Below are 57,671 nucleotides of genomic sequence, written 5' to 3' on the forward strand. Positions count from 1 at the left end.
CTGGCGACGGCCCGGGAAGATAACTCGACGCGCACGGTGGAAAAATTTTGTTTGATCTTGTGGATATTCTTATTCTGTGAGAGAATTTTGGATCATAGAGCAATAAAAAAGCCAGGGCGCGCAGATCAGCACCGTAAAAGCAGATCATACTGCCGCGCTGAGCGCCCTGACTGCACGGAACCTTTACTTGGCTCGCAGCCGTCCCATAAAGTTCGCATTCACAACGCAGTGCCAGCGCAAACGGGAGCGCCGGACAGCACGCTCCCGCCGTGCGGAGTTCGTACATTCTCACCCTGTCGGCGGCTGAAATGTATATCTGACAGAAAGAAAAACGGGGTCACAAAGGGACGAGAGCGCGCCTTAAAATACGCCGTAGGCGTGCGTGCTCGAGGTGAGCGGCGGTACGCGATTTTCGAGCGTACCGTAAAAAATATTCCGGTGGAATATTTTTTAGCGATGGAGGCAAACCGTAGGTTGTCCATCCTTTGGCCTTCGTTCCCCTCAGAAGGGGAACCTCTAGTCTTCCGGACTGATCGGGAAATGAAACGGTAAAGGTGCGGCGTTAGCCACAAAACTGAAAACCAATCCGCAGGTTGGTTTTCATGAGCGGCCATTGGCCGCAGGGATTTGCGCGTCTGCGGACGCGCTGAAAATTAAATTTTAGTTGATTTTCCCTTGCGGGGGACGGGAAAATCAAAAGGGGATTTCGCGTCCTGCGGGACGCGACTCAGGGCTCTGCCCTGAGAACCCGCAGCCTTTCGAGAAAGGCTGGCGAAAGCTTCATTTCGCATTTGGGCGAGAATATGAAAGGAGTGCAAATGATGATAGCTGCAATCTGTTTAGACGACCATCTGGGCATGTTATTTAACGGTCGGCGGTTAAGTCAAGACCGCTGTGTGCGATCTGATCTGTTGACCCATCTGCAGGGTCACAAACTATGGCTGAATACTTATTCAGCCCGTCAATTTTGCGATAGTGAGCAGGAAAACTTATGCATCGCGGAAGATTTTCTGGGTAAAGCGCCCGATGGTGCCTATTGTTTTGTCGAAAACCAGGCGTTAGCGCCTTATTTCGATCGCTTGGAAGGTCTGATTATTTACCGCTGGAATCGGGTCTACCCGTCCGACGTGCGGTTCGATCTGGATTTATCAGGCTGGAAATGCGTTGAACGGCAAGAATTTCCGGGGCATTCCCATGAAAAAATCACGAAGGAGAGGTACATAAGATGAAAAAACGGCTAATTGCAGTAGGTTTACTGCTGATTATGGTACTGAGCGGCTGTGCACCGACAGCTTCTGACACGGCCGAGGTGGTCGCGCTGTCCGACGTTCCGGAATTTTCCGGTGAGCCCTATGTGGTTATCAATGACAACGAGCCGAGTTTCCCGGCGGAGGATTTCACAAGCGAAGGATTTGAGGAATACAGTCCTTTGGACGATCTGGGGCGCTGCGGTGTGGCGTATGCCAATGTCGGTCTGGAGACCATGCCGACCGAGGAGCGCGGCAGCATCAGCAACGTCAAGCCGACCGGCTGGAAGAGTGTGCAGTATGATTTTGTGGACGGAAAGAGTCTGTACAATCGCTGCCATCTGATCGGCTTTCAGCTGACGGGCGAGAATGCCAACCGTCAGAACCTGATTACTGGCACGCGGTACATGAACGTCGACGGCATGCTGCCGTTTGAGAACCTGGTTGCCGACTACGTCAAGGAGACCGAAAACCACGTTTTATACCGGGTGACACCCGTTTTTGAAGGCGACAATCTGGTTGCGAGCGGCGTACAGATGGAAGCCCAGTCGGTCGAGGACAAGGGTGAGGGTGTATGCTTCAATGTGTACGTCTACAATAATCAGCCGGGTGTGACCATCGACTATGCGACCGGTGACAGCTGGGCGTCGGATGAGGCACCGTCGGACACGAGCAAGGAGAGCACGTATATTTTAAACACGAGCTCGCGCAAGTTCCACAAGCCCGATTGTGGCAGCGTGGAAACCATCAGCCCGTCCAACAAAAAGAGCTACACGGGCACGCGGGAAGAGCTCATCAATCAGGGCTATGAGGCCTGTGGCAAGTGCAAACCGTAAGACTGACAAGAGAGCCGAAGCAAACGGCTCTCTTTTTGTATGCCCCGGACATTGCGCAGGCGCGTGCGGACTCGTATAATAGAACTTACGGAAAAAAGGGGGATTGAGATGAAGCGATCGGTTGGCTTATCCGGTGCGCGAATGCGCAAAACACAAGACTTGACGGTGGGCAGCATTACGGGCAATCTGCTTTTGTTTGCGCTGCCGCTCATGGCGGGAAATCTATTGCAGCAGCTATACAACGTGGCCGATACCTGGGTAGTCGGCCGTTTTTTGGGTGCGGACGCGCTCGCGGCGGTCGGTTCGGCCTATACGCTGATGGTCTTTCTGACCTCGATTTTGTTGGGGCTGTGCATGGGCAGCGGCGCGGATTTTGCGGTACAGTACGGAAAACGGGACTTTGACCGGCTCAAAGTCGGTATATTCCTGTCGTTTGTGCTGATTGCAGCCATGACGGCCGTGCTGTGCGCGATTGTCTATCTGGGGCTGGACGGGATTTTGTGGATCTTACAGATTCCCGATGTGATCGTGCCGCTCATTCGCGCCTATCTCGTGATTGTGTTTTTGGGCATCCCAGCAACCTTCCTCTACAACTATTTTGCAAATCTGCTGCGTGCGATCGGCGACTCGGTCACGCCGCTGCTGTTTTTGGCGGTGTCTGCGGTCTTGAACATCGTGCTTGACCTGTTTTTTGTCATCACGCTGGATTGGGGCGTGGGCGGTGCGGCCGGTGCGACCGTGCTTGCGCAGTATGTGTCCGGGTTGGGACTGGCAGCGTTCACGGTTTGGCGATTCCCCGAGCTGGTACCCCGGAGAGAACACCGAAAGTGGGACGGGCGCGTCCTGCGCGAGATTGCAGGCCTGTCCGGTTTGACTTCGGTGCAGCAATCGGTGATGAATTTCGGCATCCTGATGGTGCAGGGCAGGGTCAATTCCTTCGGGCCGTCGGTCATGGCAGCCTTTGCCGCGGCGGTCAAGATCGATTCCTTTGCCTACATGCCGGTGCAGGACTTCGGCAACGCCTTTTCTACCTTCGTGGCGCAGAACTTCGGCGCGGGTAAGGCCGACCGCATCCGGGGCGGTATCCGCAGCGCGGCAGCGTGCGCGGCTGCGTTCTGTGTGGTGGTCGGTGGTGCAGTGTGTGTATTTGCCCGTCCGCTGATGACCATTTTTGTAGACCCGGCAGAGACCGAGATCATCGCCATCGGCGTGCAGTATCTGCACATTGAAGCGGCGTTTTACTGCGGTATCGGCATCCTGTTCCTGCTGTACGGTTATTACCGTGCGGTTGGAAAACCGGGCATGTCGGTCGTGCTGACCGTCATTTCCCTGGGCACGCGTGTCGCGCTGGCTTACGCCCTGTCAGCCATCCCGCAGATCGGCGTGATCGGTATTTGGGTCTCGGTGCCGATCGGCTGGGCGCTGGCCGATCTTGCCGGTATCGTGTATTTATTCTGCCGTTCCGAGCGTCCGAAAACGGTCAGGGTTGACACAGACAACACACAGGGATAAGATAGAGACGAAAAGATTGGATGAACCGGCGTACAGAGGCTGGTATGTGGAAAAAAAGAGGGATTTCTGAAAAAATGAGACGAAAATCGTATGAAATCGATATGTGTCATGGGCCGCTGCTCAGCCGTATCCTGCTGTTTGCCTTTCCGCTCATGTGCTCGGGCATCTTGCAGCTGCTGTTCAACGCGGCGGACATTGTCGTCGTCGGCCGATTCGTCGGCAGCGAGGCCATGGCGGCGGTCGGTGCGACCAGCTCACTCATTAACCTGCTGGTCAACTTCTTTATCGGTATTTCGGTCGGCGCAAACGTGCTGGTCGCGCGCTTTTGCGGCGGCGGTGAGTACCGGGACGCCAAGGAGACCGTACAGACCGCGCTCCTGACCGGTCTGGCCGGCGGTCTGATTTTGATTGTACTGGGTATTGTGGCCTCGCGTCCCATGCTGACGCTCATGGCAACCCCGGAAGAGGTCATCGATCAGGCGACGCTGTACATGCGTCTGTACTTTGTCGGCATGCCCGCAACCATGATCTATAACTTTGGCGCGGCCATCCTGCGCGCGGTCGGTGACACGCGCAGACCGCTGTATTTTTTGCTGTTTGCCGGTGTGTTTAACGTCGGCTGTGACGTGCTGTTCATCGTCGCACTCGATTGGGGTGTTGCCGGTGCGGCGGCTGCGACCGTCATCGCACAGCTCATCTCCGCGACGCTCATTGTCATGTGTTTGACCCGTATGGACGGCGTTTGTCACCTGAATTTGGAGAATGTCCACTTTTATCGGGACAAGTTCTTCCGTATCATGCAGGTCGGTCTGCCTGCCGGACTGCAAAGTGTGATTTTCAATATCTCGAATGTACTGATTCAGTCGTCGATCAACTCGTTTGGCGCGATCGCGGTTGCAGGCAACACGGCAGCGAACAACATCGAGGGTTTTGTCTACACCTCCATGAACTCGCTCTATCAGACCTCGCTGAGCTTTACCAGTCAGAACCTGGGTGCAAAGAACGACAAGCGCATCGACCGCGTGCTGTTCTACTGCATGGGTCTGGTCATCGTCATCGGTCTGGTGCTGGGCAACGGTGCGCACCTGCTGGGTGAACATCTGCTGGGTATTTACTCGAGTGACCCCGAGGTTATCCAGTTCGGCATGATGCGTCTGAGCGTGGTCAGCGTAACCTATTTCCTGTGCGGCATGATGGATGTCGTCGCGGGCAGCGTGCGCGGTCTGGGCTACTCCATTTTGCCCATGCTGGTCTCGTTCGTGGGCGCGTGCCTGTTCCGTATCATTTGGATTTTCACCATTTTCCAGTGGCAGCACACGCTGTTTAACCTGTACATTTCTTACCCGATCTCATGGATGCTGACCGTCTGCGCGCATGTGGCGTGCTACTATATCGTGCGCCGCACGGTGTTTGCGCGGATGCGAAAGGCCAGAGAGCAGGAACAGGTGGAGGCAAAGCAGGAAGTATAAGCATCTGGTCGCATGAGCTGTTGAATCCTTGGATCGGTTTGGATGCGATATAGTTTAATGATTCCCAGTGTGGATTGAATTCTGAATGAACATGAGGTATATAATCATGAAACTTTTACTTCGGTCTTATAAAAGAAAAGCATATCAAATTCTTTCCCCGGAATTCCAAACAATAGATGGACTGACTTATGTACGTATGAAACAGGATTTTATGCAGATCGTTGGTGTGGATAAAATTCCTGGGGAACTACGAATGTTATTTGAGATCATGCCACTCTCAATGCCAAAAATAGATATGAAAGATATACCTATCTGTGGATATGAGGGCATGTTGCTCATTAACCTTCTATTTCCATTGGATCAAGGCGGAAAAAGCACGTACACATACGACATCCCTTCCTATACTGCATTCAGGGTTGCTACATCTGATAATGAGGCTCTTTCGTATTTTAGCAATTATTTAAAGCCATGGCTGATTGCTCAAAACAGTGCAGAGGAAGCCTGTGCGGCTCTTGTTGATTTCCAGGAAAAGTGGAAAAATTACAGAATACAAGCAGCCACATCTACATATAATTGGGAAGAGATTTCCTCAAGCTATACAATTCATGAGTTTTACTTTTTGTTGCAATGGCATAAGTGGGAAGAAAGCTTAAAATATGGACAATCATTATTGAAAGTGTCCTTACCTGGAAATGTATTGATCGAATATTATGAAGTCAAAAAAATGGTAAGTTATTTGCAATCTGGAGACTATCAAACCATAAGTGATATTTTAGAGCAAAATCGAATCAACAATATGGCAGAGTTTCAGAGATTATATGCACCCGAAAATCTGATTTAAATTTTCGTTTTCAGCAAGGAGTCTACGGTAGGAGTAGGCTCCTTGCTTAGGCGGCAAAAGAGGTAGCATATAACTATACAAAATAATAATTTTGTATAGCTAAGAGCAGACGCAATGGCGCGGTGGGGACAGAAAAATCCCTGCCGCGCTGTCTTTTGTCAGATCGAATGGAACGGCGAGACTTCTTTTGCTGTGCTCTTGTTCGATGTGCCGAAATGGGTAAAATCCGGGTTTTTCCATTGACTTTTCCGGCGGGACAGATTACAATCATGCTTGGGTTAGTTTTGACTAACTTATAACAAAAATACACCGTTCCCGGATGGCCGACAAGGCGGCAACACAAAATATGGCCCCCCGGCTCTTGACAGGATACCAAATCCGTGGTATCCTACTCCCAGATCATATGACTGACGGAATCGTGGGGCTCACCACATGAAGTATGATCCTGTTTTTTGCCGACCGTCTGGGCACAGTTGCCTGGAGGTGCGGCTTTTTTTGTGCCTTTTTGGCTCGAAAAAGCGCATCTTCAGCAAAAGGAGCAAGCAAATGACCGGATACTTACACTCGATCGAATCCATGGGCACGGTGGACGGGCCGGGCATCCGCACGGTGGTCTTTTTACAGGGCTGCGCGCTGCGCTGCCGGTACTGTCATAACCCGGACACCTGGAAGACCGGCGGCGGGCAGCAGATCACACCCGAGGCACTGGTGCGCAAGCTGCGCCGCTATGTGCCGTACTACACCCGTTCGGGCGGCGGTGTGACCTTATCGGGCGGCGAGCCGCTCTTGCAGCCGGAATTCCTGTCCGAGTGCCTCAGGCTGTGCAAGGCCGAGGGTATTCACACCTGCATCGACACGGCGGGCGTGGGTCTCGGTGACTACGACGGCATTCTGCAAAACACCGATCTTGTTTTGTACGATGTCAAGCACGAAGCGCCGGACGCTTACCGGGCACTGACCGGCCAGCCGATCGACCGCACGCACGCCTTTGTCGAGGCCGTGCGAAAAGCCGGGACACCCATGTGGGTGCGGCATGTCGTCGTGCCGGGTGTGACCGATGACGAGGCGCACATGCAGGCGCTCGCCGGGTACATCCGCACGCTGCCGAACGTGCAGCGCGTCGAGCTGCTTCCCTATCATTTGCTTGGGGTCAACAAGTATGCTGCGCTCGGCCTCCCCTATCCACTCGAGGGCGTGCCCGCGATGGATCGCGCGCGGTGTGAGCAATATCAGGACACATATTTTGGAGGTTGGTCTAAATGATGCAGTACAGCCAGTGGAACGGTTTTCGCGGCGGTGAATGGCAGCGCGCCATTGATGTCCGCTCGTTCATTCAGAAAAACTACACGCTTTACGAGGGTGACGACAGCTTTCTGGTTCCCCCGACCGACCGCACGCGCCGCGTGTGGGAGAAGTGCGAAAAGCTCATCCTCGAGGAGATGAAAAAGGGCATTCTGGACGTCGATACCGACCGCATTTCGGGCATCGACAACTTTGAGCCCGGATACATCGACAAGGAAAACGAGGTCATCGTCGGCCTTCAGACCGACGCGCCCTTAAAGCGCATTGTAAACCTGTACGGCGGCATGCGCATGGCAAAATCTTCGCTCGAACAGTACGGCTACCAGCTCGACCCGACCATCGAGCGCCACTTCTCCGAGTACCGCAAGACCCACAACGAAGGTGTCTTTGACGCCTACCCCGAGCGCACCCGCGTCGCCCGCCATGTCGGCCTGCTGACCGGCCTGCCCGACGCATACGGTCGTGGCCGCATCATCGGCGACTATCGCCGTGTTGCGCTGTACGGTATCGACCGCCTGATCGAGGAGAAAAAGAACGATCTCAAGGCGATTGACGGCCCGATGGACGAGGAGCGCATCCGCCTGCGCGAGGAGGTTTCTGAGCAGATTCGCGCACTGGGCAAGGTCAAGGCCATGGCGGCGCGCTACGGCGTCGACCTGTCCCAGCCGGCAAAGGATGCGCACGAGGCGGTGCAGTTCCTGTACATGGCATATCTGGCTGGTATCAAGGAGAACAACGGTGCGGCAACTTCGCTCGGCCGTACGTCTACCTTCCTGGATATCTACATTCAGCGCGATCTGGACGCGGGCATTCTGGACGAGGCTGGTGCCCAGGAGCTCATTGACCAGTTCATCATCAAGCTGCGTCTGGTGCGTCACCTGCGCACGCCCGAGTACAACGAGCTGTTTGGCGGCGACCCGACTTGGGTGACCGAGTCCATCGGCGGCATGGGCATCAACGGCAAGTCCCTGGTCACCAAGAACTCGTTCCGCTACCTGCACACGCTGACCAACTTGAATCCCGCTCCTGAACCCAACCTGACCGTGCTCTGGAGCGAGCACCTGCCGCAGGGCTTCAAGACCTACTGCGCCAAGATGAGCATTGCGACCGACTCCATTCAGTACGAGAACGACGACGTGATGCGTCCGATCTACGGCGACGACTACGCCATCGCCTGCTGTGTCTCGGCCATGCAGGTCGGCAAGCAGATGCAGTTCTTCGGCGCACGCTGCAACATGGCAAAGAGCCTGCTGTACGCGATCAACGGCGGTGTGGACGAAAAGAAGGGCGAACTGGTTGTCCCGGGCATCGAGCCGATCACCGACGAGATTCTGGACTATGACAAGGTGCGTGCAAACTACGACAAGGTACTGGCTTATGCAGCCGAGCTGTACGCTGACACGGTCAATATCATCCACTTCATGCACGACAAGTACGCCTACGAGGCCAGCCAGATGGCGCTGCACGACACCCACGTCGAGCGCCTGACCGCCTTCGGCATTGCCGGTCTGTCGGTCGCTGCCGACTCGCTCTCTGCCATCCGCTACGCCAAGGTACGCCCCATCCGCAACGAACAGGGCATCGCGGTCGACTTCGAGACCGTGGGCGAGTTCCCCAAGTACGGCAACGATGACGACCGCGCCGACGACGAGGCCGTCTACATCGTGCGTAAGTTCTCGTCCGAGCTGAAAAAGCATCCCCTGTACCGCGGTGCAAAGCATACCCTGTCTGCCCTGACCATCACATCCAATGTTATGTACGGCAAAAAGACCGGCTCGACCCCGGACGGCAGAAAGGGCGGCGAACCGCTCGCGCCCGGCGCAAACCCCATGCACGGCCGCGATGAAAACGGTGCGCTCGCCTCGCTCAACTCGGTCGCAAAGATTCCCTATCGTGATGTCTGCCAGGACGGCGTTTCCAATACCTTCTCGATCGTGCCCGACGCGCTCGGTCACGACGAGGCCGCACGCGAAGCCAATCTGGTCGCCGTGCTCGACGGTTATTTCCAGCAGGGTGCACACCACCTGAACGTCAACGTCTTGAACCGCGAAACCCTCATGGACGCGATGGATCACCCGGAGAAGTACCCGACCCTGACCATCCGCGTGTCCGGCTACGCGGTCAACTTTAACCGTCTGTCCCGCGAGCAGCAGGAAGAGGTCATCAAGCGCACCTTCCACGCCTCGCTGTAAGGATAGAAACCCATATTTTCCTCTTTTTTCCCAATTCTCACGAGAAAGGATGCGCCGCGCGGTGCATCCTTTCCGCATTTGCCGGTTTTCAGGAAAGGAAGTGTCAAAGATATGAATCTGCGCCCCTATCGCCCGGACGACTGCCCGGCGCTTGCCGCCCTCTTTTACGATACCGTGCACACGGTGAACTGCGGGGACTACTCGGCCGACCAGTGCGACGCGTGGGCGGATGGGATGGTCGATCTTGCGGCCTGGAACCGCTCTTTTCTGGAGCACACGACTTACGTTGCCGAGCAAGATGGACAGATCGTCGGCTTTGGCGACATCAGCCGGGACGGATACCTCGACCGCCTGTACGTCCACGCCCGCTTCCAGCGGCAGGGCATCGCAACCGCGCTTTGCGACGCGTTGGAAAGCGCGGTCAAGGGCCGTCCGATCGAGACGCACGCCTCCATTACCGCCCGTCCCTTCTTTACCGCGCGCGGCTACCGGACGATCACCGAACAGCAGGTCGTGCGCCACGGGGTCAAGCTGACCAATTTTGTTATGCGCAAGCCGTGAGCCTACTTTTAAGACCAAATAAAAACGCATCCCGCCGGAATTTGGACGGGATGCGTTTTTTTGGGGGGTGAATCATCGATTGAGCAGATAAATCATCAGATTGAGATAGGCTGCAAAGGTCACCCACAGGAAATACGGGATTTGCAGCCGCGCTGCCAGACGGTCGGAGCGGGCAAAAATGAAGATCATCCAGATGATGAGTGCCCACAGCACGAGCAGCCAGACAAAGGAAAAGAGATAGACGCGGAAGGTAAAAAATGCAATGCTCCACGCGAAGTTAAAGAACAGCTGGACGGCGTAAATGCGGGTAGCGGCCTGCTTGTCCGCTTGTGAGCCGTCAGACTCCAGCACACGCCCCAGCCCGATGCCCATGAGCACGTATAAGATCGTCCACACAACCGGGAAGATCCACGCGGGCGGGGTCAGCATGGGTTTGTTGACGAGCTCTGTATAGTAGGACATGTCGTTACGCGTCAAAAAGCTGGAAAGGGCGCCGACGAGAAGGGTGATGCCGATCGTCCAGAGATAGGTTCTTTTTTTCATGGTTTATTTGCCTCCGATCGCTTGCCTTGTGTCTGCTATGATACACCGTCCGGCAGGCGAATGCGGTCATAAATTGGAGGCGGTCTGTGAAATATGCAAAGAATTTTCGCTTTCTGACTTGCCCGTAAAGGCTTTTAAGGTCTGAACCAGCAGAATGATGGCCAAAACAATCGAAATATAGTCTGCGACAGCCTGGGTAAAGTTGATGCCGTTGAGACCAAAACCAGCGTCCAGAATATACAGCAGCGGAATGAAGATCAGACCCTGACGGCAGACCGAAAGCATGGTCGCGGGCAGCGGACGGCCCAGTGCCTGCATGCTGTTGATGGACAGGAAGAGCAGTCCGAGGATGGGGCCGGCAATCGAGGTCGCAATCAGCATCGGGCCGCCGTAGGCGATGACTGACGCGTCATCGATGAACAGCGCGACAATCTGACGGCTGAAAATGATGTACACCGCGCTCAGCGCCGTGCCGCACACAACGGTCAGAATACCGCTGAATTTGAGGATATCCAGAAAGCGGCGGCGCAGTCCGGCACCGAAGCAGTAGCCCAGAAGCGGCTGGATGCCGTTGGTGATGCCCATGTGAATGAAGACGATGAACAGATAGGCCTTGGTAACAATGCCCATCGCGGCGACTGGGTCATCGCCGTACTGCACAAGCGCGTTGTTGAGCAGCACGGTCGCGATGCTCATAAGCGCCGAGTTGACACCGGCCGGAATGCCGATGGTCACCACCTGTACCATCTGGTGCTTGTCGCCGCGCAGATGGCGGGGATGGATGGACAGCATAGACGAGCGGCGCATAAAGTACCAGACATAGTAGATGCAGCCGCAGACATTGCCGAGCACGGTGGCGATGGCAGCGCCCGCCGTTCCCATGTTCAGCGTGAGGATAAAGACCGGGTCGAGCACGATGTTGACCACCGTACCGATCATACCGCCGACCATGGAAGCCTTGGCTGCACCCTCACCGCGTACGACGTGGCCGAAGGTGTTGGCAAAGAGGATGAAGGGTGCGCCGACCGCGATATAAAACAGGTATTCGCGTGCGGGCTGGATGGTGTTCTGGGTGCTGCCCAGCACGGACAGCAGCGGGTCCATGAGCGGCAGGATGATGAGCGCGGACAGCACGCCGAAAATCAGCGACGCATAACAGCAGAACGACGAGGCGGTCTTTGCCTCCTTGTGCATCTGCTGGCCGAGCAGAATGGAGATCACCGCGCTGCCGCCGATGCCGAGCAGGTTTGCGATGGCCATAAACATGACAAAGACCGGGTTTGTCAGCGAGACCGCTGCAACCTGCATCGCGTCATGGGTCTGACCGACGAAAAAGGTGTCGGCCATGTTGTAAATGACCAGGACCAGAGAAGAAATGACCGTGGGCACGGCCATGCGCACGACCGCCGTGCGCACCGGTGCGTCTCGAAAGACGGCTTCGTTTTGATTCATACAGATGTACCTCCTGATGTGACTTGAAAAATTAGTATGCAAGCAAACGATTTGGGCAAAATTTTTCGCGCATCCTGTTATTCCAGATGCGCGAGCATTTTCCGACAGATGGCCTTAAACTGTTCGATTTCGCGGGGTGTGAGCGCCTCGCCCAGCGCCTCTTCGGTTCCCTGCCGAATGGCGCCGCATTTGCGCTGGAGCTCCAGCCCTTTTTCCAGCAGCTCGATGGTTTTGCTGCGCTTGTCCTCGTCCGACACCGTGCGCCGGATGAGCTGCTTTTCCTCCATCAGCCGCAGCATTTTGGATGCGGTCGCGCGGTTGATGAAAAATTCGTCCTCGATATCGCGCTGGCACAGCCGCTGGTCGCGGTGAGCGTAGAGAAAATCGAGCACGAACAGGCTGGTCAGTGAGCATTCGTCTAGTTCCTTGCGGTTGTAGATCGCATGGGAAATACGATCGGTGTGGTTGCTGAGCTTGTGGATGTAAAAGCTGAGGTCGGTGTTTTCCATGTGATCGCCTCCCAACGAAAAATAGTTTGCCTGCAAATTATTATAGTGGGCTGTACCTGCAATGTCAAGCAAAATAGAATAGCGCTCCAAACGGCTTCTCTCTGCCCCTTCCCTGCCTGCCATGTCATCAAAAATTTTCCGACGTGTGTCAGGGCTTTTTTTCATTTTCGGTTTGAATTTGTGCAGGGTGACAAAATGTAAGCAAGCTAACAAAAAATCAATTGACATGATTTTTAGTGTTTGCTAAAATTGTAAGTAAGCTAACAAATTTCTCGAAAGGAGTGTATTCTCAAACATGGAGTCAGAGCATTTGATCGGATACACCATCCGCGCGCTGTCCAACCTGTTTCGGCGGCAGCTGATGAGCCACCAGCCGCCTGACGGCAAGCCGTGTTCGGAGACCGCGGGCATGATTATGGGCTATCTGTGCGAGCACGTCGGCGACCAGCTGTGCCAGCATGACATCGAGCAGGTCTTCTGCATCCGCCGCTCGACCGCGTCCCGCTTTTTGATCGCGCTCGAGAAGGAAGAGATGATCGAGCGCGTGAGCGCACCGAACGACGCACGGCGCAAGATCATCGTTCCGACCGAAAAGGCGCTCGCAATTCACGCGCAATTCATCGCCCAGCGCGATGCGCTGGAAGCCCAGATCATCCGGGGCATTCCACGCGAAGAAGTGGAAGCGTTTCTTGCGACCGCAAAAAAAATTCAGGCCAATCTGGCCGAACTACCCCAGCAAAAGGAGTGATACACCATGGTCAATCACATCACAGCCGCCATCCGCGACAACAAAAAAGCGTCCATTCTGGCGCCGATCTTTGTCTGCTTTGAGGTTATCTTTGAGGTATTGATTCCCGTCGTTATGGCAATCCTCATCGACAAGGGCATTGATGCGGGCGATCAGGGCGAGATTCTGCGCCTTGGCGGCATCCTCATCGTTATGGCCGTATGCGCCCTGATTTTCGGCGTACTGGCCGGCGGCGCAGCAGCCGATGCCTCGGCAGGCCTGGCACGCAATCTGCGCCATGACATCTACCACCACGTACAAAACTTTTCTTTCGCCAACATCGATAAGTTTTCCACCGCCGGTATCGTCACCCGTCTGACGACCGACGTTACCAACGTGCAGAACGCTTATCAGATGATTATTCGCGTCGCTGTGCGCGCCCCTGTCATGCTGGTCTTTGCCTTTGCCATGACCGTATACATCAGCCCGCGCCTTGCGACCATCTACCTGTGCGCGATTCCCATTCTGGGCATCGGTCTGGCGCTGATTATCAGCCGCGTGCACGGTCTGTTTACGCAGGTGTTCGACACCTACGACGAACTCAACAACGTCGTACAGGAAAACCTCACCGGCATCCGCGTAGTCAAGTCCTTCGTGCGTGAGGACTTCGAAAAGAAGAAGTTCGGCACGATCTCCGAGAAGCTGTTCCGCGGCTTCCTCAAGGCCGAGCGTCTGATTATTTTGAACATGCCGCTCATGCAGTTCTGCGTCTACGCCTGCCTGCTGCTCATCTCCTGGATTGGCGCACGTCTGGTTGTCGGCGGTTCCATGACCACGGGCGCACTGACCAGTATGTTTAACTACACCTTCCAGATTCTCATGAGCCTCATGATGCTGTCCATGGTCATGGTTATGGTCATCATGGCGCGCTCGTCTGCCGAGCGTATTGAGGAAATTCTGGAGGAAGAGAGCAGCCTCAAGTCCAAGCCGGACGGCGTGCGCGAAGTGCCCGACGGCTCGGTCGACTTCGAGAACGTTTCCTTCAGCTATGTCGGTGACCCGAACAACACCAGCCTCAACCACATTGACCTGCACATTCGCTCGGGCGAGACCGTGGGCATTCTGGGCGGCACCGGTGCGTCGAAGACCACCCTGGTTCAGCTCATCCCGCGTCTGTACGACGTAACTGTCGGCACGGTCAAGGTCGGCGGCATCGACGTGCGCGAGTACGATCTGGAAGTGCTGCGCAACGAGGTCGCCATGGTGCTGCAAAAGAATACCCTGTTCTCGGGCACCATCAAGGAGAACCTCAGATGGGGCAATGAACACGCCACGGACGAGGAGATCGAGCGCGTGTGCCGTCTGGCGCAGGCCGACCCCTTCATTCAGGAAATGCCTGACAAGTACGACACCTACATCGAACAGGGCGGCACCAACGTATCGGGCGGTCAGAAACAGCGTCTGTGTATCGCTCGCGCCCTGCTCAAAAAGCCCAAGATTCTGATTCTGGACGACTCGACTTCTGCCGTCGACACCAAGACCGACGCGCTCATCCGTCAGGCATTCCGCGAGGAAATCCCGGACACGACCAAGTTCATCATCGCTCAGCGTATCTCGTCGGTACAGGATGCCGACCATATTCTGGTACTGGACGACGGTCACATCAGCGCGTACGGCACGCACGAGGAACTGCTCAAAACCAGCCAGATCTATCAGGAAGTCTTTGCATCGCAGCAGAAGGGAGGCGAGGAAGATGCCTAATTTCAACAAGATGAACGCGAAAATGGGTGCGCCGCACGCGCAGGCACCCAAGGGAACGGCAAAGCGCCTGTTCTCCATGATCGCCCGCGGCAACATCCTGCGCCTTGTCGTGGTCGTTCTGGCCATTATCGTCAGCGCAGCCGCCTCGGTCGGCGCTTCGGTCTTCCTCGAGTCGCTCATTGACGACTACATCAAGCCGCTTCTGCTCATGGACGCGCCGGTCTTTACCGACCTGCTTAACGCGCTGGCCGGCATGGCCTGCCTGTACGCCGCCGGTCTGATCGCAACCTATCTCTATAACCGCATCATGGTTACGGTCTCCCAGCGCACCCTGAAGGACATCCGTGACCGCATGTTCTCGCACATGCAGTCGCTGCCCATTCGCTACTTCGACACCCATCCTCACGGCGATATCATGTCGGTCTATACCAACGACGTCGACACCCTGCGTCAGATGATCTCGCAGAGCATCCCGCAGGCTATGTCTTCGGTCATCAGCATTATCGCTGTGTTCTGCTCCATGCTGGTTATGAGCTGGCAGCTGACCATCGTGGTTCTGATCTGCGTCGCCTTCATGCTGGTCGTCGTGCGCAAGATCGCGCACAAGAGCGGCATGTACTTCATGCAGCAGCAGGCCGACCTCGGTAAGCTCAACGGCTACATCGAGGAAATGATCGAGGGTCAGAAGGTCGTCAAGGTCTTCTGTCACGAGGAAAAGGCGAAGGAAGGATTCGACCGCTTGAATGACAAACTGGCAGGCTCGGCACGTCTGGCAAACAAGTACGCCAATATCCTCATGCCCGCCATGAACAACATCGGCAACCTGCAATATGTCATTCTGGCCATTGTTGGCGGTGCCATCGCCCTCAACGGCGGCGGTCTGACGCTGGGCGCGATTGCGGCTTTCTTGCAGCTGTCCAAGAGCTTCACCCAGCCCATCAGCCAGATTTCCCAGCAGTTAAACTCGATCATCATGGCGCTGGCCGGTGCATCCCGTGTCTTTGCGCTCATGGATGAGCAGTCCGAGCAGGACGAGGGCTATGTCACGCTGGTCAATGCCAAGTACGACCAGAGCGGCGAGCTCGTTGAGACCACCGAGCGCACGGGCATTTGGGCGTGGAAGCACCCCCACGAGGACGGTACGCTCACCTACACCAAGCTGACCGGTGACGTGCGCTTCTTCGACGTGGACTTTGCCTACACTCCCGAAAAGCCCATCCTGCACGACATCACGCTCTTTGCAAAGCCCGGTCAGAAGCTGGCCTTTGTCGGCTCGACCGGCGCGGGCAAGACCACGATTACAAACCTCATCAACCGTTTCTACGACATTGCCGACGGCAAGATTCGCTATGACGGTATCAACATCAACAAGATCAAAAAGGACGATCTGCGCCGCTCGCTGGGCATCGTCTTGCAGGACACCAACCTGTTCACCGGCACCGTGCGCGAGAACATCCGCTATGGCCGTCTGGATGCGACCGACGAGGAAATCGAAGTCGCGGCAAAGCTTGCGAACGCCGACGAGTTCATCCGCCGTCTGCCCGAGGGCTATGACACCATGCTGACCGACAACGGTGCAAACCTGTCCCAGGGTCAGCGCCAGCTGATCGCGATTGCGCGCGCAGCGGTCGCCGATCCCCCGGTTATGATTCTCGACGAGGCGACAAGCTCCATCGATACCCGCACCGAGGCACTGGTACAGCAGGGCATGGACGGTTTGATGTACGGCAGAACGGTCTTTGTCATCGCGCACCGTCTGTCTACCGTGCGCAACTCGGATGCCATCATGGTACTCGAGCACGGACGCATCATCGAGCGCGGCAGCCACAACGAACTGATTGCCCAAAAGGGTGTTTACTATCAGCTCTATACCGGCGCATTCGAAATGGAATAATGCAAAAGACCCACCGATTTCGGTGGGTCTTATTTTTTGCGTAAAAACAGTTATGCGTCCAGATGATCGAGGGCATCCTGTACGATCTTGTCGAGCATTGCGCACTGTGCGCCGTCGATGACCGGCTCGTCGGTGCGGTTTTCCGCAATGATGGCCTGTGCGCGCTCCTGCGCACGCTGGCGCGCCGTCTGGATGGGCTCGCCGTCCTGGAAGGTCTGACGCGGGAAGAGGTCGTGCTTCCACCAGCTCGCGCGCATGTACTCGACCGTGTGCCACTCGCTCAGGAAGTTGCCGCCGATGCCCACTTCCTCGATGCTCTCAAAGCCCAGCGTGTCCTCGTCCACGGTGAAGCCCTGCAAGGTGTAGTTGAACGCGTCCAGCCAGGCGTCGTCGAGTACCAGCTGAGCGAAGCTGAAGCCCTGATCTGCGCCCACGATGCCCTGTCCGCCGATGGCATCGCTGCCTGCGAGCACGCTGCACACGGCCGAGAACGACTTTTCAAAGCCTGCCTGAAAGTCGGGATAGAGCGCGTCGGTCAAACCGCTGTTGGAACCGCTGGTCAGGCCGTAAAATGCGGCCATCTGGGCGGTGGCGATGCCGAAAAGCGCCTGATTGGGCGAGCCGAACGAGCACATCATGCTGTGCATGAGGTCGTTGGAGTGCGCCGAGCCGACGTACTTTGCAATTTTTCCGGTCATGGCGTAGATGATGAAGAGCGAGCCGAGCACCTCGGCATTCTGCTGGGCGAGTGCGCCGGCGAGCGTGACCGGCGCGGTCGAACCGGCCATGACCAGCGGGGTCATGTCGAGCGGCATGCCGGCTGCGGCAAATTGCAGAGCGATTTCGAGCGACTCGCGGGTAAAGCCCAGCGGGCTGACCGTGTCCAGCAGATAGGACACCGTGCGGCCCATGACCTGCGCCATTTGCAGGATGTACGGTGCCGAGCGGTCGGACAGAATGTAGGTGCCGCCGTCCTTGCGCGCGTGCTTGTAGATCTCCCGGAAGGATAAAAGGTCGGGCATGGGCACATCGGAGGGCATGACGACCGCGTTGGAACGCGCAATGTTGGGCAGTCCCTCGATCAGCGCGATGCCGTCGCGCACGTCCTGCATGGTGCCCTGTCGGCGCGTGCCGGTCTGCTCGTCAAAGACGAAAATCTGGGTGGACACGTTGCCCGAGATCTTGCGCACGGTCTGGCCGGAAGCTGCAAAGGCGTGATCGCCTGCGCGTGCCAGGGCGAGGATGGGTTCGAGCGCCTCGGCCGGGATGCGCACGGTCTCCCCGTCCACCTTGGCACCCAGTTTCTGCGCCATGCCGCACACGATCTCATTGGGCACGTGCAGGCCGATCTCGGACAGGATGCGCATGGATGTATTGTGAATGCGTACGATCTCGTCATCGCTCAGTACGCGGATATTCGCCTGAATCTGGTTCATGGTTTGGCTCTCCTTTTCTTTCTTTCCAACAGTCTGCCAGATTTCCCCGCCGCGGGCAATGGAATTTGCTCCCTCTTTGCTGTCATTTTATGTGCTTTCGCCCGTGTGTCTGAAACGGCGCGTCAGACAAAGAAAAACCCCCGCGGATTGCATTTCCGCAGGGGTTCTTCTCGTGAAAGGAGATTTGAACTTGAAATATAAATAGGAGATGTTTCCCCAATGGGGCAAAAATGGATGGTTTAGCGCTGTACGCGGCCGGAACCGTCGCCGCCTGCCAGCTTCTCGACCTCGGAAACGGTCACGAGGTTGTAGTCGCCCTCGATCGAGTGCTTGAGTGCAGATGCTGCAACTGCGAACTCGACTGCATCCTGGGTGTTCTTGCCGCTCAGCAGCGCGTAGATCAGGCCGCCGCCGAAGGAGTCGCCGCCGCCAACGCGGTCAACGATGTGCAGATGGTACTCCTTGGAGAAGCAGTAGTTCTCGCCGTCGTACAGCATAGCAGCCCAGTCGTTGTCGCTTGCAGAGATCGAGGTACGCAGGGTAATTGCGACCTTCTCAAAGCCGAACTTGTCAGCCAGCTGCTTTGCAACAGACTTGTAGCCTTCCTTGTTGAGCTTGCCACCGTAAATGTCGGTGTTCTCTGCCTCGATGCCGAATACGTCCTTTGCGTCCTCCTCGTTGGAGATGCACACGTCAACGTACTGGCACAGATCGGTCATCGCTGCACGCGCCTGATCGCGGGTCCACAGCTTGCCGCGGTAGTTTAAGTCACAGGAAATCTTTACGCCGTGTGCCTTTGCAGCCTTGCAGGCCTCGCGGCAGATCTCGACCAGGTTCTCGCCCAGTGCCGGGGTGATGCCGGTGAAGTGGAACCAGTCCACGCCCTCAAAGATCGCGTCCCAATCGAAGTCAGAGGGAGCAGCTTCCTGAATGGCAGAATGTGCACGGTCGTAGATGCAGACCGAGCCGCGCTGGGATGCACCCTTCTCGAGGAAGTAGATGCCGACGCGGTCGCCGCCGCGTACGATCTTGGAGGTGTCAACGCCGTACTTGCGCAGCGAGTTGACAGCAGCCTGACCGATTGCGTGGGTGGGCAGCTTGGTGACAAACGAAGCGTCCATGCCGTAGTTTGCCAGAGATACAGCGACGTTTGCCTCGCCGCCGCCGAAAGTGGCCTGCAGCTGGTCGTCCTGGAAGAAGCGATAATAGCCGTTGGGGGCAAGGCGGAGCATGAGCTCGCCAAAGGTAACAACCTTCATGGGTATAAACTCCTTTTCAGATCTTTGAGGGTGGTAACGTGGATTTTGGATTGTTTTTTTGGTAGGGTAACGTATTTTGTAAAAAGGTTTTTAGGCCTTGCCGACCAGATGGACGGCGAAACCGCAGATTTCGTCGGTCAGATAGATTGCGTTCAGGCGTCCGTCCGCCTTGAACTTGGCCGTCGATTCATCGAACTGGAAACCGCGGGATTCCAGCTCGGCACGAGCCGCCGCGACATCGGGGGTACCGATGGCGATGTGACCCATGGTTCCGCGGTAAGGGGTCTTCATGACCTCAACGCCTGCACCTGCGAAGATCGAGCTGTTTCCGTCTTTCAGCTCAAAACCGAACAGGGTGCAGAACAGTTCGGCAGCGCGGCGCGCCTCCTCGGGATTCTGCGCGTTGATGCCGACATGGGCGAGCGAAAACTCAGCCATTGCGCGCCTCCTTGACGATCTCGACCGACTTCTTACACAGGTCGATGATCTCGTCCCACTTCTGATTCTCGATCAGGTCAGCGGTGACCATGTAGGAGCCGCCGCAAGCGGTGATGACCGGGCACTTGATATACTCAGCCAGGTTCTTGAGCGAAACGCCGCCGGTGGGCATGATCTTGAACATCGGGAAGGGCGCAGACATTGCCTTGATCTTTGCAACACCGCCGGACTGCTCAGCCGGGAAGAACTTCAGAACTTCCAGACCGAACTTGTATGCTGCGTGGTAGTCGGTCGGGGTGGTGCAGCCGGGCAGGATGATGACCTGCTTTTCCTGGCAGTATGCAACCAGCTCGGGGTCAAAACCGGGGGTCACGATGAACTGCGCGCCTGCTGCGAGCGCCTCGTCTACCTGTGCGGTGGTCAGAACGGTGCCTGCACCGACGATCATGTCCGGGCAGGTCTCCTTCATGATGCGAATGGCTTGTGCAGCGCCTGCTGCACGGAAGGTAACCTCTGCGACCGGTACGCCGCCCTCGCACAGAGCCTTTGCAAGCGGCGCTGCGTCGCGGGTCGGATGACCGAGCTTGATAACCGGAACAACACCGATTTCACTAATCTGCTGTAATAACTTGTCCATCGTAGTCAGCCTCCAAGATAGTTTTATAATATGAAACATTGTTTTAAAATCTTAACTGCTCTTATTATAGTAAATCTGTTTGAAAAATCAATACGGCTTTCGTCATAAAAATCCCTTGCATTTTTTATGGATTTTTGTTAAAATCAAAACACAGTTTTATAATATGAAACGGAGTGGTCTAAAATGGCGGAAAAAGGAACGGTGCAGTCGCTCGATCGTGCATTTGATATCATGGAACAGCTGTGCGGGGCGCGCGATGGTCTGCCCATCCACGAGCTGACCGAGCGCACCGGTCTGCACAAGAGCACGGTGCACCGTATGCTCTCGTCCATGGCGGCACGCGGCTACGTGCGCAAGGATGAGGAGAGCGGACGATACCGCATGACCACCAAGCTCTATGCGCTGTCCGGTCAGGTGGTGGAAAACCTCGACCTCGTACAGATCGCACGCGCGCCCATGGAAGCGCTGTCCCGTCAGGTACACGAGACCGTCCATCTGGTCGTACCCGAGGGTACAGACATCGTATACGTGCACAAGGTGGACGTCGAACAGGGCGCTATCCGCATGTTCTCGCGCATCGGCATGCGCCGCCCGATGTACTGCACGGGCGTGGGCAAGGCCATGATGGCGTGCATGAGCGACGAGGAAGTCGACCGCATCTGGGACAGCAGCGACATTCAAGCGTACACGCCTCACACCATCGTCACCCGCGAGCGCCTGCACGACGTGCTCGAGGCCGTGCGCCGTCGGGACTGCGCATTCGATAACGAGGAGAACGAGCTGGGCGTGCGCTGCATCGCTGCCGCCATCCGCGACTATACCGGAAAGGTGTGCGGTGCGCTGTCCATTTCGGCGCCGCTCATGCGTATGAGCGACAGTTATCTCGCCCAACTGCAGCCTGCGCTGCTCGCAACCCGCGACCGCATTGCGCGTGATATGGGATGGAATGGATAAGAAACCGGGCTGGGAAGCTTTCCCAGCCTTTTTTCACGCGCAAAAAACACCGTTCGACCGTCTGGACATGCTATCATAGCGATATCCCGTTCGCTGCCCGCTTGTGTCAAATTCTGGTAAAATCGCCTGCAAGACTTTGCAGGGCGGGCAAAATGGCGTATGATAAAAAGAGACAAGCAGGAGGTAACCGTTTATGAAAATTGGCATGTTAACCAGCGGCGGCGACTGCCAGGGCCTGAACTCTGCCCTGCGCGGTGTAGCCAAGACGCTTTATAATGAATTCGGCAAGGATGTGACGCTCTACGGCATCCGCGACGGCTATCGCGGTCTGATCGAGGGCGATTACCACCCGATGAAGCCCGAAGAGTTTTCCGACATCCTGACCCTGGGCGGCACCATCCTTGGCACCTCGCGCCAGCCGTTCAAGATGATGCAGAAAGCCGATGAAAACGAGGAAACCAAGCTGCAAAAGATGCTGGAAACCTGCAAGAAGGCACGGTTTGACTGTCTGGTGATTCTGGGCGGCAACGGCACGCACAAGACGGCAAATCTGCTGTCCGAGCACGGTGTCAACGTCGTCACCCTGCCCAAGACCATCGACAACGACCTCTGGGGCACTGACCTGACCTTCGGTTTTGAATCGGCGGTCAACATCGCCACCAGCGTCATCGATTCCATCCACTCGACCGCATTCTCGCACAGCCGCGTCTTTATCGTCGAGACCATGGGACACAAGGCCGGATGGCTGACCCTGTACGCGGGCATTGCATCGGGTGCGGACGTGATCGTCATTCCCGAAATTCCGTACAGTGCCAAGGCGATTGCGCGTGCCATCGAAAAGCGTGCCGAGAGCGGCAAGCGCTTTTCCATTCTGGCGGTTGCCGAAGGTGCCATCAGCCAGCAGGAAGCCAAAATGAGCAAGAAGGAATTCAAGGAAGCGCGTAAAAATATGCCCTATCCCTCGATCTCCTACCGTCTGGCTGACGAGTTGAAGGAACTGACCGGTCAGGAGATCCGCGTCACCATCCCCGGACACTATCAGCGCGGCGGTGCGCCCTGCCCGGCCGACCGTCTGCTCACCACCCGTTTGGGCGTTGCAGCGGCAAACTTCATTCGCGACGGCAAGTTCGGCAACATGGTTGCCATCCGGGACAATCAGATCGTGCCCGTTCCGCTGCCCGAGGTGGCCGGCAAGCTCAAGACCGTTCCGCCCGACGGCGATATCGTACAGGCCGCACGTGATCTCGGCCTTTCCATGGGCGACTAAAAAAAAGACCCGATGCAGACTCAGTATCTGCATCGGGTTTGTCTTTTTATCCGCTTATCCGCACTGTAAAATCACCCAAACGCGGTCGAACCGCCGCGCTTTCAGGTCTTCGGTGCGGATGTAGAAGTACAGCGCGCCGTCGTCACCGAAATTCAAGTCAAAATCTTCCATTTCAAACGAGTCCAGCTGGAACAGCAGCCGCCAGTTTTCCACCGAAGCCGCGCCCTCGCGCGCGGCCAGATGGGTGGGGAAGTCTTCCAGTCCGCCGAGGTTGTATCCCCGGCTGACCAGCTCACACTCGAGCGTCATATTGTCCTGGATGACGTCCGGCCAGCCCAGCAGCTTGCTGCACTCGCCGCTGCCGCCCATGACCTCGTGCGCCTCGGCGTAGTCCTCGAACAGCTCGTCCAGTTCGGGGTGCAGCTGGGCAAAGTCTGCCCACGATGCAAACGAGCGGTCGGCCTTGGCCTGTACGCGCAGGCGCGGCAGGCGAAATTCCTCGTCCAGCTCATGCGGGAAGGGTGCGGGCGCAAGCGGCTGACTGCCGTCGAACCAGTACACCCGTCCGCAGCCCGCGTCCGCCGGGTCGAAGCCCCAGCGCGCCGACTCCATCTCATAGAAGAAGGACAGAATACCCGTGCGCGGTAGCAGTCCCTCGGGGTCCATCGCGGCCAGCGCACCGCAGTCGAACTGCGCCAGAAAGGACAGCGGCCGGGGCTTGACCGTGTCGTCGTAAAAGGTATCCGAGGTAAAGGTCGGCCAGACAAAGCCCTCGGGCACGTCCGGACAGCCGCCGAAACGGGTACGTCCCCACACGATCGGCCCGTCCGCGCCGATATTCAGCCGGATCATGCCGCGCTGCATGGCCTCCAGTAATTTCAAAATTTTATCCATAATCGTTTCCTCTAAGCAGTGTTCAGAACTCGGTGCAGCTTGCGCTGCATTTTCCTTATCATACCGCATTCTGCCCGCCGGGGCAACCTTTTCCGCCCAGAAAGACAGCCGTGCAGGTGCTCTGCACGGCTGTTTGTCATACGGTCAGCCCTCTTCTTCGATCTGCTGGACGATCTTGCGCGCAAAGCCGCCCAGCGTGCCGCGCTGGTAGGACAGCGAGACCCCGGGCACCGTGCCGCCCAGTGCGGCATCGATGAGCGCACGGGGCACGCCCAGGTCGCTCAGTTCGCGCTCGAGGGCAATCACGGCGCGCAGCGCGGCCTCGGTCGCGGCTCGGTTGACCGTCGGCACCAGTGCCGCGTCACCCAGGGTGATCTGGTCGGCAAGTCCGGGCAGGCTGCTTTGCACTCGGCGCAGCAAAGCCGGGTCGTGCTCGCCCAGCACGATCATGCACGGCAGACCGTGCGCCATGCCCACCGCCGAGCCGACCAGCTTGGCTTCCGACCAGACAAGGTCGGGGCGTTTTTCGCGCAGCACACCCGGGATGTCGACCGCGGTCGCGAAGTTGAGCACGACCGCGCCCGGCTTGGCGCAGCTCGCCACCTGCTCAAGCACCGGCGGCACGGCAGAGGCCGGAACGACCACCGCGATGACCTCACCGTCCGCTGCGCGCTCGATTTTTGTCGTCCACGGGCAGCCGTACAGCTCACCCACCTGCCGCGTGCTGTCGGCATCCTGTCCGATCACCAAGCAGTCCCGTCCGGCCTGCCGCAGCAAGAGCTGCCCCAGCTGTCCCGGCCCAATGAGTACAAATTCCATATTGCGCTCCTTTCTCCATCTTCTCGATCATACGTTCTGTTTTGCTCGGCTCTGTCAGTGTCCCTGTCTCTATCTTACCGCGCCCGTCTCTTGCTGTAAACCGCCCGTTTGGAACACTGGAAAACAGACGCGCACCGCGTTCCGCGACATGCCGACAAATGGTCGGAATTCCGAACAAATCTGCATAGAATTTCAGAATATGGTTATATTTATGTTCATAATCTACAAAAATTCCGGTGCGGAACATTCTTTTGTTTTGTCGCTTTTTTTGATATAATTGGACTGTCAACAAACACCTTAGGAAAGATGGTGAACCATTTGGATCAGACAAAACTTGTAATTACCGGCATGGGCGCGGTGACCCCGATCGGGGTGGGCGTTCCGGCCTATTGGCAGGCGCTGACCGCAGGCCAGTGCGGCATTGGCCGCATCACCCGCTTTGACGCATCCGACCTGCCCGTACAGATTGCAGCCGAGCTCAAGGACTTCGACCCGACCGCTTACATGCCCAAGACCCTCGCGCGCACCATGGACCCGTTTATGCAGTATGCGTTCGTCGCGGCCGAGGAAGCACTGGGCGACAGCGGTCTGGACATCGCAGCAGACCCCGACCGGGTCGGCATCGTCATGGGCACGGCCATGGACGGCGTGACCACGGTCGCGGGTACGCAAGCCGCATACGACGCGGGCAAGCGCGTCGGCCCGCGCTTTGTGCCCATGACCATCGGCAACATTGCCGCCGCGCAGATCTCCATCGCCCACGGCATCACCGGCCCGAGCATGACACTCAATACCGCTTGTTCGGCGGGCGGTGACGCGATTATGACCGCTGCCATGCTGCTGCGCACGGGCGAAGCCGACGCGGTGCTCGCGGTCGGAGGCGAGTCCATTCTGTGTCCGATCGTGGTCGCCGGTCTATCCCAGGCGCATGCCCTGTCGCGCCGCAACGATGACCCCGAACAGGCCTGCCGTCCGTTCGACGCCGACCGGGACGGTTTCGTCATCGGTGAGGGCGGCGGTGCGCTGATTTTGGAGACCGAGGAGCACGCCCGCGCACGCGGTGCGCACATCTACGCCGAGCTTGCAGGCTATGCCAACACCTCGGACGCGCACCACGTCACCGCTCCCCATCCCGAGGGCGCAGGCGCGGCGGCCTGCATGCGCCGTGCACTCAAACGTGCGGGTCTGACCTCGTCGGATATCGGATACATCAACGCGCACGGCACCTCGACCGGTCTGGGCGATATCGCAGAGACTCAGGCGGTCAAGGCGGTCTTTGGTGGACGGGAGTCGGCGCCGCCGGTGTCCTCCACCAAGTCCATGACCGGTCACCTCATGGGCGCAGGCGGCATCACCGAGTCGATCGCCTGCATTCTGGCCATCCGCGACGGCATCCTGCCGCCCACCCTGCACCTTGCACACCCTGACCCGGCGTGCGATCTCGACTATATCCCCAATGAGGCACGCAAAACCCGAATCACAGCTGCCATGAGCAACTCGCTCGGCTTTGGCGGTCAAAACTCCAGCCTCATTTTCACGCAATACACCCGATAAGGAGCGATTACTTTGTTTGATGGATACACCTATGACGTTTCGATGTTCCGCGATACCTTCGAGACCCAATACACCTATCTAAACGGCTTTCTGCGCAATGTCGCGCGCTTCGGCGACGCGCCCGCCCTGCACGATCCGCAGTCGGGCAGACGGTGGACGTACCGACAGCTCAATGCCCAGGTCAACCAGCTGGCACATGCCATGCGGCAGGACGGCGTGGGCAAAAATGACGTGGTCATGTTCGCGCTGTTAAACTCGCCCGAGTTCATCTTCTGCTATCTGGCCGCGCACAAGGTCGGCGCGATCGCCTGCCCGGTCAATTACCGACAGGGCGCGGGCGAAATCGCGCTGGTCATCGACGACAGCCGCCCCAAGGTATTCGTCTACGACGCACAGTTCGGCACGCTGTCACAGGACGCGCTCGCGCTGGCTGAGCACAAGCCCGACCGGGTACTGGTCGCAGGCGGACAGGGGGCAGAGTCCTTTGACGGCTATATGGACGGTCAGCCCGAGACCGACCCGCCCATCGATTTTCACCCGCATATTTACGACGAGACCACCCGTCTTTACACCTCGGGCACGACCAACCGCCCCAAGGGCGTGCCGATCAATAACATCAATGAGGTGCTGTCGGCGCACGACGTCATTATGCACTTTCCGCTCACCCCGACCGACCGCACCATGAACATGACCCCGTGGTTCCACCGCGGCGGCATCCACTCGGGCGGCCCATGCCCGACGCTCTACGTCGGCGGTGAGGTGGTCATCCTGCGCGATTTCCACCCGCGCACCTGTCTGGAATACGCCGAGCGCTATGGGGTCACCTTCCTCATCGGCGTGCCGACCATTCTGGCCATGCTCGCCCGCGCCCAGGAGCGCACCCCGGTCGACCTGTCCGCCCTGCGCGGCATCGTCACCATGGGCGCACCCTTCGAGAAGGCCGCATGCGAAAAGTATATGAAGCTGCTGACACCCAATATCTTCAACGGCTACGGCACGACCGAGACCTTCTGGAACACCTTCCTGCGTCCCTACGACCTGCCCGAAATGTCCGGTTCTGCCGGACGGGCGTGCACCGATGACGATGTGCGCGTGGTCGCCGTACATCCGGACGGCTCGCACGCCGAGCCCGAGGAAGTCGTGCCGCACGACAGTGAGACCCCGGGCGAAATCATCATCCGCTCGCCTGCCAAGTCGGCATTCTGCTACTATAACAACCCGGAAATGACCGCGCAGAAGTTCTACAAGGGCTGGCTGTACACCGGCGACATGGGTACGTGGGACAAAAACGAATTTGTCACCATCTGCGGCCGAAAAGATGATATGATTGTATCAGCCGGTGAGAATATTTACCCGACCCAGATTGAAGCGGTGCTCAATGAGCATCCCAAGGTCGCCGAGAGCGCGGTGATCGGCATTCCCGACCGCCTGCGCGGCGAAGTCGTCGCGGCGTATATCGTCCCGTCCGACGACAGCCTGACCGTCGAGGAGATCAAGGCGTACTGCGTCCAGTCGCCCATGCTGTCCTCGTACAAGTGGCCGCGGTCGTATACGTTAGTCAAGGAGCTGCCGCACACGGCAACCGGTAAACTCATGCACTACAAACTGCGTCAGCAGGTATTAGAGAAAGAATAAATATTTTGTGCCCGCCGCACCCCGGCGGGCTGCATGATTTGGAAATTAGGAGGAAAAAACATCATGGAACGAGTCGTCATTACAGGTATGGGCGCGGTGACCCCGATCGGCAACGATGTCCCGACCTTCTGGCAGTCGCTCAAGGACGGCAAATGCGGCATCGGCCCGATCACCCGCTTTGACGTGTCCGATTACAAGGTCAAGCTGGCCGCCGAGGTCAAGGACTTCGACATTTCCCAGTACGTCGAGGGCAGAGAGGCCAAACGCATGGACAAGAGCTCGCACTTTGCCATCGCTGCCGCTCAGCAGGCCGTCGACCAGGCCGGACTGACTCCGGGTACCTTCAATCCTTACCGCACCGGTGTCATCTACGGTTCGGGCATCGGCGGTCTGTACATCACTGAGACCGAGGTTGAAAAGCTCATCAACAAGGGTCCCGGCCGCGTCTCGCCCTTCGCCATCCCCGAGCTGATTCCCAACATCGTCGCCGCGCACCTGTCCATGCGCTTTGGCTTCAAGGGTGAAAACTACTGCCCGGTTTCGGCCTGCGCGACCGCAAACCACGCCATCGGTGAGGCTATGCGCGCCATTCGCCACGGCTATCAGGATATCGTATTGTGCGGCGGTACGGAAAACGGTATCATCCCGTTCTCGCTGGCTGGCTTCCAGAACATGAAGGCGCTGCACACGGGCGACGACCCCACCGCAGCATCCATCCCCTTTGACGCGCGCCGCTCGGGCTTTGTCATGGGCGAGGGCGCGGGCGCACTGGTGCTCGAAAGCCTGTCGCATGCGCAGGCACGCGGTGCGACCATCTATGCCGAGGTCGCAGGCTACGGCGCGTCGGGCGACGCGTACCACATCACCAGCCCCTCGCCCGAGGGCGACGCGGCAGCGGCTGCCATTCTGGGCGCGATTGAGGACGCTGGTCTGACACCGGAGGATGTCGACTACATCAACGCACATGGCACGTCCACGCCGCTCAACGAGAAGTACGAGACCATTGCCATCAAGAAGGCGCTGGGCGAGGCGGCAAAGAGCGTGCATGTGTCCTCGACCAAGTCCATGACCGGTCACCTGCTGGGCGGTGCGGCTGCCGTTGAGGCCATCGCCTGCGCCATGGCGACCCGCGAGGATATCATCCCGCCGACCATCGGCTACAAGGAGCCCGACCCCGACTGCGATCTGGATATCACTCCCAACGTCGCTGTACATGCGCCCGTGCGCGTCGCGATCTCCAATTCGCTCGGATTTGGCGGTCACAATGCGTGCATCGTCATCAAGAAATTTGCGTAAATCCTCCTTCCGCACCGTCTGGCAGCCTCAGGCGGTGCGTTTTTTTACCGCTTGACGGCGCGCATGCTTTCCCGTAAGATAAAGGGCAGGAATACCCGACACGGAGGCGGCCATGGAACTCAAACAACTGCAATATTTTGTCACAAGCGTCGATTTGGGCAGCTTCAAAAAGGCCGCTGACGCACTCTACACCACCCAGCCGCACGTCAGCAAGACCATCAAGGCGCTGGAAGATGAGCTGGGTCTGACTCTGTTCGACCGTCACCCGGTCGGCGTCACCATCACCGAGGCCGGAAAGCAGGTCTACACCCACGCAAGCGACATTCTGCGACGCTGCGGACAGATCGCACAGGTCGAAGCCGATGGCGGGTGCGAACCGCTGCACGTCGCCGCCACCCCAAGCGGCTTTCTGGCCGACCTGACCGCCCGGTTCTGCCGCGACCGGCAGGCGCTCGATCTGCGCTACCACGAGGGCAGTATGGAGGATATCCTGCAAAAATTGCACCGGCATGAAGTCAATCTGGGTCTGGTCGCACTGACCCGCCGCAAACTGGCCGGGTTTGGACAGATTATCGATAAAAAGCGGCTGACGCTCGAGGTGCTGTGCGAGGATAGCCCCTGCCTGTTCGTCGGCGCAGACCATCCGCTGCGGCAGGCCGGTTCGGTCGATGCAGCAGCCCTGCGCACTCTATCCTTCATCCAGCCGCCCGACGGTTTGTTTGCTCTCCAGCCTTCCGCGCTTATCGGTCAGGATGCAGACAGCCCCGGACGCATTCAGACCAATAGCCCGCTTCTGTCTCGGCGATTGACTGAGACCGGCGCGGCGTGTGTGATCGGCTGCCGGTGGATGTTCCCGGAGGATTGTACCTTGCATCCGGTGACGATTGCAAGGTGCGAGGAGCGGATTTGTTTGGGACTCGTCAAGCGCGGACGCGGGGAATTGTCGGACGCGGAACGGGAGTTTGTCGCGTTCATACGGCAGCAGTTGCCTTGATAAAGCTTTCGCCAGCCTTTCTCGAAAGGCTGCGGAGTCTTGAGGCAGAGCCTCAAGTCGCGTCCCGCAGGACGCGAAACTCCCCTTTTTGATTTTCGCTTCTGCGAAAATCAACTGAAAAAGAACAAAAAAGCGCGACCCGCAGGTCGCGCAATCTTTGAAAAGACCAACCATTCGGTTGGTCTTTTCTATTTTGTTTGTTTTGATTGATTCCCGGGTCGGACACCGGGAATTAAAGAGAGAGTTCCGCCCGTTGCGACGGGCGACTCAGGGCAACGGTGCCCGCGTGTTAGGGCCTTGGTCGAGCAAGTCGACCACAGCCTTGCGGGAAAACGCCCCACAGGGGCCTTTTCTGGTTCCGCAAGGTTCGAGAAAGGCTGGCGAAAGCTTCAATATGGGTGCGGTGCTAATTTACGCTTGTGAGCGTGACCTGTTTACTCGTCTCATCATACCCAACTGTACCGCCAACCAATTCGGTTAAATCACGCAGATTCACATAATTTGCGCCGTCAATGGTATACGCCGAGACAGTCGCCGTCTGACCGTCCACCAACAGACCCTTGCTGCCTGCTCTGGCCTGCATCGCGGTCACGTCAGGCGTGCCTTTGAGTTCCGTCCCGATGGGTTCATACATCTGACCACGTGTCAAGGTAACCGTGTCGGTCGCCTCGTCATATCCGACTGCAAAGGCCGAGCCGGTCGCACGCAGCGCGGCGGCGCAGTCGCGCAGGCTGACATAATTGGCACCGTCGATCAGGTAAGCGGTCAGCGGTGCAGCTGTGCCGTCCACGGCAAAGGTGCAGTCGCTGGGAATCGCGGTCTTGGCCGGATCGGGCAGACCGGGCAGGGCGCTGAGATACGCAAAGCGGTAGCCCTGATTTTCCCAGCCGGTCAGCAGTTCGTCCAAGATGGCCGCGTTGGTCGACGACACCGCGTGCAGCAGCACGATTGCACCCGGATGCACACGGCTGTTGAGCGTCTTTAGAGCACTCTCGCGGCTGGGCTGCTTGTTCTGATCCCAGTCGGCATACGCCACGCTCCAAAGCGTCGTGTGATAGCCCAAATTCTGCGCCCACTGCAAATTGTCATGCGTGTACGACCCTTCAGGCGGACGATAGAACGGGTCGAGCTTGCGCCCGGTCACCTGCTCGTACTGCTTGGACAGGCTAGTTAATTCCTGCTCGAATTTGGTCTTGGATACCTTGGACATGTTGGGGTGATTGCTCGTGTGATTGCCCACAATATGCCCCTCGTCTCCCATGCGCTTGGACAGCTCGGGCGCGGTGTCCAGATAGTCGCCGACCATGAAAAATGCCGCCGGTGCATGGTGCTTTTTGAGCACGTCCAGAATCTTGGACGTGTTGCCGTTCTCGTAACCGCAGTCGAAGGTCAGATAAATGACCTTGCTGTCCGTGTCACCCATGTAGTACGACCCGTATTTCGCCAGCGTCTGCACACTATCCTCGCCGTTCGGCGGCTTTCCAGTGCCGTTTCCGTACCATAAGCCCCAGTTGATCGCCCCGGCTGCACTGCTCAGCAGCACACCTGCACAGAGCGCACACAGTCCCTGTTTGATGCGATGATTCATCCCGATTTCCCGTCCTTTCCGACCGTCTAAACCGACGGTTTGTATGGGTTTAGTATAACAGATGTTCGACCTTGCCTCAAGCTACAAGGCGGATACAGCCACTTTGTCCCACACCGGGGACGAGGTGGGAAGACCCGGCCGCAGCCGACAATCGGGGTCCAGGGGACGAGTTCCCTGGCGCCTCCAGGCGCGTAGCCTGGCCCGTCCAGGTGGAACCTGGTCGAGCCCGCAGGCTCGAAACTCTCCTTTTGAAACCCGGCGTCCGACCCGGGTTTCAATCAAAACATACAAAAAGGAAAGACCGTCTTTCGGACGGTCTTTCCCATAAGCGGCCAATGGCCGTAGAGTATTTCGCTCGCTGCGGCGAGCGATTATTTTTTTGTTTTAGTTGATTCCGGTCAAAAGACCGGAATCAAAAGGGGATTCCGTGTCCTGCGGGACACGGCTCAGGGCTCTGCCCTGAGAACCCGCAAACCTTTGAAAAGGTTTGATCCAAACTTCATTTCGCCTGCGTGAGGAACAACCTTGAACCTATTCCCGTGTCTCTCACCTCGTCCCGCGTGCGGGACAAAGTCACAGGTCTTCTATAAGCGCATTCAAAAAGATTTTACAATACAACAGTTGACAAATACAAGTATTGCGGTATGATAAGAAAAAAATCAATTTCCATGGGAGGCTATCGTCCATGTATGAATCGCTCTTTCAGCCGCTGACTGTGCGCGGCTTGACGCTTAAAAACCGTATCGTCTTTGCGCCCACCTCGATGGGTTTAAAATCTGGGGACTTTCTGGCGCATATTGACCGCATCGCCCGCGGCGGTGCCGGGTTGATCGTCATAGGCGACGTGCCCGTGCTGCCGTCTCCCATGTTCTCGCTTTACACGCCCGAGGGTCTGGACTTCTACCGTCAGATCACCCAGACCGCGCATGCAGGCGGTGCGAAGATCTCCGCCCAGCTGCACATGAGCGACAGCGACGTGCAGGGCTTGCAGCGCTATCTGCCCGACCTGCGTGCCGGACGCATCACGCCCGACAATCTGCGCCGCAAGCTCAACGACATGACCGGCGACTTCATCACCGGCCTGCCGGTCGAGCGCATCCAGACCATCATCGACGGCTTCGGACAGGCCGCCATTCTGGCGCGTGACGCGGGATTCGACATGATTCAGATTCACGGCGACCGCATGTGCGGCAGTTTCAGCTCGAGCATTTACAACCACCGCGCCGACGCATACGGCGGCAGTCCTGAGAACCGCGCGCGCTTTGCCGTGTCCTGCGTGCAGGCCGTGCGCCGCGCTGTGCCTGATATGCCCATCGAGTACAAGCTCGCCGTGCGGCAGGAAGACCCGCACTACGGCAACGCGGGTATTTTGACAGACGAGCTGCCGGTCTTTGTGCCGCTGCTGGACGCAGCCGGGGTGGACTGCTACGAAGTCGCGCTCGCCAATCACGGCGCACTGACCGACACCATCCCGCCGCACAATCACCCCTATTTCAGTGAGCCCGGCTGCTTTTTGAAGTTCTGCGACCTCGTCCGCCCGCTAACTAATCGTCCGCTGTGCGGTGTCGGCGGTCTAGGTGACCCCGACTTTGCCGCCGCTCAGGTAGACAGCGGCCGCGTCGATTATATCGCTCTCAGCCGTCCGCTCATCGCCGACCCTGATTGGCCGCGTCTGGTGCAGAATGGACAGACCGACCAGATTTTCCGCTGTGTCCGCTGCAATCGCGCATGCCTTGGCGGTATGCAGCAGCATCAGGGCACACACTGTGTGTTTGATGAAAAGCGCCGCGCAGCGCGTGGGGAATGACTTCGTCCCCGGTGCGGGACAAGGTGAGAAAAACCACCGCAGCCAAAATTGAAGCTTTCGCTCAAGCCTTTCTCGAAAGGCTTGCGGAGTCTTGAGGCAGAGCCTCAAGTCGCGGCTCGCAAGCCGCGAAACTCCCCATTGAAACCCGGTGTCCGCCCCGGGTTTCAACTAAAACATACAAAAAAGGAAAGACCGTCCCTTCGGACGGTCTTTCCAGAGATTGCGCGACCTGCGGGTCGCGCTCTTGTTTTTATTTTGGTTGATTCCGGTCAAAAGACCGGAATCAAAAGGGGATTCCGTGTCCTGCGGGACACGGCTCAGGGCTCTGCCCTGAGAACCCGCAAACCTTTGAAAAGGTTTGATCGAAACTTTATTTCGCCTGCGGGCGGGATGGCGTTTTCCTTTACAGATACAGGAAAACCATACCGATGATCGCCATACAGATACACATGGGCATAGAATAGAACATCGATTTGAGCGGATCGACCTTCTTACCAAACTGCGAGGCGACAATACCGACGACAACGAAGGTAGTCAAATCCGCCGGGGGCAGGCCCTGACCAGCCGAGGCCAGATGCGCACCGGCGACAGCGGCATGGGTCGCATCCACGCCAAAAGCAACGAGTGCCGGGCCAAAGAACGAAAAGACGACGTTCTGGCTGGTGGATTGCGAACCGGTGAGCATGCCGATGAGAATCATAGCAACTGCGCCGCCGATCTTGAGGACGTTGCTGTCCAGACTCTGCGCAAACTCGGACACGGCATCCACCGAACCGGCTACATAAAAACTGCCCAGCATGAACGCGCAGCAGATTTGCAGCACGACGGTCATTTTGACCTTGGAAAAGCTCTCGCGGACGATGTTTCCGGCGTTCTTATGGACGGCCGGGAAGAAGAACGAGACGCCAATCGCGCACAGGATGGACAGCACGATACCGTTGGTCAGGCCGTTTAAGACGGTTGTACCAGCCAGCAGGTCGTACAAGCTGGTCGTCACGCCGTCGGCGCTCGTATAACTCAGATTCTTGAGCAGGGTGGGGCCGAGGTCGAACGACAGGTAGGGGATGGGCACGGTGCGCAGCAGGACGACCGCAATTAGGAACATCAGCGGAATGAGCGACTTCCAATTGTGGCGCAAAATCTGGCCTGCGGTCTGGTCGGTGAACTTGAGTACGACCGTATCGTTTGCACCCGGCACGTTATCCTTGTGGATGAGGAAGAACGCGCAGTAGATGGCGACCACGACAAAGATGATGGACACGGTCACATAGCCGATGTTGATAACCGGGTCGGGCTCGGTACCCACAAGCGAGGAGGCCAGCGCAATCGCCTGGGTCATCGGGGGCATGATCGAGCCGACACACGCGCCCATGACGATGATGGCGCTGATCTTCTCGTAAGACAGGTTCATGGAAACCAGAATGCCGATGGTCAGCATACCGATGACCGTGGAAGCCGCAATCGCGTCGCCCAGCAGCGAACCGGCAATGGTGAGCGCAAGCAGAATGCACACAATCAAGATGCGCGGATGCCTGCCGAATTTGGCGGTCATTGCACCGATGATGGTGTCGATCGTACCAAGGCGCATGGAAATTTCCGCGAACAGGCTGCCCGAAATGGACAGGGCGATAATCCACGCCAGACGGTTCAGACCATCAAACCAGGCGGCAATCCAGGTCTCGGGGCTGTAAATACCCGCGAGCAGCAGGGTGAGCGCACCGGTGATGACCAGCGCTGCATTGATCTTACCGCCGATGAGCGGAATCTTCTTGCACAGCACGAGGATGAGCAGGACGGCCATGGGGACAGCGACTTTGAGCATGCTTAATTTCCCTCCCGAATCACAGTGTACAGACCGGGCGCAGTCTGTACCCCCGGTTGCCTGACTTGCACAAGCCATACAAAGAAAGGCGTCTGTAATCGCAGACGCCTTGTAGCTTTTGCATAAGTTTAGTATATCTGTTCGGGGGGTATTTCGTCAAGACCCCAATCAGACTTAGACTGCATCAAGCCTTCAAAAATCGGTTGGGATCGAAGTCGGACAGGTCATAGGACGGCTTGCCGTCCACGATCCATTCGGCAATCAGCTTGCCCGTGATCGGAGACAGCGCGATGCCGTCGCCCTCGTGTCCGGCTGCCATGTAGAACCCGGGCAGCGCGTGCACCGGTCCGAGCAGCGGCAGGCCATCCGGGGTGTAGGGTCGCAGACCGGAGAAGCACCGGATGATGCTGACATCCCGCAGCGCCGGGAAAAAGCGCAGCGCTCGGCGCAGCATGACCTCGATGGCCTCAAAGGTGTTGTCTACATCGTACCCGGCAAACTCACGTGTGCCGCCGATAATCAGGCCGCCGTCCTCGGTCTGCTCGATGGACAGCGACGCGCCCAGGCGGATGGCCGTCGGGTCGGTGACCGCCTCGGGCTTGAACTTGACCACGTTGTAGCGCGCGCACTGCACGGTGGCGGTCATAAACGGGCCGATGGGCTCGGTCACGATGAGCTGTCCCTTACGCGGGGTGATGGGCAAGTCCAGACCGGCAAGCGTGGCGATCTTTCCCGCCCACGCGCCGCCTGCGTTGACCACCACATCGGCTGCAAAATCGCCCTTGTCGGTGTGCACGCCGGTGACTCGTCCGTTTTCGATCGCAAACCCAGTCACGGTGGTCTCGGTCAAAAACTGCGCACCCAGACGACGCGCCGCATTTGCATATCCCATGGTCAGCCGGAGCGGATTGACCTTGCCGCCCGTGGGCGAGTACAGCGCACCGTAAATATCCCGGCTGAGCTGGGGCTCAAGCGCGCACGCCTCGTCAGCCGAAATCATGCGGATGTCCACACCGCTCTCGCGCTGCTTTTCCACGATCTCAGACAGGATGTCCCACTGCATTTTATCCTCGACCGGCTGCAAGCCGCCGCAGCGCAGACCGTACTCAATATCCTGCCCGAGCTGCTCGCCCAGCGTCTCAAACATGGCGATCGACTGGACGGCAAGATCCATCTGCGGGCCGGGTTTTTTGGTGTGGTAGCCGACCACGCCGTCGGTCGCACCGGCCGCGCCGCTTGCCACGTCACGCCGCTCGATGACCAGTACGCGTTTATTTTTCTTTGCCAGCTGCCATGCCACCGAACAGCCCATGATGCCGCCGCCGACTACGATCACGTCATAGGTTTCACGCATCGCCGTCCCCTCCAAACGTGCCGATCTTGACCGGTCTGACCGGCATGCGGCTATGCTGCGGGGTGACCTCTGCCGCGCTGCGGCCGCTCTCGCGGGCTACAATGCGTTCTACCAGCCTTCCGCATGTCTTTCCCTGGCAGAGCCCCATACAGGCCCTTGTGCGGCGTTTGACGCCGTCTACGGTGGTTGCGCCTTCGTGCACTGCATCTATGATTTCCTGCTCGGTCACTTCCTGACACCGGCAGATGATAATGTCTTCCATCGTTTCGCCTCCTCAGTCCCGGCGCGGCAGCCGCTTCATGCTGCGCACCGTGTCGATGTATTCGTGCGGGATGGCCATGCAGATGACCGCCGTGCCCGCATACGAGGCCGGTCTGAGCACGCGCACGATGCGTCCCTTACACACCACCTGACCGGCGCGGTCGACCGCGTCCACCTGATCGCCCACCGCGGGCAGCGGCAGGTACTCAAACGGGAAATCAATGGTCGCCTCGGTGTCCGAGTACGAGCGGTCCAAGATGGTGATGGCCAGACCCGGACAGCCAGCCACGCACAGCCCACAGCCCACGCACTTATCCTCGTGCAGGCGGGGCAGGTTGGTGATCTGCTCGCCAATTGTGATGGCACCGAACTTGCACAGTCCTTCACACGGATTGCACGGAATCTCCTGCACGCACTCGATGCAGGCCACGCGTCCGAGCTTGACGCGGGTTTCGGTCGGTACACCCGGACAGCGCGACAGCTCATCCTGCGACGGTACGCCGGTGTACTGCACGCCCGGGTTGATATCTTCTTTCTGCAAATTATCTCGGCTCAATTTGTTCGGGTCACCCCACATGATCGTTCCCTCCTTGTTCGGCCTGCATGGCGTCAAGCTGCTGCTGCTTGGCCGTGCGGCGGCGCTCGCCGAACAGACCGGCGCGCAGCGCATCCAGACGCGCGTTGATCTCGGCCTTTTTGTCTGCCGCCTGCTCATCGGTCAAAAGGCCCAGCGCGTGCGCAGCGCACACACCCGCCAGATTGCCCTCTTCCATCGCAGAGGACGCTTCCTCAACGCCGGTCACGTCACCCGCGACGTACAGACCGGGGACAGTGGTCTCCATGTTGCCGTCGTGCATGGGCACATGGCCGCCAAACGCCGGGATAAAGCAGAACTTACAGCCGGCCATCCAGACCAGCTCGGTCATGGGGTTGAGTCCGACCGCAAGACACACGGTATCGGCCTCTAAAACACGCTCGGTGCCCGGGATGGGGTTAAACTGCTTGTCTACCTGCGCAATCTCCACGCGCTCAACCTGACCGTCACCGGTCACGCGCGTGATGGTGTGGCCGACCAGAATGGGCACGCCTGCGCGGCGCAGCTTGCCCGCGTGCACGGCGTAGCCGCCGATTTCGGGCGCGGCCTCGACCAGCGCGACCACATCGGCACCCGCCTGCATGAGCTGGTAGGACACGATCAAGCCGACGTTGCCCGAACCCAGCATGACCACACGCTTACCGGGCAGCACGCGATTGACGTTGACCATGGTCTGCGCAGCGCCCGCGCCCATGACACCGGGCAGCGTGGAGCCCGGAAAGGCCATGTAGTTTTCTTTTGCACCGGTGGCCACGATGACCTTTTTGGCGCGCACGACATAGTGCGCACCGTCGTGAATGACACCGAGCGAGCAGTCGCGCTCGATGCCGTAAACCAGCGTGTCGAGCCACACGCGCGCACCGCTCTTCTGCACGCGCTCGAGCAGCTCCTGTCCGATCTGGAAGCCGCGTGTGCCTGCCTGATGGGCGCGCGAACCGAAAAATTTATGAATCTGCTTGAAGAGCTGACCGCCCGGCAGATGGTTTTCGTCGATCACCAGCACGTCTGCGCCCGCGCTGGCCGCCTGATAGGCCGCCGACAGGCCGGCAGAACCCGCGCCGATGACCGCGATATCGGTTGTGATCTCTCTCATGCCTTGTCCTCCTCGGTGCGCATGGCGGCAAGACCGTGCTGGGTCTCGACCTGCATGCCGTCGCGTACCAGCGTCACGCAGGTGCGGGTGTTGGGCACGCCATCGACGATCATCATGCAGTCGGTGCACCGTCCAATCGCGCAGAAAATACCGCGCGGCTCGTGCCGCTTAGCCGTCGTGCGAAAGGCACGGATGCCTGCGTTCATCAGGGCGGCCGCGATGGGTTCGCCCGCACGCGCCGGGATGGGCTGACCATCAAAGTAGATGGTCACGGACTCGGCCTCGGGCAGGGCGCCTAAAATCGGGTGTTCGCTCACTCTCATCTGTCGCTCTCTCTCCTTTATCTGAAACGGACGCGCATCGTCCGTTCGGTACATTTTCGCCGTCTTTTCCGGCAAATCTCTTGGAATCTCCTGTCATTATAATCCCATAACCCGGATTTTTCCAGTCTATCAGCCTAAAATTTCTTCAAAAATATAAGCCCCTCACCCTCCCCTTCGGCCAAATCTCTCGCCCCGGCTTTACAACCTGCCGGAGCCTTGCTATAATGGGGTCAGAATGGCCATCTAGGAAGCTGAAAAGGAGGCACAGGCCCATGAAAGGACTTGTCATCTACATCCGACGGGAAAAACTGGACGCAGTATGCGCTGTCCTCAGACGGCACAACGCAGCAGGCTTCAGCGTGTCCAACGTCGAGGGCTGCGGCCGCCGTAAGCGGCAGATTGACATCGAGGACGTTGCCGCGATTCCTGCACTCGAGCCCGAACACCTGGCCGCCAAGCTGCGCGTATACACGGTCGTACCCGACGCGGTGGTCGATACGCTGGTTGACGAGATCTGCACGGCCGCTGCCACCGACCGCTTCGGCGACGGCAAAATTTTCATCGTGCCGGTCGAAGATGCCATCCGCATCCGCACCCGCGAGCGCGGCGAAACCGCTCTGTAAAAAAACAGCCCGCACCCAGGGCTCTGGGTGCGGGTCTTTTATTGCTCTGACACGCAAAGCATGAATTTTTCGTGAAAATCTGTCCAGAGCCCGCGACAAAATCGGTCTTTTCCGCTATAATAGGGGACGGAAATGATTTGACACAAGGTTTGGAGGCATCAAAACTATGCTGAAATTTATCATCGGCGCGCTGGTCATCGTGCTGATTATATGGCTCATCGCGCGCCGCCGCAATCACAAGAGCAAAAAACCATTTCCGCAGCGCCTGATCGACTGGCTGCTCGCCCGCGAGCTTGCTGAGGAAAAGCCGCAAAAGCGCGCATCCCGACCGGCACAAACGGCACACCGTCCGTCGACGCCCAAGCGTATCAAACCGGACGCAGACCAGACCGCCTACATCCGACCGACCCGCAGACCGCCGCAGCCGACCGAGATCACGCTGTGCTATTCGACCGAGATCGACGGCAATGCACGATATGTACCGGTTGACCATCTGCCGCTGTGCGTGGGCGCACGCAGCGACTGCGACTGCGTGATCGACAACGACACCATCAGCCGCCAGCACTTCGAAATCTTCCGCGACGCTTACGGAGAAGTCTCGGTGCGCAACCTGTCGCGTACCAATGGCATCGTACCCATCGACGAGCGGACAGGCAATCTGGAAGAGCCCATCTTGCAGCCCGGCGTCGTCATTCCGATCGACCGCGATACCGGTACGCTGCGCTTCTGGGCGGGCGAATTGTTCTTCACCCTGCGCCTGCAAGCTGCAAATTCCTATCGCTGAATACGAAACCCCCGAGCCAAAACACCGGCTTGGGGGTTTTTAAATGCGTTTGCGCTTGACCGTCGTGGCCTCGGCAAAATAGTCGTGTGCAGCATAATAGTCCAGTCCAACCGTGAACAGGCCGCCGTGCCGTGCCTTGACACAGCAGAAATCCAGCTTGCGCACCGCCTGTTCTCTGGCATGGGCGAGCGCTGCCTGCTTTTCGGCCAGCTGACCATCTTTCTGGAACACCGACGAAGACAAGATCGAGTAACTCAGTCCCCAAAGACCGTCGGCATAATACTCCACGTTGCCCGACTCCTTGAACGACTCAAAAGTCACCGGTAGCAAATAAGACGAACGGTTAAAGCTGGAAACCAAGATCAAAATGACTTCCAGACCGGCCGTCGCCTGCGATAAAATTTGCAGCGCCCGGTCGTTATTCAGACGCGGATCGCTGCCCATACCCGGGATGAATTGCAGGTAATCGATCACGACCACCGGGTGTTCGCGGTCGGCTGCAAACTGCCGGATACGCTCACCCAGCTGCTCGGCGGTGTCCCGCACTTTGAGCACACACAAATCGAGCATTTTCTGCTCATACACCTGCGCCATCTGCCGCACGCGGTCATCACAAAAACCGTGTACCAAATCCCGCGAGACAAAAGGCTTTTGCTGCGTGCGATAAGACATCCGCGCAAGCGCCTTGCAGGTAAACTCAAACGGCGACTGCTCGTAGGACAAAAACAACACCGAACCGCCCTGTTCGGCCAAATGCACAGCCATCTGTCCCAAAAAAGTCGTCTTACCCACCGAAGGCACACCACCCAGAATGTACAATCCGGGTGTCAATCCGCCCAGCTGCCGGTCGATGCCGTCCCAGCCGGTCAGACAACCCGAACGATCAGCACGCGCCGACAAGTCAGTAAAAAACTGACGGCTGAGATATTGCTGAAAAGTCAGAAACGGCGACAAATCCGCACTGCCCGACAGAGCCTGCTGCACTGCCTGTTTCAGCCCTTCCGGGTCATGCATCAAGCGCTCATTTGGGTCTTTGTACGCGCCGGACAGGTCGACAATCCGCGCTTTGCCACCCATCTCGGCATATTCTTCGCAAAATCGCTTGGCAGCCTGCTCGCCGCGCTCATCGTGATCGAATGCCACCAGAAAAGTCGGTCGACGCTCACCCAATGCGTCGAGCACCTGCCGATATCCCACACCGTTGCAGGGGATGGCTTTGCCGCCGCACTGATACACCGACAGTGCACAGATGTAAGCTTCAACCAGAAAAACCGACTCGCTGCTGTCCAGCCACTCGGGAAAACAGACCGGTTCGGTCAGTCCCGACGGCTTGCGAAAAGTCTTGCTCTCGATCGACCGATAAGCCATGTACTGCCCCTGATGGTACGGCAGCGCAACCGCTCGACCCAGCTTGCCGTCCATCGTCTCGAAGGCCCCGGCCCACTTAAGCGTATCCTCCGACAATCCACGAGATTGCAGATATGGTGAAAAGCCTACTTTTTGTGATACGCGGAAATTTTGCACCCGGCAATCGGGATAAAGCGAGAGCAAACGGTCAATACTGTCTGCGTCCTCGGTAAGTCCCCAGTGCAACTTTGCCACCGTGAGCAGATCGGCGGTAAAGCCACAGGAAAAACATTTGACGCATTGACCGGCTTCGTAGTACGACATGGACGGATGCCGGTCCTGATGTTGGGGGGATAAGCAATGAAATTTCCTGTGCGGCGAGATGCCCATTTCTCGCGACAGGAAATCGGGCAGATGTTCTTTCAACCGGGTCAGATCGGCGCCAAACCTTTCCCGGACGTATGTCGTGTAATCCATGCTGCCCACCCCCTTTTTCACCGCTGTAAGCATATCAGACCCTTGAATGTTTTGTCAAATATGGCGGTTTTTGCAATTTTTAAGGCGTATAAATCCGGAAAATTTGCATATATACGCTATTTTTATAACTTATACTGGGTTTTTTATTTTTCCGGATACCATTACTTTTACCTAGTGACCCATCAGAATTACCTAGTCGGCATCAAAATTACCTAGTCACCCATCAAAAATACCTAGTTCCCCTTTTTCGTCCCTTTTTAGCCTTATATTACTTATAAAGACTTATAAAGACTTATACGTTTTTTTCCGGTTTTCAAAATTGGCAGATTTGAGAACTTATGCTTTGGGATAGTTTGGTAATATCGTATTTTTATGGGGCTTCTCTGAATTATTTTGGAGGGTAAATTTTTGGCCTTTGGCATCACTTTTACCTAGTTATACCATCAAAAATACCTAGTCCACCCATCAAAAATACCTAGTTCGGCATCAAAATTACCTAGTTCAACTGCTCTAAAAGTTTGTTCTTTTGAGAGAATTCGGGGGACTAGGTAAAAATGATGCCAGGACAGGCGAACCGGCGCTTTCTGCACGGATTGGCCGAAAATGAACTAGGTATTTTTGATGGGTCAGGGGTAAAATCGGGCTGTTTTTGGGGCGAAATCCGGCAAAAAACATGCTTAAAACTAGAACAAATGTTCGAATATGTAAAAGTGATGGGTCATCGTTCTCAGACATATGTCCAAGGGGACTAGGTATTTTTGATGGTACCTCTAAAAACGGCAAAAGACCCGATTTTAGGTCGGGTCTTTGAAATCTTCTGCATTTTCTCCGGGGAACAGGATGAGGATTTTCTGGATCTCCCGGTTTTGGGTGAGGAATTCGAAGCCGCCGATGAACTCCATCTCTTCCCAGTATTTGAGGATCTCGGTGATGGTGTCGCGCAGGCGGCGCTTCTTGTTTTGTCGGACCTTCAGCGAGAATTCTTTGGGGATGTCGGCCACCTTGTAGATGGTGTCCATCAGGATGATGCGGTCGGAACGCTTGGTCAGCTGCTTGCGGCGGCGCATCTGCTGAATGCGGCGGAGCAGATAGTCCTGAATAACGATGATATCTTCCTTCTTGGATACCGGACTGTTGAGCAGGTGCGAGCTGAAAGACATGATCTGTTTTTTAGATAAAGAGTATGCAAAAAGCATAGGTTTCGACAGAATTTTCCAGCCCTCGACCTTCTTGCCGTTGACCACAATGGTCATGCGGCGCAGGTTGAGCAGGTTCTCGGAAAACGATGCCGACGCGGCCTGATCGCCGCCGATGTTTTTAAGCTCGGGATAGTATGTGGATTCCTGCGAGAAGTCTACCGTGATGTTGCAGTAGCGGCACTTCTCAATGCTCTCGGTGACCGCCTTTTTCTGCGATTCGGTGACCTTGGCTTCCGGCCCTTTGCCGGTCATGGTCTTGAAGACCGTCGAGGCGGTGAAGTAGACCGTGCCCGAGTAGAACAATGAGCACACCGCGTCAAACACCGAACGGTCAAAGAGCGAAAAGCGCTGATCTTCGGTCAGCATTTGCAGGTCCTTGGAGATGCTTTGTAGACTCTCCCATGACAGCGTCACGCGGGTCGTGATTTCATACGGGCTGTCCCGTCCCTCGATGCGCAGATCCTGCGGTCCCTGTCCCATGAGATCGGGCAGACTGTTCGAGATCTTGTCATTACTCTTGTACACCTTGGCCGGCAGCTCCGAGCTGATGGAGACGACTTCCGGTTCCAGCTTTACCGTCTCCGCGACTTGATCCTCAAAATCGCTCATCAATTTGTCGATTTCAGCCAGTCGGATGAGGTCAAGCTCTTCATCGTCGGTATATGTTGGATGATCCAAATGAAATTCTCTCCTTTGCTGTCAATGATGTATTGCTAGTATAATCTTTCCGACTGTTTTTGTCAATCAATCGCGGGTTTTGAGGCGAAAATGCGCAAAACCCAAAACAGCACCGCACCCCTTATTGAAGCTTTCGCCAGCCTTTCTCGAAAGGCTGCGGGTTCTCAGGGCAGAGCCCTGAGCCGCCCGTCGCAACGGGCGGAATCCCCTTTTGATTTTCCCGTCCCCCGCAAGGGAAAATCAACTAAACTCTCGTTCAAAGCGCCGCCCACAGCCCGTAGGTCACTATCCTTATTTCCGCGCTGTGCGCGGATAAAATGAGTGGGCGGCAAGACTCTTTGCGCGCCAGGCGCGCTCATGGAGGGAACCGTCCTTTGGGGACGGTTCCCCCTTTACCGGCACTTTGTCTTTAGCGCGAGATCTTGCGGAGTACGGATGTACTTTGTCCCGCATCGCACTTCGTCCCGCACCGGGGACGAGGTTGCAAACCAATCCGGCAGGTTGGTTTGCATGAGCGGCCTTTGGCCGCAGGGGAGTTGCGCGGCTGCGGCCGCGCTTTTTATTCTTTTTTAGTTGATTCCGGTCTTTGACCGGAATCAAGAGGGGAGTTTCGCATCCTGCGGGATGCGACTCAGGGCTCTGCCCTGAGAACCCGCAAACCTTTGAAAAGGTTTGATCCAAACTTCATTTCGCCTGCGGGCGGGAGGGGAGCACTTCGTCCCGCACGTGGGACGAAGTCCATCTGCGGGAATCATCGGCAGAAACTCCAGTCATTCGACTGAAAGCGTGCTGGACAGTATTTGGAAATCATGCTACAATCAAAAGAGAAAATCACCGCACAAAACGTATGATTTCGAAAACATAAAAGACGGCAGGACAGAGGAGTCAAAGACAATGGAAGTGCTGTTATTTATTTTACAGAAGGGCGGCGTTGGCAAGACGACTTCGGCGGCGGCGTTGGCCTCGATTTTGACCCAGGTACACAAAAAACGTGTGTTATTGGTATCCATGGACCCGCAGCGCAATCTGGACATTATCTGCGGCGCACCCATTCCGCGCGGCAGTGAGCAACCAAGCATGTACGACGTGCTCAAGGGGGACAAGCACCTCGAGGACATCTTTGTCCAGACCGATGTCGGTACGCTGGCGCCGGCGTCCAATCTGATGTATCAATGGACGGGCACGCCGCTGCTGTCGCTCGAGGAATACCGCAATCTGTGCGGCGACCCGGACGCCCTCATGGAGCAGCTGCGCGCGCGTTATGCGCAGGTGACCGACCCCATGCAGGACGACACCCACCGTTTAGAGCGTGAACTTAAGCGCATGGCAGAACAAGATCGCTTTGACTATGTGATCGTGGACTCCAACCCCGACCTCGGCTATCTGACCACGCTGTCCCTGCTGTGCTGGCCAGAGCTCAAAGTGGTCATTCCGGCCTTTGCCGAGGAGTCGTCGCGCGAAGCAATTCTCGAGCTGTACGACACCATCCGCGTGCTGGAACGACAGGACTTCAACCGCCGGATTGAGATTCTGGGCTTCCTGCTCACCCGGTACGAGAATGTGCGCATTCACCGACACTACGAGAAATTCATGCAGCGCATGGCCAAGAAGATGAATACCCGCGTCTTTTCTACTCACATCCGCAAGTGCGTTGCCGTGCCCGAGGCGATGGCCAGCAAACAGGACATCTGGTCGTATGCCAAGTCGTCGACCGCGGCGCAGGACTACGCCGCGTGGACGGACGAGATTTTACAGCTGCTCGGAGGTTAAGAGATGGCAAAGAAAAAATTTATGTTGGACGAGGCCGAAATGGATGCCATTTTGGACGAGGACATTTCTGCACTGGACACCGGACGCAGCGACCAGAAGATTCTGGACATCGTGCGCGGCAGCGGACGGGAGCTGACCGCGGCACAGGACTTTTACGAGATCCCGGTCGATCTGATCGACCCGTTTTCCATGAAGGGTTCGTCAGACTTCTCGCGCTGGTCGGATGAGGAAGTGCAGAACGCCGTGCCGACCTTTCGGCAGTACGGCGGCAGCTTTGAGCCGATCATTGTACGCCAGAAGCAGGGCAGTGACCGCTTTGAACTGATCGCAGGTGAGCAGCGTCTGCGCGTCACCCGTGCCGCCGGTGCAAAGACCATCACCGCCCGTGTCATTCGCAATTGCTCGGACAGCGAAGCGCTGGACATCTTCGCACTAACCAATATCCAGCGCCGCTCGACCGTCATCAGTGACCAGATTTATGGTTGGGGTCTGGTGGTGGAAAACCATTCCAATCAGGGCGCACGCTCCGACCTCGGCGCACAGGATACCCTGACCGCTTACATCAAGGGCGTGCAGACCTCGCGCTCTCAGGTCTACCGCTACCTCGCGCTGCGCTCGCTCATCCCCGAACTGCTGCCTGCACTCGATGAGGGCAAGCTGTCCATGCGTGCCGGTGAGAAGATCGCAGCCCTGACTCCCGAACACCAGAAGACCATTCTGCCCCATGTCCACCTGATTTCTGAGTCCATCGGCGCACAGCTCGTGGAATTGGAAAAGACCGGTTGGGACGATAATACCGCCTTCGAGATCGTGACCGGAAAGAAAAAGAGTAAGAGACAGAATTACGATAGCAGTATGAGAACGGCAATGCTGCACGCGAGAAAATATGTTGCCGGTCACTTTAATGAAGCTTGTTATGAGGATTTGAGTACGATCATTGTCGATGCACTCGAAGCATGGCTGGAACAGCACCCGGATATGCGCCGGGAGAAATGACTTCGTCCCCGGTGCGGGACAAAGTGAGAAACCCGCCCGCAGGCGAAATGAAGCTTTCGCGCAAGCCTTTCTCGAAAGGCTTGCGGAGTCTTGAGGCAGAGCCTCAAGTCGCGCTCCGCAGAGCGCGAAATCCCCTTTTGATTCCCGGTGTCCGACCCGGGAATCAACCCAAACATACAAAAGAAAAAGACCGTCCTTTTGGACGGTCTTTTTTATGAGCGCACTTTGTGCGCGGAGTATTGCGCATCCTGCGGGATGCGCTTTTTGATTCTTTTTTAGTTGATTTTCGCAGAAGCGAAAATCAAAGAGGGGATTCCGCCCGTTGCGACGGGCGGCTCAGGGCTCTGCCCTGAGAACCCGCAAACCTTTGAAAAGGTTTGATCGAAACTTCAGTATGGGTGCGGTGCTATCCTTTACAAAAAAGCAGCGTCCCTTGCGGACGCTGCCTCAAACACATTTTTACATACTGGAAATCGCGAAGTACAGCAATACCAGGATACCCAGCACGATGCGGTACCAACCAAAGACCTTAAAGTCATGTTTCTTGATGTAGCTCATCAGGAACTTAATCGCGAAGATCGAGACGATGAACGCGACGACCATGCCCAGAACCAGCAAGCCGACCTCACTCGCCGAGAAGTGGAAACCAGCTTTGAGCAGCTTGATCGCGCTGCCGCCGAACATAGCCGGGATGGCGAGGAAGAAGGTAAACTCTGCGGCGACGGTGCGCGAGACACCGAGCAGCAGCGCGCCGACGATGGTTGCACCCGAGCGCGAAGTGCCGGGGAAGACCGCGGCGATGAGCTGGAACACACCGATCATAAAGGCGGTGGGGTAGGTGATGGATGCGATCGAGCGCACGCGCGGAACCGAATTGCGGTTGCGGTTTTCGATGACGATGAACAGCACGCCGAACAGAATCAGCATGATGGCGACCGTCTGATAGTTATAGAACCAGGCCGTGAAGAGATCGTCGAACAGGATGCCGATGACACCGGCGGGAATGGAGGCGACCAGAATCTTGCCCCACATGTTCATTTTCTGGCGGTCAACACCCCAGCGTCCGCGCACGCGGAAGGGGAAAATCTTATCCCAGTAGATCAGAACGACGGCCAGGATCGCGCCCAGCTGGATGATGACCAGGAACAGATCCCAAAAGGCTTCACTCACGTCCAGCTTGACAAATTCATCGAGCAGAATCATGTGTCCGGTACTGCTGATGGGCAGCCATTCGGTGATGCCCTCGACGATGCCGAACAGAATCGTTTTTAAAATTTCGATCACGTGTTTGATTCACGTCCTCTCTGTTAGTTTACGTTAAAAATCGATAATAAAGACATTGTATCAGGTTGCAAGGGGGCGGTCAAGGCGTATCGGGATTTTCCGGAACGTTTTGACCGTCTTGATCGGTCGGCGGACAGGCCGCGCACAGCTGCCAGAATTCGTGTTCCCAGAGTGCGGTCACGGGCTGCGCTCGCGTGGCGTTTAACTCTTTAACCCGGGCGATTTTGGCCGTCTCCCGGCGCACGTCATCACCGATAATGAGGTAGTCGGTGATCTTGACCGCGCTCGGGTGCACGATGCCGCCGCGCGACTGAATCACCCGCGTCATGGTTGGTTTGTCGCCGCCGGTGAGCACGAAGTGTTTGCCCGCAAAGTCCACAGTCCGTGGCTTCGGCCCAAGCTGCCGGGCAAAGTCTGTGCCCATCGAGCGGTGCGCGGTGGGCCGGGTACGCGCGTCGTAGGTTACGGCCTGCCGGGGCTGGTTCCGGTCGTCGTAGGTCACGGTCACGCGCAAGACCAGCGGGTCGGCATCGGTTTCAAAACCGCGCAGGCGATAGGTGCGCAAGTAAGTGGACTGTGTCCCATCAAAATTGAAGATAGCCGACACCCGCGCCGGGATGGTGCGCACGGCATAGGCGAAGTGGTCGAGGGTGACCGCTTCGAGCGGCAGGCCGTCGCGCTCTGCGATGCGCCGCACGAGCGCAGCGTAGTAGTCCTTAGCGTAGCTGGTCGGTCGGGTGTTCCATCGCGCGGCATACGTCCCGGTCAGGACTGCCTGCTGGTCGATGGACAGCGCGGTGTAAGCAGCGGTCAGTTCTGCACCCTGTGCGCGCAGCCGGTCGCGCAGGGCGGCAGCGTCTGCGCGGTCGTTGTACCCGGCCAGAAAGCGCACAAGGCAGGGCGCAAAGTCGGACAGGGTGTGCGGCATGGGAAAGAGGTCGTCGCGGACGGTGAAAAAGCACCCTTCCGGGTCGAACTCCGGCTCGATGCCCGCATATTGAAACAGCGCCGCGTGCCGCCGGAGGCAATCGGACAAAATGGGGTTTATAAACTGTATGCGCGTGCGTGCGCGAATCTCGGTCTGCATGCAAAAACCCCCTTTTTTTCTTCATTATACCCGTCTTTCTCGGGCGCGGTCAAGCATGCGCGCTTGTCGCAAAACCGCGATTATGGTATGATATATGGGAGAAAAAACCTGTCCGCGTACCAAAAGGAGGAAATCATGGACGCATCTGTACAAAAAAATCCCTTGGGCTACGAGAAACTGTCCCGCCTGCTGCGCACCTACGCCGTCCCGAGCGTTATTGCCATGCTGGTCAGCTCGCTCTACAACATCGTTGACCAAATTTTCATCGGTCAGGGCGTGGGATACCTCGGAAACGCCGCGACAAACGTCGCCTATCCGCTCACGACCATCTGTCTTGCCATCGCCCTGCTCATCGGCATCGGTAGTGCCTCGCGCTTCTCGCTCAAACTGGGCGCAGGCCAGCCCGACGACGCGGCGCAGACGGTCGGAACCGCTGTGTGCATGATGGTCGCGCTCGGCGTGCTCTATGTCATCATCATCGAGATTTTCTTAAATCCGCTGCTGCACGCCTTCGGCGCGACCGCCGACGTGCTGCCCTATGCACAGGAATATACACGCATCACCGCAGTCGGTATGCCGCTGCTCATCCTGACAAACGGCATGAGCAATCTGGCACGCGCTGACGGCAGCCCCAAATACTCCATGACCTGCATGCTGCTGGGCGCGGTCATCAACACCATCTTAGACCCCATTTTCATCTTTGTCTGCAAGTGGGGCGTTGCCGGTGCGGCAGCCGCAACCGTCATCGGTCAGCTGGCATCCTGCATCATGGCGGTGGGTTACCTGCGCTATTTCCGTCACGTCCGTCTGACCCGTCATCACTTCGGCCTCAAGCCCGCCATCTGCCGCAAGATCGCGTCTCTCGGCATGAGCAGCAGCTTAAATCAGGTCGCGCTGACCTTCGTGCAGATCGTCATTAACAACTCGCTGATTTATTACGGCGCACAGTCGCCCTACGGCTCGGATATCCCCTTAGCCGCTTGCGGCATCGTCATGAAGACAAACGCCATCCTGCTCGCTATCATCATCGGCATCTCGCAGGGCTCGCAGCCCATCATCGGCTTTAACTACGGTGCCCAGCAGTACGCCCGCGTGCGCGGCATCTACAAGCTGGCCATCTCCTGCAATCTGGTGGTCTCCCTCGTGGGCTTCATCCTGTTTCAGTTCTTCCCCAAGCCCATCATTGCCCTGTTTGGTACGGGTGACGCGCTCTATTACGAGTTCGCCGTGCACTTTATGCGCATTTTCCTGTTTATGGTGCTGGTCAACGGCGTGCAGCTCATCTCCTCGAACTTCTTCTCGGCCATCGGTAAGCCCGTCAAGGGCGCGGTGCTGTCGCTGACCCGACAGGTCATCTTCCTCATTCCCGCCGTGCTCCTGCTGCCGCTGTTCTTCGGTCTGGACGGCATCCTGTTCGCCGGTCCGGTCGCGGACTTTGCCGCCTTCGTCGCAACCGCAATTTTAATCGCGCTCGAGTTCCGCAAAATCCACGCGCTCGAACAGGCGCAGCAAAAAACCGCATAAAAAGCCAAAGAGCGAAGCCGCATGCAAGCAGCTTCGCTCTTTTGATGTCCGGGACATCGATCTATGGAGAAAGGAAAATGAGCAAGGTTTAGTCGTCCTGCAAGGCATCATAACCGGTCTCGCCCGTGCGAATCTTGATGACGTCGGCAACGTCATAGACGAAGATCTTGCCATCACCAATGTGACCGGTGTACAGCGCACGGCGGGCAGCCTCGACGACGGTCTCAACCGGAACAGCAGAGACAACGAGTTCCAGCTTGACCTTGGGCAGCAGGGTGGCTTCGACCGGAACGCCGCGGTAATACTCGGGTGCGCCCTTCTGCATGCCGCAGCCAGCCGCCTGGATGACCGTCATACCGGTCACGCCGATTGCGTTCATGGCGTTCTTGAGCGCCTCAAAGCGCGACTGATTGGTGATGATGACCACCTTGTGAATGGCGGTCGGCTTGCCCTCTGTCTGTTCGGTCTGTACGCGGGTGACCGGGACAGCCGCAGCCGGTGCCGCGGTGGTCTGATTGGCCAGAGCGGCAGCCTCACCCGCACGGGTGCCCAGAACGGTGGCCGGTACGGGCATGAAGTCGGCGTAAGCCGAGGTCAGACCGTGTTCGGGCAGGTCCAGACCGGAAATCTCTTCGGCTTCGGTGACGCGCAGGCCGATGGTGTGCTTGATGGCCTGGAAGATGATGACCATGGTCACGCCGACCCAAGCCAGTACGGACACGATACCGAGTACCTGTACGCCCAGGAAGTGCACGCCGCCGCCGTACAGCAGGCCGAGCGGCTGACCGAGGTCGTCGGTCAGGTAGTAGGCGAATACGCCGGTCAGCAGGGTGCCGGTCAGGCCGCACAGACCGTGCACGCCGACTGCACCGACCGGGTCGTCGACTCTGAGCTTCTGGTCGACAAACTCAATGCCAAAGACAACCACGAAACCGGCAATGATGCCGATGATGGCTGCGCCGACCGGGGTGACCGCGTCACAGCCGGCGGTGATGGCGACCAGACCGGCAAGCGAGCCGTTTAAGGTCATGGAAACGTCAGGCTTCTTGTAGCGCACCCAGGTGATGCACATAACGGTGACGGTTGCGACGGCAGCCGCAAGGTTGGTGGTGACGAAAACGCGGGCTGCAACGTCTGCCGCGCCGTCGGTCAGAGCGACCGTCGAGCAGCCGTTAAAGCCGAACCAGCAGAACCACAGGATGAACACGCCCAGTGCGCCCAGCGTCAGCGAGTGGCCAGGAATGGCGCGTGCCTTGCCGTCCTTGGTATACTTGCCGATACGGGGTCCAAGAATCTTGGCGCCGATGAAAGCTGCCGTACCGCCGACCATGTGGACGGCACAGGAACCGGCGAAATCATGGAAGCCCAGCTGTGCCAGCCAGCCGCCGCCCCAGATCCAATGGCCGCTGACCGGGTAGACGATGGCAGAAATCAGCATAGAGTAAATGCAGTAGGCCGAAAACTTGGTGCGCTCGGCCATGGAGCCGGACACGATGGTCGCAGCGGTCGCACAGAAGACGGTCTGGAAAATGAGCGTTGCCCAGCCGCCGTCGCCGCCGGTCGTGAACAGGTCAATGCCGCCGATCAGTGCGCCCGTGCCGCCGAACATCAGGCCGAAGCCGAAAATCCAGAAAATCGGCGTGCCCAGCGAAAAGTCCATCAGGTTTTTCATAATGATGTTGCCCGCATTCTTTGCACGGGTGAAGCCGGTCTCTACCATGGCAAAACCGGCCTGCATAAAGAAGACCAGCGCTGCGCCCAACAGAATCCAGCCGACATTCAGGGCATTGCCCAGTGCGGTGATGTCGTTCATGGTTGGTTCCCTCCCAATGATGTATGTTTATTTTTTTGTGAGACGAAAAAAAGAATGGTGCACACCGTGCGCGTCCGGAGTGTGAGGACGCTTTTGCACGGTGCACACCATTGTGCAGGGGAAAAAAGATAAAGAGAAATGGATATGAGCGTGAAAAAAAGATGAAATCAGACGTAGAATAACAGGTCGCTGTACGTCGGCATGGGCCAGCGGGTCTTGGGTACCATGGATTCCAGCTTGTCGGCGTCTGCGCGTGCGGCTTCCATCGCGGCAAGCACGGCGTCGTGGTAGTACATCGCCGTACCGGCAGCGTCGGTGTCGGGTACACAGTGCAGGGCGTTTTCCAGAGCGGTGACGTGGGTCAGCAGATCGGCAGTCGCAGCCGACAGCGTGCGCGCGAGCGTGACTTCGGTCGTGTTGTCCACGCCGATGGTCTGCTTGGAAGCTGCCGTGTCGGACAGCTCATGCACATAGGATACGCAGGCGGGCAGAATGTCGCGGCGAATCATGTCTACCATGGTCAGCGCCTCGATCGCCAAGGTCTTGGCGTACTCTTCCAGCTGAATTTCCTGACGGGATGCCATTTCAGCCGGGGTGTAGACCCCGTGGCGGACGAACAGATCGACGTTTTTCTGGTCGGTGTAGTGGGGCAGGGCTTCGGGCGTCGAGCGCAGGTTGGACAGGCCGCGCGCCTCGGCTTCGGTGACCCAAGCGTCGTCGTAGCCGTTGCCGTTGAACAGAATGCGCTTGTGCGCGGTGATTTCGCGCTTGATGAGCAGGGCGCTGGCCGCTGCCAGATCGTCAGCCTGCTCAAGCTCGTCGGCAAACTGGCGCAGGGATTCGGCAACCGCGGTGTTGAGCATGATGTTTGCACACGCAATGTTCATGGCCGAGCCCAGCATACGGAACTCGAACTTGTTGCCGGTGAAGGCGAAGGGGGACGTGCGGTTGCGGTCGGTGGTGTCCTTGGAGATGGGCGGCAGAACCGACGCGCCGGTCATCTTGGTGGCCTCGGCGGCGGCGTAGTCGCGTCCTTCCTCGATGGCGTGCAGGATGCCGCCCAGCTCGTCGCCCACAAAGACCGACAGGATAGCCGGGGGCGCTTCGTTTGCACCCAGACGGTGATCGTTGCCCGCGGAGGCAACCGAGATGCGCAGCAAATCCTGATACTCGTCGACCGCCTTGATGACCGCGGTCAAAAACAGCAGGAACTGACGATTTTCGGCCGGGGTCTTGCCCGGGTCGAGCAGGTTCTCGCCGGAGTCGGTCGAGATCGACCAGTTATTGTGCTTGCCCGAACCGTTGACGCCGTCGAACGGCTTTTCATGCAGCAGGCAGACAAAGCCGTGACGATCGGCAACCTTGCGCATGAGCTCCATGGTCAGCTGGTTGTGATCGGTGGCGATGTTGGTCGTTTCGAAGATGGGCGCCATCTCGTGCTGTGCCGGTGCGACCTCGTTGTGCTCGGTCTTGGCGTATACGCCGACCTTCCACAGCTCCTGGTCGAGATCGTCCATGAACGCCTTGACACGCGGGCGGATGGTGCCGAAATAGTGGTCTTCCAGCTCCTGACCCTTGGGTGCAGGTGCGCCGAACAGCGTGCGTCCGGTCAGAATCAGGTCGCGGCGCTTGGCGTAGTCCTCTTTATTGATGAGGAAATATTCCTGCTCGGGGCCGACCGTGGTGGTCACGCGCTTGCAGTCCTTGCCGAGCAGCTTCAACAGGCGGCAGGCCTCGCGCGAGATTGCGTCCATCGAGCGCAGCAGCGGGGTCTTTTTGTCCAGCACCTCGCCGGTGTACGAGCAGAACGCAGTCGGGATGCACAGCGTGTCGTCCTTGATGAATGCGTAGGAAGTCGGGTCCCAAGCGGTGTAGCCGCGTGCCTCGAAGGTGGCACGCAGACCGCCCGACGGGAACGAGGAGGCATCCGGTTCGCCCTTGATGAGCTCCTTGCCCGAAAACTCCATCAGCGCCGCGCCGCCGTCAGCCGGGGTCAGGAAGGAGTCGTGCTTTTCGGCCGTGATGCCGGTCATGGGCTGGAACCAGTGGGTGAAGTGGGTCGCGCCCTTGGACAGCGCCCAATCCTTCATCGCGTTTGCGACCACGTCAGCGACCGCCGGGTCGAGGGGAGAGCCCTCGCGGATGGTCTGCTGGAGCGACTGATATACTGCTTTTGGCAGGCGTTCCTTCATGGCTGCGTCACCGAAGACCATGCTGCCGAATAATTCAGGGACTGGATGGTTCATAAGAATAAGCCTCCTATCATGTGAGAGCTGCCGGTGTCATTCCTGCAAATACGCGAAAAAGGCGCCGCGGGTCGTTTTGACCGGCAGCGCCTTTGCTGTTTACGCTGCCCATTATAGCCCGTCGTGTAACCGCTGTCAAGCGCAAAACGCAAAAACTTTTCGGCCTGATTCGCACTTTTACGAAATAAACAGCAAAAGGACAAACGAGGACAGGGATTTCTGTACAAATTGCAAGAAAGTGGGAAATACCCTGCATTTTCCGCTTGACGCGGGCATTTTGGGTGCATACAATAGGAGCAAGAGGACAACGACGTCCGCACGGTCTGACCGCACGCCCGCAGGGGTTTGGGTCAAGGCTGTGCGGGCGTCTTTTTTTGATCTATGGAGCACAGAAGGAGGACATACGCTATGCTGAGGGAAGGTCAGGTACGTATCCCGGCGGGCTGCGCGATCTCGGGTATTTTTCACCGGGACGGCACACGCGAGGACGGCACACGCATTATGCAGTCGATCAAGGTCATGCATGACCGCTCGAACGGTCTGGGCGGCGGCTTCGCCGGTTACGGCATCTACCCCGAATACAAAGATTATTACGCCCTGCACGTCTTCTTTGACACGCAGGAAGCGCGGGTCGCGTGCGAAGCGTTCTTAGACCGGCACTTTGATATTGTAAACCTGTCCAAGATCCCCACCCGCCGCCATCCGCGCATCGTGGACGAACCGATGATCTGGCGCTACTTTGTACGTCCGCTGCATGTCAAGCTGGAAGCATCCCAGCTCGACGAGCGCGAGTACGTCGCACGCTGCGTCATCCGGGTCAACGACCAGATCGACGGCGCGTATATCTTCTCGTCGGGTAAGAACATGGGCGTGTTCAAGGCGGTGGGCTATCCCGAGGACGTGGGCGCGTTCTACCGTCTGGAAGAGTACAAGGCGTATTGCTGGACCTGTCACGGACGCTATCCGACCAACACCCCGGGCTGGTGGGGCGGCGCCCATCCCTTCGCGCTGCTCGACACCACGGTCGTGCACAACGGTGAAATCTCGTCCTATGACGCCAACCGCCGCGCGATTGAGATGTTTGGCTACAAGTGCAACTTGCAGACCGACACCGAGGTCATCACCTATATTGTCGACTATCTGGGTCGTAAGCTGGGCATGACGCATGAGGAGATCGCCCACGTCATCGCCGCACCCTTCTGGCAGACCATCGAGCGCATGGACGAGGAGCAGAAGAAGTATTACACCTATCTGCGCAATGCCTTTTCCAGCCTGCTCATCACCGGCCCGTTCTCCATCATGGTCGGCTTTGACGGCGGCCTGATGGCGCTGAACGACCGCCTCAAACTGCGCTCGCTGGTGGTCGGCGAGCAGGGCGACACGGTCTACCTCGCATCCGAGGAGAGCGCCATCCGCACCATCGCACCCGACCTCGACCGTCTGTATGCGCCGCGCGGCGGCGAGCCGGTCATTGTGACACTGAACGAAAGGAGCGCACAATAAGATGAACATTCGGGAATTTTTTCCGCTCTATGAGGTCGCACGCGACCCGGCACGGTGTGTAAAGTGCAAGCTGTGCGTGCGTGAGTGCGCAAACGAAGTGCACGCATTCAATGAAAAGCTCGGCGTACTGACCGCCGACGACAGCAAGTGCGTCAACTGTCAGCGCTGCGTCGCGGTCTGCCCGACCCGTGCGCTCAAGATCGTGCGCACCGACAATACCTATAAAGTGAACGCAAACTGGACGGGCGACGCCATGCGCGAGGTCTACCAGCAGGCGCAGACCGGCGGCGTGCTGCTCGCGTCTATGGGCAATCCGCAGCCCGGCCCGATCTACTGGGACAAACTGCTGCTCAACGCTTCTCAGGTCACCAATCCCCCCATCGACCCGCTGCGCGAGCCGATGGAGACCCGCGTTTTTCTGGGCAAGAAGCCGGGCAGCATCCTGCGCGGGCCGGACGGCAAGCTGATTCCCAACCAGACCCCGCAGCTCGCCCTGCGCAAGCCCATCCTGTTTTCGGCTATGAGCTACGGCTCGATCTCCTACAACGCTCATGCAGCGCTCGCGCGCGCTGCGCAGGAACTGGGCATCTACTACAACACCGGCGAGGGCGGTCTGCACGAGGACTTTTACGCCTACGGTGACAATACCATCGTGCAGGTCGCGTCCGGTCGTTTCGGCGTGCACACCGACTACCTCAGCACGGGTGCAGCCATTGAGATCAAGATGGGACAGGGCGCAAAGCCGGGCATCGGCGGCCATCTGCCGGGCATCAAGGTCGGTCCGGACATCTCCAAAACCCGCATGATTCCCGAGGGTACCGACGCGATCTCGCCCGCGCCCCATCACGATATCTATTCCATCGAGGATCTGAGACAGCTGGTGTTCTCGCTCAAGGAGGCCACCGGCTACCGCAAGCCCATCATTGTCAAGGTGGCAGCCGTGCACAACGTCGCGGCCATCGCCTCGGGCATTGCCCGGTCGGGTGCGGATATCATCGCGATCGACGGCTGGCGCGGCGGTACGGGCGCAGCCCCGGCACGCATCCGCGACAACGTGGGCATTCCGATCGAGCTTGCACTCGCCGCGGTCGATACCCGACTGCGCGAGGAGGGCATCCGCGACGAGGTCTCTCTGATCGTGGGCGGTTCCATCCGCAGCTCGGCCGATCTGGTCAAGGCCATCGCGCTCGGCGCGGACGCGGTGTACATCGGCACGGCGGCTTTGCTCGCCATGGGCTGTCATCTGTGCCGCAGCTGCCAGCAGGGCAAGTGCAACTGGGGCATTGCCACCCAGCGCCCCGATCTGGTCGCACGCTTAGACCCCGATGAGGCCGCACGGAGACTTATCAACCTGGTCACGGCATGGGATCACGAGCTGCAGGAGATCATGGGCGGCATGGGCATCAACGCGGTCGAGGCGCTGCGCGGCAATCGTCTGATGCTGCGCGGTCTGGGTCTGACCGAAGCC

47 protein-coding genes and 1 riboswitch (1 of these 48 running past the window's edge) are annotated in these 57,671 nt (G+C 57.8%); of the genes, 25 read left to right on the forward strand and 22 right to left on the reverse strand.

Annotated elements, in window-relative coordinates:
* Nucleotides 1–818 precede the first annotated feature (818 nt).
* The 8 genes from B5D52_RS12440 (at nt 819) to B5D52_RS12475 (ending at nt 9,960) form a co-directional block, all read left to right on the forward strand.
* Complete coding sequence (locus B5D52_RS12440) at nt 819–1,229, forward strand: hypothetical protein (protein WP_016149218.1); 411 nt, start codon at nt 819–821, stop codon at nt 1,227–1,229.
* Nucleotides 1,226–2,083 (forward strand): DNA/RNA non-specific endonuclease, encoded by an 858-nt coding sequence (locus B5D52_RS12445; RefSeq protein WP_016149219.1) that lies wholly within the window; start codon nt 1,226–1,228, stop codon nt 2,081–2,083. The genes B5D52_RS12440 and B5D52_RS12445 overlap by 4 nt, the downstream gene beginning before the upstream one ends.
* 108 nt (nt 2,084–2,191) lie before the next feature.
* Complete coding sequence (locus B5D52_RS12450; RefSeq protein WP_016149220.1) at nt 2,192–3,595, forward strand: MATE family efflux transporter; 1,404 nt, start codon at nt 2,192–2,194, stop codon at nt 3,593–3,595.
* A 74-nt stretch (nt 3,596–3,669) separates the two neighbouring features.
* Complete coding sequence (locus tag B5D52_RS12455) at nt 3,670–5,064, forward strand: MATE family efflux transporter (RefSeq protein ID WP_196801239.1); 1,395 nt, start codon at nt 3,670–3,672, stop codon at nt 5,062–5,064.
* Nucleotides 5,065–5,170: 106 nt separating this feature from the next.
* Nucleotides 5,171–5,905 (forward strand): hypothetical protein, encoded by a 735-nt coding sequence (locus B5D52_RS12460; RefSeq protein ID WP_016149222.1) that lies wholly within the window; start codon nt 5,171–5,173, stop codon nt 5,903–5,905.
* A gap of 393 nt (nt 5,906–6,298) precedes the next feature.
* Nucleotides 6,299–6,381: riboswitch (ZMP/ZTP riboswitch) on the forward strand.
* 70 nt (nt 6,382–6,451) lie between these two features.
* Nucleotides 6,452–7,168, forward strand: a complete 717-nt coding sequence (gene pflA, locus B5D52_RS12465; RefSeq protein ID WP_016149223.1) for a pyruvate formate-lyase-activating protein — start codon at nt 6,452–6,454, stop codon at nt 7,166–7,168.
* A complete protein-coding gene (gene pflB, locus B5D52_RS12470; RefSeq protein WP_016149224.1) occupies nt 7,165–9,399 on the forward strand; it encodes a formate C-acetyltransferase in 2,235 nt (744 codons plus the stop codon). Before pflA ends, pflB begins: the two co-directional genes overlap by 4 nt.
* A gap of 111 nt (nt 9,400–9,510) precedes the next feature.
* Complete coding sequence (locus tag B5D52_RS12475) at nt 9,511–9,960, forward strand: GNAT family N-acetyltransferase (protein WP_016149225.1); 450 nt, start codon at nt 9,511–9,513, stop codon at nt 9,958–9,960.
* A gap of 72 nt (nt 9,961–10,032) precedes the next feature.
* Here the strand turns inward: B5D52_RS12475 and B5D52_RS12480 are convergent, their stop codons facing one another.
* The 3 genes from B5D52_RS12480 to B5D52_RS12490 form a co-directional block, all read right to left on the reverse strand.
* Nucleotides 10,033–10,503, reverse strand: a complete 471-nt coding sequence (locus tag B5D52_RS12480) for a TspO/MBR family protein (protein ID WP_016149226.1) — start codon at nt 10,501–10,503, stop codon at nt 10,033–10,035.
* 66 nt (nt 10,504–10,569) lie between these two features.
* Nucleotides 10,570–11,955 carry an MATE family efflux transporter gene (locus B5D52_RS12485; protein WP_016149227.1) on the reverse strand — a complete coding sequence of 462 codons (1,386 nt, stop codon included), beginning with the start codon at nt 11,953–11,955 and terminating at the stop codon, nt 10,570–10,572.
* 77 nt (nt 11,956–12,032) lie between these two features.
* Entirely contained in the window at nt 12,033–12,587 is a 555-nt protein-coding gene (locus B5D52_RS12490; RefSeq protein ID WP_207651148.1) for a MarR family winged helix-turn-helix transcriptional regulator, read from the reverse strand.
* A gap of 172 nt (nt 12,588–12,759) precedes the next feature.
* On the opposite strand from B5D52_RS12490, the gene B5D52_RS12495 reads away from it, so the two are divergent.
* Genes B5D52_RS12495 through B5D52_RS12505 form a run of 3 tightly spaced genes read left to right on the forward strand, consistent with a single transcriptional unit; the run spans nt 12,760 to nt 16,846 of the window.
* Nucleotides 12,760–13,212: a MarR family winged helix-turn-helix transcriptional regulator gene (locus B5D52_RS12495; protein ID WP_016149229.1), complete on the forward strand. Its 453-nt coding sequence runs from the start codon at nt 12,760–12,762 to the stop codon at nt 13,210–13,212.
* A gap of 6 nt (nt 13,213–13,218) precedes the next feature.
* Nucleotides 13,219–14,952 carry an ABC transporter ATP-binding protein gene (locus tag B5D52_RS12500; protein ID WP_016149230.1) on the forward strand — a complete coding sequence of 578 codons (1,734 nt, stop codon included), beginning with the start codon at nt 13,219–13,221 and terminating at the stop codon, nt 14,950–14,952.
* Nucleotides 14,945–16,846 (forward strand): ABC transporter ATP-binding protein, encoded by a 1,902-nt coding sequence (locus B5D52_RS12505; protein WP_016149231.1) that lies wholly within the window; start codon nt 14,945–14,947, stop codon nt 16,844–16,846. Before B5D52_RS12500 ends, B5D52_RS12505 begins: the two co-directional genes overlap by 8 nt.
* A 50-nt stretch (nt 16,847–16,896) precedes the next feature.
* Here the strand turns inward: B5D52_RS12505 and B5D52_RS12510 are convergent, their stop codons facing one another.
* From B5D52_RS12510 to eda, 4 genes are all read right to left on the reverse strand, one after another.
* The gene (locus B5D52_RS12510; protein ID WP_016149232.1) at nt 16,897–18,282 is read right to left on the reverse strand and encodes a trimethylamine methyltransferase family protein; all 1,386 of its coding nucleotides are present in this window, start codon (nt 18,280–18,282) and stop codon (nt 16,897–16,899) included.
* A gap of 239 nt (nt 18,283–18,521) precedes the next feature.
* Nucleotides 18,522–19,541: a sugar kinase gene (locus B5D52_RS12515; RefSeq protein WP_016149233.1), complete on the reverse strand. Its 1,020-nt coding sequence runs from the start codon at nt 19,539–19,541 to the stop codon at nt 18,522–18,524.
* A gap of 90 nt (nt 19,542–19,631) precedes the next feature.
* A complete protein-coding gene (locus B5D52_RS12520) occupies nt 19,632–19,979 on the reverse strand; it encodes a VOC family protein (RefSeq protein ID WP_016149234.1) in 348 nt (115 codons plus the stop codon).
* Nucleotides 19,972–20,616 carry a bifunctional 4-hydroxy-2-oxoglutarate aldolase/2-dehydro-3-deoxy-phosphogluconate aldolase gene (gene eda / locus B5D52_RS12525; protein ID WP_016149235.1) on the reverse strand — a complete coding sequence of 215 codons (645 nt, stop codon included), beginning with the start codon at nt 20,614–20,616 and terminating at the stop codon, nt 19,972–19,974. The genes B5D52_RS12520 and eda overlap by 8 nt, the downstream gene beginning before the upstream one ends.
* Nucleotides 20,617–20,799: 183 nt before the next feature.
* On the opposite strand from eda, the gene B5D52_RS12530 reads away from it, so the two are divergent.
* Both B5D52_RS12530 and B5D52_RS12535 read left to right on the forward strand, forming a co-directional pair.
* On the forward strand, nt 20,800–21,570 hold the full coding sequence (locus B5D52_RS12530; RefSeq protein ID WP_016149236.1) for an IclR family transcriptional regulator: 771 nt from the start codon (nt 20,800–20,802) through the stop codon (nt 21,568–21,570).
* Nucleotides 21,571–21,763: 193 nt separating this feature from the next.
* Nucleotides 21,764–22,837 carry a 6-phosphofructokinase gene (locus tag B5D52_RS12535; RefSeq protein WP_016149237.1) on the forward strand — a complete coding sequence of 358 codons (1,074 nt, stop codon included), beginning with the start codon at nt 21,764–21,766 and terminating at the stop codon, nt 22,835–22,837.
* A 54-nt stretch (nt 22,838–22,891) separates the two neighbouring features.
* On the opposite strand, the gene B5D52_RS12540 is transcribed toward B5D52_RS12535, so the two are convergent.
* A complete protein-coding gene (locus B5D52_RS12540) occupies nt 22,892–23,731 on the reverse strand; it encodes a YwqG family protein (protein WP_016149238.1) in 840 nt (279 codons plus the stop codon).
* A 144-nt stretch (nt 23,732–23,875) separates the two neighbouring features.
* Nucleotides 23,876–24,550 carry a hypothetical protein gene (locus tag B5D52_RS12545; RefSeq protein WP_016149239.1) on the reverse strand — a complete coding sequence of 225 codons (675 nt, stop codon included), beginning with the start codon at nt 24,548–24,550 and terminating at the stop codon, nt 23,876–23,878.
* Nucleotides 24,551–24,856: 306 nt separating this feature from the next.
* On the opposite strand from B5D52_RS12545, the gene fabF (B5D52_RS12550) reads away from it, so the two are divergent.
* The 4 genes from fabF (B5D52_RS12550) to B5D52_RS12565 all read left to right on the forward strand — a co-directional run bounded on the left by fabF (B5D52_RS12550) (nt 24,857) and on the right by B5D52_RS12565 (nt 30,029).
* Nucleotides 24,857–26,104, forward strand: coding sequence for a beta-ketoacyl-ACP synthase II (gene fabF, locus B5D52_RS12550; RefSeq protein ID WP_040333147.1), 1,248 nt, complete (start codon nt 24,857–24,859; stop codon nt 26,102–26,104).
* A 12-nt stretch (nt 26,105–26,116) separates the two neighbouring features.
* A complete protein-coding gene (locus tag B5D52_RS12555; protein ID WP_016149241.1) occupies nt 26,117–27,739 on the forward strand; it encodes a class I adenylate-forming enzyme family protein in 1,623 nt (540 codons plus the stop codon).
* Between the two features lie 63 nt (nt 27,740–27,802).
* Nucleotides 27,803–29,035: a beta-ketoacyl-ACP synthase II gene (gene fabF, locus B5D52_RS12560; RefSeq protein ID WP_016149242.1), complete on the forward strand. Its 1,233-nt coding sequence runs from the start codon at nt 27,803–27,805 to the stop codon at nt 29,033–29,035.
* A gap of 112 nt (nt 29,036–29,147) precedes the next feature.
* Nucleotides 29,148–30,029: a LysR family transcriptional regulator gene (locus B5D52_RS12565; protein WP_016149243.1), complete on the forward strand. Its 882-nt coding sequence runs from the start codon at nt 29,148–29,150 to the stop codon at nt 30,027–30,029.
* 406 nt (nt 30,030–30,435) lie between these two features.
* Here the strand turns inward: B5D52_RS12565 and B5D52_RS12570 are convergent, their stop codons facing one another.
* Complete coding sequence (locus B5D52_RS12570) at nt 30,436–31,617, reverse strand: polysaccharide deacetylase family protein (RefSeq protein ID WP_016149244.1); 1,182 nt, start codon at nt 31,615–31,617, stop codon at nt 30,436–30,438.
* Nucleotides 31,618–32,302: 685 nt separating this feature from the next.
* Between B5D52_RS12570 and bilR the strand changes: the two genes are divergently transcribed.
* The gene (bilR, locus tag B5D52_RS12575) at nt 32,303–33,424 is read left to right on the forward strand and encodes a bilirubin reductase (protein ID WP_016149245.1); all 1,122 of its coding nucleotides are present in this window, start codon (nt 32,303–32,305) and stop codon (nt 33,422–33,424) included.
* Between the two features lie 403 nt (nt 33,425–33,827).
* Here the strand turns inward: bilR and B5D52_RS12580 are convergent, their stop codons facing one another.
* From B5D52_RS12580 to B5D52_RS12600, 6 genes are all read right to left on the reverse strand, one after another.
* Nucleotides 33,828–35,246, reverse strand: coding sequence for a TRAP transporter large permease subunit (locus tag B5D52_RS12580; protein ID WP_016149246.1), 1,419 nt, complete (start codon nt 35,244–35,246; stop codon nt 33,828–33,830).
* Between the two features lie 184 nt (nt 35,247–35,430).
* A complete protein-coding gene (locus tag B5D52_RS12585; protein ID WP_016149247.1) occupies nt 35,431–36,600 on the reverse strand; it encodes an NAD(P)/FAD-dependent oxidoreductase in 1,170 nt (389 codons plus the stop codon).
* Complete coding sequence (locus B5D52_RS16570) at nt 36,593–36,862, reverse strand: (2Fe-2S)-binding protein (protein ID WP_016149248.1); 270 nt, start codon at nt 36,860–36,862, stop codon at nt 36,593–36,595. Before B5D52_RS16570 ends, B5D52_RS12585 begins: the two co-directional genes overlap by 8 nt.
* 12 nt (nt 36,863–36,874) lie before the next feature.
* Nucleotides 36,875–37,402, reverse strand: a complete 528-nt coding sequence (locus B5D52_RS16575) for an ATP-binding protein (RefSeq protein ID WP_242825671.1) — start codon at nt 37,400–37,402, stop codon at nt 36,875–36,877.
* 25 nt (nt 37,403–37,427) lie between these two features.
* On the reverse strand, nt 37,428–38,549 hold the full coding sequence (locus B5D52_RS12595; RefSeq protein ID WP_016149250.1) for an NAD(P)/FAD-dependent oxidoreductase: 1,122 nt from the start codon (nt 38,547–38,549) through the stop codon (nt 37,428–37,430).
* Nucleotides 38,546–38,872, reverse strand: a complete 327-nt coding sequence (locus B5D52_RS12600; RefSeq protein ID WP_016149251.1) for a (2Fe-2S)-binding protein — start codon at nt 38,870–38,872, stop codon at nt 38,546–38,548. The genes B5D52_RS12595 and B5D52_RS12600 overlap by 4 nt, the downstream gene beginning before the upstream one ends.
* 272 nt (nt 38,873–39,144) lie before the next feature.
* Between B5D52_RS12600 and B5D52_RS12605 the strand changes: the two genes are divergently transcribed.
* On the forward strand, nt 39,145–39,495 hold the full coding sequence (locus B5D52_RS12605; protein WP_016149252.1) for a P-II family nitrogen regulator: 351 nt from the start codon (nt 39,145–39,147) through the stop codon (nt 39,493–39,495).
* Nucleotides 39,496–39,661: 166 nt separating this feature from the next.
* A complete protein-coding gene (locus B5D52_RS12610) occupies nt 39,662–40,279 on the forward strand; it encodes an FHA domain-containing protein (RefSeq protein ID WP_016149253.1) in 618 nt (205 codons plus the stop codon).
* A gap of 39 nt (nt 40,280–40,318) precedes the next feature.
* Here the strand turns inward: B5D52_RS12610 and B5D52_RS12615 are convergent, their stop codons facing one another.
* Nucleotides 40,319–42,103 carry a DnaB-like helicase C-terminal domain-containing protein gene (locus B5D52_RS12615; protein WP_016149254.1) on the reverse strand — a complete coding sequence of 595 codons (1,785 nt, stop codon included), beginning with the start codon at nt 42,101–42,103 and terminating at the stop codon, nt 40,319–40,321.
* A 794-nt stretch (nt 42,104–42,897) separates the two neighbouring features.
* On the reverse strand, nt 42,898–43,980 hold the full coding sequence (locus B5D52_RS12620; protein WP_016149255.1) for a hypothetical protein: 1,083 nt from the start codon (nt 43,978–43,980) through the stop codon (nt 42,898–42,900).
* A gap of 894 nt (nt 43,981–44,874) precedes the next feature.
* Between B5D52_RS12620 and B5D52_RS12625 the strand changes: the two genes are divergently transcribed.
* Complete coding sequence (locus tag B5D52_RS12625; RefSeq protein ID WP_016149256.1) at nt 44,875–45,750, forward strand: ParA family protein; 876 nt, start codon at nt 44,875–44,877, stop codon at nt 45,748–45,750.
* 3 nt (nt 45,751–45,753) lie between these two features.
* Nucleotides 45,754–46,746, forward strand: a complete 993-nt coding sequence (locus B5D52_RS12630; RefSeq protein WP_016149257.1) for a ParB/RepB/Spo0J family partition protein — start codon at nt 45,754–45,756, stop codon at nt 46,744–46,746.
* A 459-nt stretch (nt 46,747–47,205) separates the two neighbouring features.
* Here the strand turns inward: B5D52_RS12630 and B5D52_RS12635 are convergent, their stop codons facing one another.
* Both B5D52_RS12635 and B5D52_RS12640 read right to left on the reverse strand, forming a co-directional pair.
* On the reverse strand, nt 47,206–48,030 hold the full coding sequence (locus B5D52_RS12635; RefSeq protein WP_016149258.1) for an undecaprenyl-diphosphate phosphatase: 825 nt from the start codon (nt 48,028–48,030) through the stop codon (nt 47,206–47,208).
* Nucleotides 48,031–48,109: 79 nt separating this feature from the next.
* The gene (locus B5D52_RS12640) at nt 48,110–49,117 is read right to left on the reverse strand and encodes a BRCT domain-containing protein (RefSeq protein ID WP_016149259.1); all 1,008 of its coding nucleotides are present in this window, start codon (nt 49,115–49,117) and stop codon (nt 48,110–48,112) included.
* A gap of 135 nt (nt 49,118–49,252) precedes the next feature.
* Here B5D52_RS12640 and B5D52_RS12645 point away from each other — a divergent pair, with 135 nt between their 5' ends.
* Nucleotides 49,253–50,641, forward strand: coding sequence for an MATE family efflux transporter (locus tag B5D52_RS12645; protein WP_016149260.1), 1,389 nt, complete (start codon nt 49,253–49,255; stop codon nt 50,639–50,641).
* An 88-nt stretch (nt 50,642–50,729) separates the two neighbouring features.
* Here B5D52_RS12645 and B5D52_RS12650 read toward each other — a convergent pair whose 3' ends face one another.
* Nucleotides 50,730–52,454, reverse strand: a complete 1,725-nt coding sequence (locus B5D52_RS12650) for an ammonium transporter (protein WP_016149261.1) — start codon at nt 52,452–52,454, stop codon at nt 50,730–50,732.
* A 167-nt stretch (nt 52,455–52,621) separates the two neighbouring features.
* Complete coding sequence (locus B5D52_RS12655) at nt 52,622–54,700, reverse strand: glutamine synthetase III family protein (protein ID WP_016149262.1); 2,079 nt, start codon at nt 54,698–54,700, stop codon at nt 52,622–52,624.
* Between the two features lie 408 nt (nt 54,701–55,108).
* Between B5D52_RS12655 and B5D52_RS12660 the strand changes: the two genes are divergently transcribed.
* Both B5D52_RS12660 and B5D52_RS12665 read left to right on the forward strand, forming a co-directional pair.
* Nucleotides 55,109–56,203 carry a class II glutamine amidotransferase gene (locus B5D52_RS12660; protein WP_016149263.1) on the forward strand — a complete coding sequence of 365 codons (1,095 nt, stop codon included), beginning with the start codon at nt 55,109–55,111 and terminating at the stop codon, nt 56,201–56,203.
* Nucleotide 56,204: 1 nt separating this feature from the next.
* On the forward strand, nt 56,205–57,671 hold the 5' portion of the coding sequence (locus B5D52_RS12665; RefSeq protein ID WP_016149264.1) for a glutamate synthase-related protein. The gene runs 39 nt beyond the window's last position; only the first 1,467 of its 1,506 coding nucleotides appear in the window; the start codon lies at nt 56,205–56,207; the stop codon falls past the right edge of the window.

It is taken from the genome of Butyricicoccus pullicaecorum DSM 23266 (genome assembly GCF_900167005.1).
Classification (GTDB): domain Bacteria; phylum Bacillota; class Clostridia; order Oscillospirales; family Butyricicoccaceae; genus Butyricicoccus; species Butyricicoccus pullicaecorum.

Coding starts and splice junctions, on each gene's coding strand:
- B5D52_RS12440 (WP_016149218.1), top strand. CDS start 819: ATGATGATAGCTGCAATCTGTTTAGACGACCATCTGGGCATGTTATTT.
- B5D52_RS12445 (WP_016149219.1), top strand. CDS start 1,226: ATGAAAAAACGGCTAATTGCAGTAGGTTTACTGCTGATTATGGTACTG.
- B5D52_RS12450 (WP_016149220.1), top strand. CDS start 2,192: ATGAAGCGATCGGTTGGCTTATCCGGTGCGCGAATGCGCAAAACACAA.
- B5D52_RS12455 (WP_196801239.1), top strand. CDS start 3,670: ATGAGACGAAAATCGTATGAAATCGATATGTGTCATGGGCCGCTGCTC.
- B5D52_RS12460 (WP_016149222.1), top strand. CDS start 5,171: ATGAAACTTTTACTTCGGTCTTATAAAAGAAAAGCATATCAAATTCTT.
- pflA (WP_016149223.1), top strand. CDS start 6,452: ATGACCGGATACTTACACTCGATCGAATCCATGGGCACGGTGGACGGG.
- pflB (WP_016149224.1), top strand. CDS start 7,165: ATGATGCAGTACAGCCAGTGGAACGGTTTTCGCGGCGGTGAATGGCAG.
- B5D52_RS12475 (WP_016149225.1), top strand. CDS start 9,511: ATGAATCTGCGCCCCTATCGCCCGGACGACTGCCCGGCGCTTGCCGCC.
- B5D52_RS12480 (WP_016149226.1), bottom strand. CDS start 10,503: ATGAAAAAAAGAACCTATCTCTGGACGATCGGCATCACCCTTCTCGTC.
- B5D52_RS12485 (WP_016149227.1), bottom strand. CDS start 11,955: ATGAATCAAAACGAAGCCGTCTTTCGAGACGCACCGGTGCGCACGGCG.
- B5D52_RS12490 (WP_207651148.1), bottom strand. CDS start 12,587: ATGGCAGGCAGGGAAGGGGCAGAGAGAAGCCGTTTGGAGCGCTATTCT.
- B5D52_RS12495 (WP_016149229.1), top strand. CDS start 12,760: ATGGAGTCAGAGCATTTGATCGGATACACCATCCGCGCGCTGTCCAAC.
- B5D52_RS12500 (WP_016149230.1), top strand. CDS start 13,219: ATGGTCAATCACATCACAGCCGCCATCCGCGACAACAAAAAAGCGTCC.
- B5D52_RS12505 (WP_016149231.1), top strand. CDS start 14,945: ATGCCTAATTTCAACAAGATGAACGCGAAAATGGGTGCGCCGCACGCG.
- B5D52_RS12510 (WP_016149232.1), bottom strand. CDS start 18,282: ATGAACCAGATTCAGGCGAATATCCGCGTACTGAGCGATGACGAGATC.
- B5D52_RS12515 (WP_016149233.1), bottom strand. CDS start 19,541: ATGAAGGTTGTTACCTTTGGCGAGCTCATGCTCCGCCTTGCCCCCAAC.
- B5D52_RS12520 (WP_016149234.1), bottom strand. CDS start 19,979: ATGGCTGAGTTTTCGCTCGCCCATGTCGGCATCAACGCGCAGAATCCC.
- eda (WP_016149235.1), bottom strand. CDS start 20,616: ATGGACAAGTTATTACAGCAGATTAGTGAAATCGGTGTTGTTCCGGTT.
- B5D52_RS12530 (WP_016149236.1), top strand. CDS start 20,800: ATGGCGGAAAAAGGAACGGTGCAGTCGCTCGATCGTGCATTTGATATC.
- B5D52_RS12535 (WP_016149237.1), top strand. CDS start 21,764: ATGAAAATTGGCATGTTAACCAGCGGCGGCGACTGCCAGGGCCTGAAC.
- B5D52_RS12540 (WP_016149238.1), bottom strand. CDS start 23,731: ATGGATAAAATTTTGAAATTACTGGAGGCCATGCAGCGCGGCATGATC.
- B5D52_RS12545 (WP_016149239.1), bottom strand. CDS start 24,550: ATGGAATTTGTACTCATTGGGCCGGGACAGCTGGGGCAGCTCTTGCTG.
- fabF (WP_040333147.1), top strand. CDS start 24,857: ATGGTGAACCATTTGGATCAGACAAAACTTGTAATTACCGGCATGGGC.
- fabF (WP_016149242.1), top strand. CDS start 27,803: ATGGAACGAGTCGTCATTACAGGTATGGGCGCGGTGACCCCGATCGGC.
- B5D52_RS12565 (WP_016149243.1), top strand. CDS start 29,148: ATGGAACTCAAACAACTGCAATATTTTGTCACAAGCGTCGATTTGGGC.
- B5D52_RS12570 (WP_016149244.1), bottom strand. CDS start 31,617: ATGAATCATCGCATCAAACAGGGACTGTGTGCGCTCTGTGCAGGTGTG.
- bilR (WP_016149245.1), top strand. CDS start 32,303: ATGTATGAATCGCTCTTTCAGCCGCTGACTGTGCGCGGCTTGACGCTT.
- B5D52_RS12580 (WP_016149246.1), bottom strand. CDS start 35,246: ATGCTCAAAGTCGCTGTCCCCATGGCCGTCCTGCTCATCCTCGTGCTG.
- B5D52_RS12585 (WP_016149247.1), bottom strand. CDS start 36,600: ATGCGTGAAACCTATGACGTGATCGTAGTCGGCGGCGGCATCATGGGC.
- B5D52_RS16570 (WP_016149248.1), bottom strand. CDS start 36,862: ATGGAAGACATTATCATCTGCCGGTGTCAGGAAGTGACCGAGCAGGAA.
- B5D52_RS12595 (WP_016149250.1), bottom strand. CDS start 38,549: ATGAGAGAGATCACAACCGATATCGCGGTCATCGGCGCGGGTTCTGCC.
- B5D52_RS12600 (WP_016149251.1), bottom strand. CDS start 38,872: ATGAGAGTGAGCGAACACCCGATTTTAGGCGCCCTGCCCGAGGCCGAG.
- B5D52_RS12605 (WP_016149252.1), top strand. CDS start 39,145: ATGAAAGGACTTGTCATCTACATCCGACGGGAAAAACTGGACGCAGTA.
- B5D52_RS12610 (WP_016149253.1), top strand. CDS start 39,662: ATGCTGAAATTTATCATCGGCGCGCTGGTCATCGTGCTGATTATATGG.
- B5D52_RS12615 (WP_016149254.1), bottom strand. CDS start 42,103: ATGGATTACACGACATACGTCCGGGAAAGGTTTGGCGCCGATCTGACC.
- B5D52_RS12625 (WP_016149256.1), top strand. CDS start 44,875: ATGGAAGTGCTGTTATTTATTTTACAGAAGGGCGGCGTTGGCAAGACG.
- B5D52_RS12630 (WP_016149257.1), top strand. CDS start 45,754: ATGGCAAAGAAAAAATTTATGTTGGACGAGGCCGAAATGGATGCCATT.
- B5D52_RS12640 (WP_016149259.1), bottom strand. CDS start 49,117: ATGCAGACCGAGATTCGCGCACGCACGCGCATACAGTTTATAAACCCC.
- B5D52_RS12645 (WP_016149260.1), top strand. CDS start 49,253: ATGGACGCATCTGTACAAAAAAATCCCTTGGGCTACGAGAAACTGTCC.
- B5D52_RS12650 (WP_016149261.1), bottom strand. CDS start 52,454: ATGAACGACATCACCGCACTGGGCAATGCCCTGAATGTCGGCTGGATT.
- B5D52_RS12655 (WP_016149262.1), bottom strand. CDS start 54,700: ATGAACCATCCAGTCCCTGAATTATTCGGCAGCATGGTCTTCGGTGAC.
- B5D52_RS12660 (WP_016149263.1), top strand. CDS start 55,109: ATGCTGAGGGAAGGTCAGGTACGTATCCCGGCGGGCTGCGCGATCTCG.